This window comes from Lacinutrix undariae, from assembly GCF_052934785.1.
The window spans coordinates 2,515,001-2,572,671 of sequence record NZ_CM128809.1 but is presented as its reverse complement, the minus strand read 5'-3'; the positions used below and the strand labels follow the sequence as shown (position 1 = coordinate 2,572,671).

The 57,671-nt window shown below is 31.6% G+C and carries 52 protein-coding genes and 1 riboswitch (1 of these 53 cut by a window edge); of the genes, 17 read left to right on the top strand and 35 right to left on the bottom strand.

Annotated features, from left to right (window positions below):
• Positions 1 to 202: 202 nt before the first annotated feature.
• Positions 203 to 637, top strand: coding sequence for a hypothetical protein (locus ACU4C5_RS11515; protein WP_446844357.1), 435 nt, complete (start codon positions 203 to 205; stop codon positions 635 to 637).
• A gap of 93 nt (positions 638 to 730) precedes the next feature.
• On the opposite strand, the gene ACU4C5_RS11510 is transcribed toward ACU4C5_RS11515, so the two are convergent.
• The 5 genes from ACU4C5_RS11510 to ACU4C5_RS11490 form a co-directional block, all read right to left on the bottom strand.
• Positions 731 to 2,035 carry an HlyD family secretion protein gene (locus ACU4C5_RS11510; protein WP_446844356.1) on the bottom strand — a complete coding sequence of 435 codons (1,305 nt, stop codon included), beginning with the start codon at positions 2,033 to 2,035 and terminating at the stop codon, positions 731 to 733.
• Between the two features lie 55 nt (positions 2,036 to 2,090).
• Positions 2,091 to 4,277: a peptidase domain-containing ABC transporter gene (locus ACU4C5_RS11505; RefSeq protein WP_446844355.1), complete on the bottom strand. Its 2,187-nt coding sequence runs from the start codon at positions 4,275 to 4,277 to the stop codon at positions 2,091 to 2,093.
• Positions 4,277 to 5,227: a carboxypeptidase-like regulatory domain-containing protein gene (locus ACU4C5_RS11500; protein ID WP_446844354.1), complete on the bottom strand. Its 951-nt coding sequence runs from the start codon at positions 5,225 to 5,227 to the stop codon at positions 4,277 to 4,279. Before ACU4C5_RS11500 ends, ACU4C5_RS11505 begins: the two co-directional genes overlap by 1 nt.
• A 65-nt stretch (positions 5,228 to 5,292) precedes the next feature.
• Complete coding sequence (locus ACU4C5_RS11495; RefSeq protein ID WP_446844353.1) at positions 5,293 to 5,529, bottom strand: hypothetical protein; 237 nt, start codon at positions 5,527 to 5,529, stop codon at positions 5,293 to 5,295.
• Positions 5,530 to 5,578: 49 nt separating this feature from the next.
• A complete protein-coding gene (locus ACU4C5_RS11490) occupies positions 5,579 to 7,168 on the bottom strand; it encodes a vitamin K epoxide reductase family protein (protein WP_446844352.1) in 1,590 nt (529 codons plus the stop codon).
• A gap of 158 nt (positions 7,169 to 7,326) precedes the next feature.
• Between ACU4C5_RS11490 and ACU4C5_RS11485 the strand changes: the two genes are divergently transcribed.
• From ACU4C5_RS11485 to ACU4C5_RS11465, 5 genes are all read left to right on the top strand, one after another.
• Entirely contained in the window at positions 7,327 to 7,635 is a 309-nt protein-coding gene (locus tag ACU4C5_RS11485; protein WP_446844351.1) for a helix-turn-helix domain-containing protein, read from the top strand.
• 424 nt (positions 7,636 to 8,059) lie between these two features.
• Positions 8,060 to 10,450 (top strand): gliding motility-associated ABC transporter substrate-binding protein GldG, encoded by a 2,391-nt coding sequence (gene gldG / locus ACU4C5_RS11480; RefSeq protein WP_446844350.1) that lies wholly within the window; start codon positions 8,060 to 8,062, stop codon positions 10,448 to 10,450.
• Between the two features lie 80 nt (positions 10,451 to 10,530).
• Positions 10,531 to 10,944 carry a hypothetical protein gene (locus ACU4C5_RS11475; protein WP_446844349.1) on the top strand — a complete coding sequence of 138 codons (414 nt, stop codon included), beginning with the start codon at positions 10,531 to 10,533 and terminating at the stop codon, positions 10,942 to 10,944.
• Between the two features lie 30 nt (positions 10,945 to 10,974).
• On the top strand, positions 10,975 to 11,223 hold the full coding sequence (locus ACU4C5_RS11470) for a hypothetical protein (RefSeq protein ID WP_446844348.1): 249 nt from the start codon (positions 10,975 to 10,977) through the stop codon (positions 11,221 to 11,223).
• 26 nt (positions 11,224 to 11,249) lie between these two features.
• Positions 11,250 to 11,780 (top strand): GNAT family N-acetyltransferase, encoded by a 531-nt coding sequence (locus ACU4C5_RS11465; RefSeq protein WP_446844347.1) that lies wholly within the window; start codon positions 11,250 to 11,252, stop codon positions 11,778 to 11,780.
• Between the two features lie 137 nt (positions 11,781 to 11,917).
• Here the strand turns inward: ACU4C5_RS11465 and ACU4C5_RS11460 are convergent, their stop codons facing one another.
• Positions 11,918 to 14,860 carry a S8 family serine peptidase gene (locus tag ACU4C5_RS11460; protein WP_446844346.1) on the bottom strand — a complete coding sequence of 981 codons (2,943 nt, stop codon included), beginning with the start codon at positions 14,858 to 14,860 and terminating at the stop codon, positions 11,918 to 11,920.
• A 170-nt stretch (positions 14,861 to 15,030) separates the two neighbouring features.
• Between ACU4C5_RS11460 and dnaN the strand changes: the two genes are divergently transcribed.
• Positions 15,031 to 16,149 carry a DNA polymerase III subunit beta gene (gene dnaN / locus ACU4C5_RS11455; protein WP_446844345.1) on the top strand — a complete coding sequence of 373 codons (1,119 nt, stop codon included), beginning with the start codon at positions 15,031 to 15,033 and terminating at the stop codon, positions 16,147 to 16,149.
• Between the two features lie 114 nt (positions 16,150 to 16,263).
• On the opposite strand, the gene ACU4C5_RS11450 is transcribed toward dnaN, so the two are convergent.
• Positions 16,264 to 16,602, bottom strand: coding sequence for a DUF4870 domain-containing protein (locus ACU4C5_RS11450; RefSeq protein ID WP_446844344.1), 339 nt, complete (start codon positions 16,600 to 16,602; stop codon positions 16,264 to 16,266).
• 305 nt (positions 16,603 to 16,907) lie between these two features.
• Between ACU4C5_RS11450 and ACU4C5_RS11445 the strand changes: the two genes are divergently transcribed.
• On the top strand, positions 16,908 to 17,099 hold the full coding sequence (locus tag ACU4C5_RS11445; protein ID WP_028282170.1) for a cold-shock protein: 192 nt from the start codon (positions 16,908 to 16,910) through the stop codon (positions 17,097 to 17,099).
• A 55-nt stretch (positions 17,100 to 17,154) separates the two neighbouring features.
• Here ACU4C5_RS11445 and ACU4C5_RS11440 read toward each other — a convergent pair whose 3' ends face one another.
• The 4 genes from ACU4C5_RS11440 to ACU4C5_RS11425 form a co-directional block, all read right to left on the bottom strand.
• Positions 17,155 to 17,340, bottom strand: coding sequence for a YgaP family membrane protein (locus tag ACU4C5_RS11440; RefSeq protein ID WP_446844343.1), 186 nt, complete (start codon positions 17,338 to 17,340; stop codon positions 17,155 to 17,157).
• Between the two features lie 106 nt (positions 17,341 to 17,446).
• Complete coding sequence (locus ACU4C5_RS11435; RefSeq protein ID WP_446844342.1) at positions 17,447 to 20,641, bottom strand: efflux RND transporter permease subunit; 3,195 nt, start codon at positions 20,639 to 20,641, stop codon at positions 17,447 to 17,449.
• 227 nt (positions 20,642 to 20,868) lie between these two features.
• Entirely contained in the window at positions 20,869 to 21,945 is a 1,077-nt protein-coding gene (locus ACU4C5_RS11430; protein ID WP_446846452.1) for an efflux RND transporter periplasmic adaptor subunit, read from the bottom strand.
• Between the two features lie 7 nt (positions 21,946 to 21,952).
• The gene (locus ACU4C5_RS11425; protein ID WP_446844341.1) at positions 21,953 to 23,260 is read right to left on the bottom strand and encodes a TolC family protein; all 1,308 of its coding nucleotides are present in this window, start codon (positions 23,258 to 23,260) and stop codon (positions 21,953 to 21,955) included.
• Positions 23,261 to 23,393: 133 nt separating this feature from the next.
• Between ACU4C5_RS11425 and ACU4C5_RS11420 the strand changes: the two genes are divergently transcribed.
• Genes ACU4C5_RS11420 through pncA form a run of 3 tightly spaced genes read left to right on the top strand, consistent with a single transcriptional unit; the run spans position 23,394 to position 26,498 of the window.
• Complete coding sequence (locus tag ACU4C5_RS11420) at positions 23,394 to 24,392, top strand: metal-dependent hydrolase (protein WP_446844340.1); 999 nt, start codon at positions 23,394 to 23,396, stop codon at positions 24,390 to 24,392.
• A gap of 47 nt (positions 24,393 to 24,439) precedes the next feature.
• Positions 24,440 to 25,840: a nicotinate phosphoribosyltransferase gene (locus tag ACU4C5_RS11415; protein WP_446846450.1), complete on the top strand. Its 1,401-nt coding sequence runs from the start codon at positions 24,440 to 24,442 to the stop codon at positions 25,838 to 25,840.
• A 52-nt stretch (positions 25,841 to 25,892) separates the two neighbouring features.
• The gene (pncA, locus tag ACU4C5_RS11410; protein ID WP_446844339.1) at positions 25,893 to 26,498 is read left to right on the top strand and encodes a bifunctional nicotinamidase/pyrazinamidase; all 606 of its coding nucleotides are present in this window, start codon (positions 25,893 to 25,895) and stop codon (positions 26,496 to 26,498) included.
• A 258-nt stretch (positions 26,499 to 26,756) separates the two neighbouring features.
• Here the strand turns inward: pncA and ACU4C5_RS11405 are convergent, their stop codons facing one another.
• The 21 genes from ACU4C5_RS11405 to ACU4C5_RS11305 form a co-directional block, all read right to left on the bottom strand.
• Positions 26,757 to 28,214, bottom strand: coding sequence for an NAD(P)/FAD-dependent oxidoreductase (locus tag ACU4C5_RS11405; protein WP_446844338.1), 1,458 nt, complete (start codon positions 28,212 to 28,214; stop codon positions 26,757 to 26,759).
• A gap of 153 nt (positions 28,215 to 28,367) precedes the next feature.
• Complete coding sequence (locus ACU4C5_RS11400) at positions 28,368 to 29,489, bottom strand: ABC transporter permease (protein ID WP_446844337.1); 1,122 nt, start codon at positions 29,487 to 29,489, stop codon at positions 28,368 to 28,370.
• Positions 29,489 to 30,595 carry an ABC transporter permease gene (locus ACU4C5_RS11395; RefSeq protein ID WP_446844336.1) on the bottom strand — a complete coding sequence of 369 codons (1,107 nt, stop codon included), beginning with the start codon at positions 30,593 to 30,595 and terminating at the stop codon, positions 29,489 to 29,491. The genes ACU4C5_RS11400 and ACU4C5_RS11395 overlap by 1 nt, the downstream gene beginning before the upstream one ends.
• Before the next feature lie 46 nt (positions 30,596 to 30,641).
• Positions 30,642 to 31,028: a GxxExxY protein gene (locus tag ACU4C5_RS11390; protein ID WP_136584203.1), complete on the bottom strand. Its 387-nt coding sequence runs from the start codon at positions 31,026 to 31,028 to the stop codon at positions 30,642 to 30,644.
• A 119-nt stretch (positions 31,029 to 31,147) separates the two neighbouring features.
• Positions 31,148 to 31,876, bottom strand: a complete 729-nt coding sequence (locus tag ACU4C5_RS11385) for an ABC transporter ATP-binding protein (protein ID WP_446844335.1) — start codon at positions 31,874 to 31,876, stop codon at positions 31,148 to 31,150.
• 34 nt (positions 31,877 to 31,910) lie between these two features.
• Complete coding sequence (locus tag ACU4C5_RS11380) at positions 31,911 to 32,813, bottom strand: ABC transporter ATP-binding protein (protein WP_446844334.1); 903 nt, start codon at positions 32,811 to 32,813, stop codon at positions 31,911 to 31,913.
• Positions 32,810 to 33,706: an HlyD family secretion protein gene (locus ACU4C5_RS11375; RefSeq protein ID WP_446844333.1), complete on the bottom strand. Its 897-nt coding sequence runs from the start codon at positions 33,704 to 33,706 to the stop codon at positions 32,810 to 32,812. Before ACU4C5_RS11375 ends, ACU4C5_RS11380 begins: the two co-directional genes overlap by 4 nt.
• Positions 33,707 to 33,716: 10 nt before the next feature.
• On the bottom strand, positions 33,717 to 34,967 hold the full coding sequence (locus ACU4C5_RS11370) for a TolC family protein (RefSeq protein ID WP_446844332.1): 1,251 nt from the start codon (positions 34,965 to 34,967) through the stop codon (positions 33,717 to 33,719).
• 1 nt (position 34,968) lies between these two features.
• Positions 34,969 to 35,583 carry a TetR/AcrR family transcriptional regulator gene (locus ACU4C5_RS11365; protein ID WP_446844331.1) on the bottom strand — a complete coding sequence of 205 codons (615 nt, stop codon included), beginning with the start codon at positions 35,581 to 35,583 and terminating at the stop codon, positions 34,969 to 34,971.
• Positions 35,584 to 35,674: 91 nt separating this feature from the next.
• Positions 35,675 to 35,971: a hypothetical protein gene (locus ACU4C5_RS11360; RefSeq protein ID WP_446844330.1), complete on the bottom strand. Its 297-nt coding sequence runs from the start codon at positions 35,969 to 35,971 to the stop codon at positions 35,675 to 35,677.
• Between the two features lie 15 nt (positions 35,972 to 35,986).
• Positions 35,987 to 37,060, bottom strand: a complete 1,074-nt coding sequence (gene cydB, locus ACU4C5_RS11355) for a cytochrome d ubiquinol oxidase subunit II (RefSeq protein ID WP_446844329.1) — start codon at positions 37,058 to 37,060, stop codon at positions 35,987 to 35,989.
• 2 nt (positions 37,061 to 37,062) lie between these two features.
• Positions 37,063 to 38,394 (bottom strand): cytochrome ubiquinol oxidase subunit I, encoded by a 1,332-nt coding sequence (locus ACU4C5_RS11350; RefSeq protein WP_446844328.1) that lies wholly within the window; start codon positions 38,392 to 38,394, stop codon positions 37,063 to 37,065.
• A 482-nt stretch (positions 38,395 to 38,876) separates the two neighbouring features.
• The gene (locus tag ACU4C5_RS11345) at positions 38,877 to 39,458 is read right to left on the bottom strand and encodes a methyltransferase domain-containing protein (RefSeq protein WP_446844327.1); all 582 of its coding nucleotides are present in this window, start codon (positions 39,456 to 39,458) and stop codon (positions 38,877 to 38,879) included.
• Positions 39,458 to 39,754, bottom strand: a complete 297-nt coding sequence (gene trxA / locus ACU4C5_RS11340; RefSeq protein WP_446844326.1) for a thioredoxin — start codon at positions 39,752 to 39,754, stop codon at positions 39,458 to 39,460. Before trxA ends, ACU4C5_RS11345 begins: the two co-directional genes overlap by 1 nt.
• The gene (locus ACU4C5_RS11335) at positions 39,747 to 40,745 is read right to left on the bottom strand and encodes a c-type heme family protein (protein WP_446844325.1); all 999 of its coding nucleotides are present in this window, start codon (positions 40,743 to 40,745) and stop codon (positions 39,747 to 39,749) included. The genes trxA and ACU4C5_RS11335 overlap by 8 nt, the downstream gene beginning before the upstream one ends.
• Positions 40,746 to 40,757: 12 nt before the next feature.
• The gene (locus ACU4C5_RS11330; RefSeq protein WP_446844324.1) at positions 40,758 to 41,027 is read right to left on the bottom strand and encodes a heavy-metal-associated domain-containing protein; all 270 of its coding nucleotides are present in this window, start codon (positions 41,025 to 41,027) and stop codon (positions 40,758 to 40,760) included.
• Between the two features lies 1 nt (position 41,028).
• Complete coding sequence (locus tag ACU4C5_RS11325) at positions 41,029 to 41,370, bottom strand: rhodanese-like domain-containing protein (RefSeq protein ID WP_446844323.1); 342 nt, start codon at positions 41,368 to 41,370, stop codon at positions 41,029 to 41,031.
• 151 nt (positions 41,371 to 41,521) lie between these two features.
• On the bottom strand, positions 41,522 to 42,934 hold the full coding sequence (locus tag ACU4C5_RS11320) for an MBL fold metallo-hydrolase (RefSeq protein WP_446844322.1): 1,413 nt from the start codon (positions 42,932 to 42,934) through the stop codon (positions 41,522 to 41,524).
• Positions 42,935 to 42,993: 59 nt separating this feature from the next.
• The gene (locus tag ACU4C5_RS11315; protein ID WP_446844321.1) at positions 42,994 to 43,782 is read right to left on the bottom strand and encodes a sulfite exporter TauE/SafE family protein; all 789 of its coding nucleotides are present in this window, start codon (positions 43,780 to 43,782) and stop codon (positions 42,994 to 42,996) included.
• Between the two features lie 68 nt (positions 43,783 to 43,850).
• Positions 43,851 to 44,483, bottom strand: coding sequence for a Crp/Fnr family transcriptional regulator (locus tag ACU4C5_RS11310; RefSeq protein ID WP_446844320.1), 633 nt, complete (start codon positions 44,481 to 44,483; stop codon positions 43,851 to 43,853).
• Between the two features lie 78 nt (positions 44,484 to 44,561).
• Entirely contained in the window at positions 44,562 to 44,921 is a 360-nt protein-coding gene (locus ACU4C5_RS11305; protein ID WP_446844319.1) for a hypothetical protein, read from the bottom strand.
• A 229-nt stretch (positions 44,922 to 45,150) separates the two neighbouring features.
• Positions 45,151 to 45,269, top strand: a riboswitch (SAM riboswitch).
• Positions 45,270 to 45,399: 130 nt separating this feature from the next.
• Between ACU4C5_RS11305 and ACU4C5_RS11300 the strand changes: the two genes are divergently transcribed.
• The 6 genes from ACU4C5_RS11300 to metF all read left to right on the top strand — a co-directional run bounded on the left by ACU4C5_RS11300 (position 45,400) and on the right by metF (position 56,021).
• Positions 45,400 to 46,686 carry an O-acetylhomoserine aminocarboxypropyltransferase/cysteine synthase family protein gene (locus ACU4C5_RS11300; protein ID WP_446844318.1) on the top strand — a complete coding sequence of 429 codons (1,287 nt, stop codon included), beginning with the start codon at positions 45,400 to 45,402 and terminating at the stop codon, positions 46,684 to 46,686.
• Positions 46,687 to 46,692: 6 nt separating this feature from the next.
• The gene (thrA, locus tag ACU4C5_RS11295; protein WP_446844317.1) at positions 46,693 to 50,091 is read left to right on the top strand and encodes a bifunctional aspartate kinase/homoserine dehydrogenase I; all 3,399 of its coding nucleotides are present in this window, start codon (positions 46,693 to 46,695) and stop codon (positions 50,089 to 50,091) included.
• Positions 50,092 to 50,111: 20 nt separating this feature from the next.
• Positions 50,112 to 51,281 (top strand): trans-sulfuration enzyme family protein, encoded by a 1,170-nt coding sequence (locus tag ACU4C5_RS11290; protein WP_446844316.1) that lies wholly within the window; start codon positions 50,112 to 50,114, stop codon positions 51,279 to 51,281.
• A complete protein-coding gene (locus tag ACU4C5_RS11285) occupies positions 51,274 to 52,287 on the top strand; it encodes a homocysteine S-methyltransferase family protein (RefSeq protein ID WP_446844315.1) in 1,014 nt (337 codons plus the stop codon). Before ACU4C5_RS11290 ends, ACU4C5_RS11285 begins: the two co-directional genes overlap by 8 nt.
• Positions 52,288 to 52,292: 5 nt before the next feature.
• Positions 52,293 to 54,965 (top strand): methionine synthase, encoded by a 2,673-nt coding sequence (metH, locus tag ACU4C5_RS11280; RefSeq protein WP_446844314.1) that lies wholly within the window; start codon positions 52,293 to 52,295, stop codon positions 54,963 to 54,965.
• A gap of 99 nt (positions 54,966 to 55,064) precedes the next feature.
• On the top strand, positions 55,065 to 56,021 hold the full coding sequence (gene metF, locus ACU4C5_RS11275) for a methylenetetrahydrofolate reductase [NAD(P)H] (RefSeq protein WP_446844313.1): 957 nt from the start codon (positions 55,065 to 55,067) through the stop codon (positions 56,019 to 56,021).
• A gap of 16 nt (positions 56,022 to 56,037) precedes the next feature.
• Here metF and ACU4C5_RS11270 read toward each other — a convergent pair whose 3' ends face one another.
• The 3 genes in view from ACU4C5_RS11270 to ACU4C5_RS11260 are tightly spaced (at most 28 nt apart) and all read right to left on the bottom strand, a layout consistent with a single transcriptional unit that may run on beyond the window.
• Entirely contained in the window at positions 56,038 to 56,976 is a 939-nt protein-coding gene (locus ACU4C5_RS11270; RefSeq protein WP_446844312.1) for a hypothetical protein, read from the bottom strand.
• 28 nt (positions 56,977 to 57,004) lie between these two features.
• The gene (locus ACU4C5_RS11265; RefSeq protein WP_446844311.1) at positions 57,005 to 57,508 is read right to left on the bottom strand and encodes an SHOCT domain-containing protein; all 504 of its coding nucleotides are present in this window, start codon (positions 57,506 to 57,508) and stop codon (positions 57,005 to 57,007) included.
• A gap of 21 nt (positions 57,509 to 57,529) precedes the next feature.
• Positions 57,530 to 57,671, bottom strand: the end of a protein-coding gene (locus tag ACU4C5_RS11260; protein ID WP_446844310.1) for a 3'-5' exonuclease. Its footprint extends 359 nt past the window's final position; 142 of the gene's 501 nt are visible here — the last part of the coding sequence; its start codon lies beyond the right edge, outside the window; its stop codon occupies positions 57,530 to 57,532.

Genomic DNA, 57,671 nt, shown 5'->3' with positions numbered 1-57,671 from the left:
TTCATGAATTTCGACTCTTTTTTCATGAATACAGAGTATTAAAATCAACTATTCAACTTTAGTTTAAAACATATAAAAAACTACAAATCAATATATTAAAAAAGAACATTATTTATTATAGTAATAACAAACGAAAAACAACAACAATTAATAGCATTTTATATTTATTCTAAATATTTTAGAACCCAAATAGCAAAACAAAATGCCTAAATTATTTTTAATCACTATAGCAACCTTATTTTTAAGCACTGCTTTACAGGCTCAAAAAACAACAGATACGCTCTCAACACTAAGTTATGAGGAGATAAAAACACAAATTAGAACACATAAAAATGATACGCTAACTAGAGACACCTACTTAAAGGCTTTTGTAGAAAAAGCGAAAAGAGAAAAGGATACGGTACAGCTTTTAGATGGGTATTTGTTTTATCACCTTCTTATAAACAATGAATTAGTACAAATTAAATATAGTGATAGTATTATTGCAATCTCTCAAAATGAAAAATATCATAAAAACAATGTGAAAGCACACTTTTATAAAGCACTGTACTTATCTGATATTATGGAGTATGAAAAGGCTTTCACTGCGTTTTTAACAGCAAAAAAACAAAACTTGAATATTATTCTCAATCATTAGTGGTCTTATGCTATTTCTCTCAATTTTCACTTATCATTATCGATCCTCGAAACAGATGAATATTAACAGAAGACGATAGTAACAAACATCACCCTAGCGTTTCAACACCTCTTTAAACTGATAAAAGAAACGCTCAATAAGTCTTAAATCTTCGGTAATAATTTCGGCAACACCGGTCATTTCTTGTTTAAAGTCTATCTCTTTTTTATAAGACGTTATTAGTTTTTTAGGCAACGCTACATCTATTAAATATAAACCATCTTGGTTTGGTATAAGTGATATCTTTTTAACTGTTCCCCTTAAAACACCAAACTCTGCATCAGGAAAATTCTCTAATTTTATATGCACTTTTTGCCCCTTTTTTATTTTTCCTGAATTTTGTGCTGGGGTTTTTAATTTTGCTATAAAAGAAGAGTTTTCACTAGGAATAATAGTAAATACCAAATCGCCTTGATTTACCGTTTGGTTAGCATTCCAATAACTTAAAAATGATACATTCCCATCTATATTAGACTGTAACACATATTGAAACTCCCAATCCTTAATCGCTTTTTTGAGTTGATTAAAAGACTGAATCACATTTTTAAGTAAAACCATATTTTCTTTTACACGGTTTATTTCTGTACTTTTCGATGTTTTCCTTGCATTACTTATACCTTCACGTATTTGAGAAATTGAAGCTTCAAAGTTTTTATAATTACGTTCCACTTGGGCAAACTCTATTTGTTTATTTTCATAATCTTGAGCCGAAATCACACCTTTTTCATATAAGGTTTTATTACGTTGTAAATCTTTTGCAGTAAAATCTAACTCCTTTTTATTAATTAACTTTTGAGATTGCAAACTCTCTAAACGCCTATATAATTCTGAAAGAGAATAACGGTTAGCCTCTGCTTCATTATTAAAAGGTTTCAACGCCTTATTTAGTTCATATTGTATATAACTATTTTCAAACAAAGCAAATTGCGATTCTATATCACCAAGAAATAAAATAGGCAAACTATCTATTGGAAAATAAAACGATTTACTATTTACAGTAATAGTATCTATAACGCTTTTTAGCTTAAAAACATCTTTATAATTTGCTGTGTTTTCTAGTATTGCCAAAGCTCTACCTCCTGTAACATTCTGGTTATCTTCTACCAAAATATCGGCAATTTTACCTGTTACTTTCGCATACTCCTTTTGTGGTGGTATTTCAGTTGTTATTAAGGCTTCCGAAGTTATAATATCTGGGTATTTTACAAACCAAGACACAAACAACAATAATATAATTAATGCTAAAAACAAGACATTTCCCCAACGTATCATCCAATGTGGAACTTGTGTAAGTATCTCTTGTACATCTTCACTACGAAGTTCAACTTGTTCTATATGTTCGTTTTTTATTTCTGTCATACTATAATACTTAACTACTTACTTCAATGTCACCTTGAGCGCAGTCGAAAGGTCTTTACTTCCCTAACTCCAATTGATTTTTAACTAAATTATAATAATTCCCTTTTTGCTTAACTAATGATGTATGATTTCCTACTTCTACAATCTTCCCTTCATCCAAAACTACTATTTGATGTGCATTTTTTACAGTACTCAATCGGTGTGCTATAACAACAACGGTTTTGTTTTCAAAAAACGTATTAAGCTTTTCCATAATCACTTTTTCATTATTAGCATCTAAAGCACTTGTAGCTTCATCAAAAAATAAAAAATCAGGATTTTTATATACTGCTCTAGCAATCAATAAACGTTGTTTTTGACCTGTACTTATACCAACACCTTCCATACCTATTTTTGTATTATAAGATAATGGCAAAGATTCTATAAAGGAAGTAATATTAGCGACATCTACAGCGTGTGCTAATTTTTGTTTATCAACATAATCTTCACCTACTGCAATATTATTTGCAATAGTGTCATTAAAAATATACCCCTCTTGCATAACTACGCCACATTTATGCCGCCATGCTTTTTGTGATACATTTTGTAAACTATGATGCCCTATTTTTATATGTCCTTTATTAGGGTCATAAAATTTTAAAAGCAACTTCATTAGTGTCGTTTTTCCACTTCCACTTACACCTACAATTGCTGTAATTTTATGGGATGGAATTGTTAAATCTAAATCTTGCAATACCAATTGTTCTGCACCAATATAACGAAACGATACTTTTTCTAATACTATATCTGTTTGTGAGGCAATCTCTGTGATTTTTTCAACTCCATCTGGGTCTTCATCTTCTTTATTATGAATTTCAGATAACCGGTCTAAACTTATTTTAGCATCTTGGACTTCCCTAATAAAATTAATAAGTTGTGCTATTGGTGAGTTTAACTGCCCTACAATATAACTTATGGCAAGCATCATCCCTAAAGTAATCTCGCCATCAATAACTAATTTTGCAGAGAGTACCGTTATTAATATATTCTTTAATTCGTTTATAAATCCCGAACCCACACTTTGGTATTGCTCTAAAGCTAAACCTTCTATCGATATTTTAAATAAACGAGCTTGTAAAAACTCCCAACTCCATCGTTTTTGTTTTTCGGCATTATGTAGCTTTATCTCTTGCATACCGTTAATAAGTTCAATAACCTTACTTTGCTCTTGGCTTACCTGCGAAAAACGTTTATAATCTAAATCTTTTCGTTTTTTGAGGAATATAATAATCCACAGAAAATAAAAGAAACTACCTGCCAAAAATATTAAAAATAGAGTCACATTATAGTAGGCTAAAACACAACTAAACACCAATAAATTTACCATAGAAAACAACACATTTAAAGACGACGTTGTTAGTATCTGCTCCACACGTTTATGGTCGTTAATACGTTGTAAGATATCACCTGTCATTCTAGTATCAAAAAAGGCAATAGGCAAGTTCATGAGTTTAATAAAAAAGTCTGAAACTAATGAGATGTTTATACGTGTACTTAAATGTAATAATATCCAACTGCGTATCACCTCAATAGCTGTTCTACCAATAAACAAAGCTAACTGGGCAAATAAAATAAGGTATATAAAATGTATATCTTGGTTTTTTATACCAACATCTACAACACTTTGCGTTAAAAAAGGAAAGACTAACTGTAGCAAACTGGCTGCTATTAATCCTATTATTAATTGCCAAAGAAACTGTTTGTATTTAAAAATATAGCGTGATAAAAACTTAAAACCAAATTCTGATTTGCCCTCATCAAAATCGGAATCGTAAAATTTCGCAGTAGGTTCTAACAAGAGAGCTATGCCTTCTTCGGTTTGGTCTGTAGCATTATTGCCAATCCAATGTCTTATAAATTCTTGCCTTGTAAATGTAATTAAGCCATGTGCAGGGTCTGAAATGTAAACAGTATCCTTCTTTATTTTGTATAAAACTACATAATGGTTTTTATTCCAATGTAATATACAAGGTAAAGGAGCTTCTAGTAATTTGTTAAAAGCTAGTTTTACTCCTAGCGATTTAAATCCAATAGCTTCTACAGCTTCACTTAACCCTAGTAAACTACTCCCAGAACGTGTAGTTTCACTAACAACACGTAGTTGCTGTATGCTTATACTTTGTTTGTAGTACTTAGCTATTATCTTTAAACAAGTTGGTCCACAGTCTTTACCATCGGCTTGTTTGTAGTGTGGAAAGACCATTAATATTCAACTTTAATTGTTAAATCATATATAAAGTTCTCTTTCATTTTCCAATAATCATTAATATCATCATCATCAAACATTAGTTTTATATTCTTATTTAAAGAAAAAGAGTACACTTTTGTTTTTTTAGGATTAATATCAATAGTTTTAGCTACCGCTCCATATCCTATATAAACTAAATTTCGCTTTTTTAATCTTTTTGGAGTTTTGTAAGATGTATCTATACCTGTGTTATTTGGATAATATTTATCTGGTAATGTTTCAAATGATACAAAGACCCCCTTTTTACTTAATTTAATTTTATCATCTATATTTATTACCACTTTACTTGTTTCTCCTTTTTTACGAGAGGCTATAATTCCCATCATTAAAGAATCTTCAATTTTAGGTGGATGATATGCTTTATTAAAAGCATACAAATTAACTTTAAAAGGATAATATTTTCGTTCTTCGGAAGTATAACCTGTTGTATTAACTATAATTTGCTTTATATAAACATCAGTAGTGTCTGTAATATCAACTGGAAAAGGAATATAAGTCACCCCTAACTCACCTGATGTAAACTCTTCATGGTCCACTTTAATTGGTCCTAAATTAAGGAGTCTCAATGGTTTTTTGTGTTTTAATATCTTTACTTTTTTATTTTGTATTACAACTTCATTTAAGTTAGTAATATCTTGTTCTAATCCTATAACAGAATCATTTAATAGGTCATTATAAGTCATGTACTTTGTTACATAACCTACTGAAGATATTTTAATAGAATCTATTACATCTACAAGAGCAATATTAAACTCTCCTTTTGTATTTGTAAATGTTCCTTTACTATTTAAAAAATCAATATTAGCATAAACTACAGGTTGTTTCGTAACTACATCAATCACTCTAAAGTTTTGACAATAAGCCATCTTACAAATAAACAAACTAACTAAAATTATTTCTTTCATAATATATAAACAAAGCTAACCTAGAATTAGGTTAGCTTTTTTTTATTGTAACAAATCACGTTTTTTTATACCGAAAATGTATGAATAAACTTTTTAGGTTTTCCTAAACCTAAAAAACCTGTATCAACACAGTTTTGTGTATATACGGCTCCACCTTGACCTCCATTAATAGCTCCTTCACCAGGCGCCTCAAAATGGCTAAATACTGGACTTTCACATGTTACTTTACCTCCTACGACTTGATTTTGTTGTTCTTGATCAAGAATAGTAACTCCTTCTAAATTTAAAATTTTTTTTAACATAATACAAATTATTTAAATTATACGTAAATTATTTATAGACACTTACGACTTAAGTCTTTATGACATCCTCATATAAATCATGTATAAAAAAGACTATATCTCCTTTTTTATATTCTTTAGGATATAAAAATCCATTTACTAATAGTGTCGGTGTAAAATTAATTTGATGCTCAATACACCATCTACTCTCTTTTAATAATACATCATAAAACTCTAAATATTTTTCACTATTATCAAATGGTTTAACCTGCCCTTCAATATCATGTTTATTATAAATTTCACGCATAGCCTTTAAACAAGACTCCTCACCTTCTTCATTATATATTTTCAATAATCGCATAGTAACTTTTACAAGTTCACTATCTTTATCTTCTATATTGATATTAAATCTAACAATAATAGAAATTTGTTCTTTATTCTTTTTTAATAAAGCCTCTATTAAATCATGTGTCTCTTTACAAAAATTACAAAAGGGGTTTGTTATAACCACAACTTCTAACAATGCTTTTTTATTTCCAAAAACAATCTCTTTTGCATCAACTATTAAGGTATCTATCATTTCATTTTGAAATAATAAATTTCTAAAAACAGTATAATTACGCTTAAATTTTGTACTCTCAATTTTTAATAGATTATATTCAATTTGTACTTTCAATTTTGAAATCACAAACAACCAAACAACACTTGTAATTAAAAACACTAACAGCAGTATAGATAAGCTTAAATAAATTTTCATAAAATTAACACCTGCACTTATAGAAAATATTGAAAGTATTATTTGTAAAGATAAAATAGCTACGATTCCTAAACATAATAAACACCATTTTCTCTCAATAACATATTGCAAATAAATTGAATAAATAATTGCAGGAAAAGTTAATACACTTATAAAAAAAACAATCAAGTATGTTGAGCTACTCAACATAAGTAATAAACACGTTATACTTATTCCTGTAAAATAAATAATACAAATATTACTAAGTTTTATAACTTTAAAAAGCAAAGAACCTTTAGACTTTAAAATAGCATTACAATTATTTATTTTATTTTCTTGTGAACAAATTTTATCTACTAAGTTTGACGACATCCCTAACTCTTCTTGCACTATGAAATAACTGATAACTGCACCTAAAATAGATAATAAAAAATGTAAACTAACTACTAAGCTTGGAGTTAATGTATAAAAAATAAAAATTAATAAAGCAATACCACTAAGTAACTTAAGGCTATCGATATAATTTGACTTAATTTTAACAGTTCCTTTTTCATTCATTTCAACAGTTACCAACACTCCTGTAAAGTGTTCTAAAAATAATGTTTCAGAAATATATTCATTCCTTTTATTATCATACACCAATTGATAACCATCATTTACTTTATTAACTACAGCAAACTTTTTTATTGTACTCTTTTCAATTTCAGCTAGAAAACAATTAGGTAATTGCTCTAATGTTTCTGTATCTACAGGAACTTTTACCGCTACATTTTCTATATTAAAATGGACTAACACATCAGTAACAGCATGTAAACTAGGGTATGAAGGATGACTATGTATTTGAAAACTTAACTCTTCAAAATCTATTAAAACAGAATGTTCTGTTAAAAGTTGTTTTACTAAATAAGTTAAATTATTTTTCATTTTTTCATAATCAATTCTATAAATAATAACTACCTATTTCTACTTATACTTCATGTGTCAAAAATCACATTTAATAACATTAAACACAATAGCTTTTAAACATATATTATGTGATTTTAACATGAAATTTATATTTTAGCAAAAAAAAACTAATTAACATGGATTTAGCTACTAAAGTAAAATTATTACGTGAAGATAAAAAAATTTCTCAAGAGTTTGTGTCTCATCAACTAGGTTTAAGCCAAAGCCAATACAGTCGTAGAGAAAATGGAGAGGTAAAATTTGTAGCTGAAGAAATTGGTAAACTAGCAAAACTTTTAGAAGTTTCTGTATCACATATTTATGGAGAAGAAACAAACTCATTTACTGTACATACTCAAAATGGCGGTAATTTTGGGCAATATATTCAAGTTTCAGAAAACTTATTGAGCAATATGAGGCTAGACTTAAAGAAAAAGACGAAATAATCTTATTATTAAAAAAGCAATCTTAAAAATTATTTTTAAGATTGCTTTCTCCACACAAAGGTTTCCACAAACCTTATGTCTCCGCTAGTACTCGTTTCCAATGAGTGCTTGTGTGATAAATCAGGCACATAATTTATCTAAACACACCAAATAAACACAGCATGGATATCTCATAGATACTTCATGGATACTTCATGGATACGCCATGGTTATAGCGTGGTTATAGCGTGCTTAAAACATACCTTATTTATAGATAATCCATACACAAAACACGCCACACAAAGTATTTTGTACAAAAAATTAAATTATAAATAGTATTTATTAACTATTCGCGTTATAGCTACTATATTTGTAAAACTGAATACATAGGGGAAATTCAGTTAAAACTGACGGTTTCATAACCCTAATAAAATACAATATTTTAATGCTAGCACTTTTAAAAAAAGAAATAAACTCGTTTTTTGCCTCACCAATTGGCTATTTAGTAATTGCTATGTTTTTATTACTCAACGGCTTGTTTTTATGGGTATTTAAAGGCGATTTTAATATTTTAGATAATGGCTTTGCCGATCTATCAAGCTTCTTTTTATTAGCTCCATGGATATTAATATTCTTGGTTCCAGCAATCACCATGCGAAGTTTTAGTGATGAGAAAAAACAAGGCACATTAGAGCTATTACTTACCAAACCTTTAAGCCATTTACAAATTGTTTTAGGTAAGTATTTAGGGGCTTTATTACTTATTATTATTGCGTTACTTCCAACACTTTTATATGTATACACAGTGTCCGAACTAGGAAATCCTACTGGTAATTTAGACATGGGAAGCGTTATAGGTTCCTACTTTGGCTTACTCTTTTTAGCCGCAGCATATACCGCAATTGGCGTATTTGCATCTATACTCTCAGACAATCAAATTGTAGCGTTTATTATTGCCGTATTTATCTGTTTTTTCTTCTACTTTGGGTTTGAAGGTTTAGCAAATTACAACCTTTTTGGAGATGCCATATATCTCGAAAAACTAGGAATGGACGACCATTTTAAAAGTATGAGTCGTGGCGTTTTAGACACCAGAGATTTACTGTATTTTATAAGTGTAATTGCACTGTTTATTTGGCTTACAACGCTAAAACTTAACACCAAATCAAACACAAAAATAGCCTGGGGAAAACGCGCTATATTTCCTATAGCAATTATTCTTTTTAATGTCTTAACTCAAAATATTTACAAACGTTTTGATGTGACACAAGATCAGCGTTACACCTTATCTCAAGCAGCATTAAACACACTAGAACATGTAGATTCGCCTTTAATTATAGACGTCTTTTTAGAAGGCGAGTTTCCTGCGGAATTTAGACGCTTAAAAACCGAAACCCGCCAGATATTAGAAGAGTTTGCACTATATAATTCCGAAGTAAAATTCAATTTTATAAATCCTATTGCAGACGAGGCAACTCGCGATCGTAACGTACAACAACTCGCACAACGTGGTTTACAACCGTTTCAGCTTACGGTAAAAGACAATGGAAAATCTACACAAGAACTTATTTTCCCTTGGGCTTTGGCGAGTTACAACGACCAAACGGTAACTATTCCACTTATAAAAAATAAAATTGGAGCAACAGACCAAGAGCGTGTAAGTCATTCTGTACAGCATTTAGAGTACGCTTTCGCGGAAGGGTTCAAGAAACTTACTACTGGGAAATCTAAAAAAATAGCCATTTTAAAAGGAAACGGTGAATTGGACGATGTCTATATTGCTGACTTTTTAAAGACTATAAACACGCATTATAGTATTGCACCATTTACATTAGATAGCGTCGCTACACAACCTCAAAAAACCCTAAATCAGCTTAAAACCTTCGATTTAATTATCGCAGCAAAACCTAATGAAGCGTTTACCGAAAACGAAAAACTGGTATTGGATCAATACACCATGAATGGCGGAAAAAGTTTATGGCTTACCGAATCTGTGATTATGGATAAGGATAGTTTATTTAACGACTCAGGACGTGCCGTTGCAATTATGCAAGATCTTAATCTTAATGATTTCTTCTTTAAATATGGGGCGCGTATAAACCCTGTAATGGTTAATGATATGTACTCTGCGCCTATTACTCTAGCTATTGGCGAAGGAAATGACGCACAGTTTCAACCGGTACGTTGGCAATATGCTCCCCTAGCGGAAAGTAATCCTAATCACCCTATTACTAGTAATATTAATATTGTGAAATTCGATTTTGCAAACCAAATTGATACCTTAAGTAACAACATTGAAAAAACCGTATTACTGCGTAGTTCGCAACTTACAAAGTTAGAAGGTGTACCAAAAGAGATTAATCTAAATATTGTAACACAAGAACCTAACCCAGAAAGCTACACGAAAAGCAATCAAACCTTAGCCCTTTTACTGGAAGGTGAATTTACATCGGTATATAAAAATAGAATTAAACCGTTTAAACTTTCCGAAGAAAAAAATGAAAGTACAGCTACAAAAATGATTATTATAGCGGATGGCGATATCATTAAAAATGATGTGGTTAGAAACAAACCACAACAATTAGGGTTTGATAGAATGACAGGACGACAATTTGGTAACAAAGAGTTTTTAGAGAATGCGGTAAATTACCTGCTTGATGATAACGGACTTATTAATATTAGAACAAAAGAGATTGCAATTGCCTTTTTAGACACTCAAAAAGTGACCGCTCAAAAAAGTAAATGGCAACTTATTAATGTCGCATTACCGTTAGTTTTTCTAGCAGTTTTTGGAGTTCTTTTTACTTACTTCCGAAAACGAAAATACACGTCTTAAAGATAATAAACAACTACTTATATTAAAGGTATTCCATAATAAACGCGTTACAATTGATGTTGAAAAAGATAATAGGATGCATGGTTATAATATATCTATCAACTAGCAGTTGCTTTAGTCAAGACAATCCTTTACCTGATTTTATTAGTAGAAATAAAGATAAATCACCAGGACAATTTACAACAGTTACTACAAATCAATTAATCTCTAAACCTGAAGATTATGACGGAAAAGTAGTTCGTGTGGTGGGATATCTCAATTTAGAGTTTGAAGGAACAGCCTTGTACACTTCTAAATCTGATGACGATAAACATTATTATAAGAATTCAATATGGCTATCTATTTCAAAAAAACACAGACGCGAATTAGATATGTATTGTAGCGAAAAACACGCCTCAGTTATTGGTACTTTTAAACAGGGTTGGAATGGTCATTTTGGTATGTTTAGCGGTACTATCACTGAGATAAGAAGAATAGATATTCGCAAAAACTAATCTAAAACGATAAAGTCTCACTACGCCTTTTTGATATTTAAAACAGACACTGCCTTTAAGAAAAACAATAATTTAGATCAAACAAAATTAACCATGAAAAGCAATAAAAAACGTCCTTTTATTATCTTAATCATTTGGATTTTTATAAGCGGGTATACTTTTATAAATAAAGGCATTGAAAAAGGCTACCAAGATTGGAGATTCTACGCTGCACTAGTTGGTGTTTTAATTCCGTTAGTTTTCGGGTTTTTGATATTTAAGTCTTCTAAAAAACAATAAATTCACCCCATCTTATTCCTTCAATAATGAAATTAATAAGACTAACAAATACCACAGATAATTATTTTCAAAAAGCATGGAAACTTTATGAAGAAGCTTTTCCTCTAGAAGAACGCAGAGTTTTAGAGCATCAATCTTATGTTTTAAAAAACAACAATTATCATTTTGATATTATAATTGACAACAACCAATTCATCGGATTTTTATTGTGGTGGGATTTTGGCATTTATAAATATATAGAACATTTTGCAACCGCAGCTGAGCAAAGAAACAAAGGGCTTGGAAAAACAATATTAAATGAGTTTATAGCTCGTAATGATGAACCTATCATACTAGAGGTTGAATTGCCCAAATCCCATATCAATAAACGTAGAATAACATTTTATGAAAGACTTGGCTTTAAACTAAATCTGCAGTATTACGAAATGCCACCTTTAAGAGACGGTCAACCACCATTACATTTATTATTAATGTCGTATCCAAATAAGATGTCTGAAAAAGATGTTGATGTATTTATTGAAAAATTCCACACTATCATTCTTAGAAAAGAATTATAAATCAACTTACAGATCTATTTCCACAACTAATACATTAAACCTTCTAAATAACATCACACCAAACTAAAACAATCTTAAACACAAAAAAGCGACCATTTTCATGGTCGCTTTTTTTAATATATATAAAAGATTAGTACTTATTTAATAATAAGTTTTCTAGTACCTTTTTGATCTCCATTAGTAATCTTCACGAAATACACACCAGTTGATAATGCTTTCACATCAACAAGTTTTCTAGTTTGTAAATCAAATGATTGATTTAATAATAAACGACCGTTAATATCATAAACAGCTAATTTTAAATCATCTTGTTGGTTTAACAATGTAAACTCAAAATAGTCTGCAGCTGGATTAGGGAATACATCAAAGCTTTCAATTTCATTTTCAGAAACTGATAATGATGCGCCTGAAGTACTACAGAATAATAATGAAAAGTTATTTAAAGATCCGCCATCACCATCATAACCATCAACAACTCTAAGTGTCCAATCACCTGCTGAATCTTCACCAATAAATGCGTTTAATAAGTTTTGAGGCTTAACAATACCGTTAATAACTGGGGTTGTTGTTAAACAAGAGAAAGCTGTTCCCGAATCTCTAAATGTTACATCAACATTACTTGTTTCTCCACATACTTCGCTGAATAAGACAACTTCGGTACCTTCTGGACTAATAAGACTTACCACAAGATCACCTACATAAGAATGTGTAATATCTACACCTACTTCAATATTACCTACCATTAAGGCATCTGCTGCTGCAATAGTAATTACAGACTCTATTGTAGAAGTTGCTGAGGTACTAATTGATTTTGGTATATCTGTTGCTGCAATTTCACCGGCATCACATCCTAAAGTTTCGGTTGTAAAAGATGCTGTGGCAAGGTTTCCTGTATAACATATTGTAACCGGTTTTACTCTCCAGTAATAAGTAGTATTATCTGTTAAACCTGCAAGTAATAAACTAGTTTCTGTTGTTGTATAAGTAGTTGTTAAAAAAGAAGGAAATGCTGGAGTTCTAGAAACTTCTACAACATATTCGGCAACATTATCAACAGCTGTCCAACTTAAACTAGGATAAATAAAGACATCGGTAGCACCATCTGCTGGAAACACAATTGCAGTGTCATCTAGAGCAGAACCATCATTAATAGTCATTTCTAATTCAACTTCCTTAACATCAGTAGTTCCTGTTCCTGTACCTACAACTGTAAAGTTATAAGTTCCTTCTGAAAGATTTTCTAACCCTGAAATATCTAAAGTAAAAGTCTCTTCAGTAGTAATTTGAGCTGGTGTAAATGTAGCTACTGCTCCTGCAGGTAATCCTGACACAGATAGCATTGTTGGTCCGTCATAAGAAGTTACAGACGTATAATCAAAGTTATAAGTTCCTGTTTCGTTAGTACAAAATGATTTTGTAAAGCTATCTACTGTAAAAGCAAAATCAGATTCTGAAATTCCGGTTACAATTAAAGAGAAGTTTTGAAGGTCATTTACTAAAGTTCCTTTGTGAGAAACAGTAATAGTATATACTCCTGATGGAACATCAATTTCAACTTTCTCTACATTATCTTTTTCGTTATTTCCTTTTGTAGCTGCTGCGGTATGTGAACTACCCATCTTCCAAGGGTAAAATAAATCACCAGCTGAGTTTGCTAAAACAACATCTAAATCATTTACTAATCTAGAAGTGGTTTCATCTTCAGTGGTATCTTGTACTGATCCTGCTGGATCTGTCCAAGAAATTGTTACCATAACAGGCACTGTACCTAAAGCAGTTCCTGTTTTAACATAAGTTGATCCGTTATTAAGTGTGTTTTCTTCAATAATAGATGTTGCGCCTTCATTAACTAAAGCTAAAGCGGCAGCTTCTACATTAAATAACCCCCAACCAAAAGCAAAATCTGGACCTGGGTTTAAACCTGCTTCTGAAGCAGTATGAATTGCTAAACCTTTTAAAGTTGCAGCAAGCATGTAAGTATCATTTAAGTCGTGATGTAATTGTTGTAATAATGCTAATCCTCCAGAAATACTTGGTGCAGACATTGATGTTCCATTTTTATAACCATAAGAACTATCAAAATCTGAGGTTGAAGAATATGTATTTACTCCTTTTGCAGATAAATCTGGCTTAATACGTCCGTCATCTGTTGGTCCCCAACTACTAAAATCAGACATTACCACATCACTAGGACCTGTGTAATCATTTACCTGATTTACAGCAGCAACTGTAATTGAGTTTTTTGAACAACTCATATCTGTTATTAAATCATAACCACTATCTATTGTGTTTAACCCCGTATTTCTATCATTACCTGCAGATTTTACCATCGTGTAATACGGTGTATTAAACATAATATCATCTAAAGCTGCTGCTTTTGAGTTGTAGTTACCATAAATATAAGTTGGCGTATCTTCATCGACACCTAACCCGTAAGAGTGATTAGATATCAATAAACCATTAGCCGCTTGGGTAGTCATTTCTGATAAATCATTACCAAAATCATTAGCATGTACATTCGCTTTAAATGCCATACCTCTTGTTGCTCCATCATTAGGTTCTGCAGCACCAATAATAGTTCCTGTAACGTGAGTAGCATGATCACTAATTTCTGTAGCGCCATCAACTTGTATAATTCTGTCTACACCTAAAAGCTCGTGAGTAGATCTTACTTTTCCACCATCCCACACACCTATAGTCATCCCCTGTCCTTCAACAGTAAGCCCTAAGCTTCCTCCTGTGTAAAGTTTATCGGCTTTTATAGTTGTTGCAGCACCAGCATTATCGGTAGCGGTATATATTAAAGTACCATCTTGTAATACTTTATGCAAAATAGCAATTCCTCCATTAGGCTTATTAATGACCGTTGGAATATTGTTAGCTTTCGCGTAATCATCTGCATGTTTCTTATCTTTTAAATACGTATCTGATAATTGTGCTGATAATTGCGAAAGGTATTGCTGGTCATAGCCACTAGCAATCGTTTTCTTTTCTTGATCGGTTTGTGCCGAAAGGAAATTAAGCCCTCCTACAATACAAAATGACCATAAAAAGTAGTTTTTAAGGATTCTTCTTTTCATTTTTCTTTTTTTTGTGAGGTAAAAATAGCTAATACATGCAATAAAAAAAAATATCCTATCATAAAGAATTTAACTAAAATTTTAAAACTGTTGATAAAATTGTATAACTAAGATTAAACATTATCATAATAATGAAATATATTTGTTGTACAATTTTTAAAAAAACCTAAATGAAGTTTATTGTATCAAGCACATATTTACTAAAACAATTACAAGTTTTAGGAGGTGTTATTAACAACTCAAATACCTTACCTATTTTAGACAACTTTTTATTTGAACTAAATGATTCGCAACTTACAGTATCAGCTAGTGATCTAGAAACGACAATGTCTTCCGTAATTGATGTAGAAAGCGACAGTAAAGGTAGTATTGCTTTACCTGCTCGTTTGTTATTAGACACTCTAAAAACATTTCCGGAGCAACCTTTAACATTTGTTGTTGAAGATAACAATACGGTTGAAATCAGCTCTAATCATGGTAAATATGCTTTAGCTTATGCAAATGGAAATGAGTTTCCAAAAGCTGTAGCTTTAGAAAACCCTAGTACTACAACTATTACGGGTGATATTTTAGCGACTGCCATTAGTAAAACCATTTTTGCTGCTGGTAATGATGATTTACGTCCGGTAATGAGTGGTGTGTTCTTTCAGTTTTCAACAGAAGGTTTAACCTTTGTAGCAACAGATGCTCACAAATTGGTGAAATATACTCGTGAAGATGTTAAAGCTAGTCAGGTAGCAGAGTTTATTATGCCTAAAAAACCTTTAAATCTTTTAAAAGGAATTTTAGCAACTAGTGGTGATGATGTGACTATTGAATATAATGAATCTAATGCTAGATTTGTTTTTGAAAATTCAGAATTAGTTTGTCGTTTAATAGACGGTAAATATCCTAACTACGAAGCGGTAATTCCTAAGGAAAATCCTAATAAATTATCTATAGATAGAACTCAGTTCTTAAACTCAGTAAAACGTGTAAGTATTTTTTCAAATAAAACAACACACCAAATACGTTTAAAAATTGCTGGTGCCGAATTAAATATTTCTGCTGAAGATATCGATTACTCTAATAAAGCAGAAGAACGCTTAACTTGTGACTATCATGGAGATGATATGCAAATTGGGTTTAACTCTCGTTTTTTAACTGAAATGCTTAACAACCTTAATGCAGATGAAGTTCAACTAGAAATGAGTTTACCTAACAGAGCAGGAATTTTAACACCTATTGATGGCTTGGATGAGGGTGAAAAAGTAACAATGCTTGTGATGCCTGTAATGCTAAATAATTAAAATAAAATACACATAAATAAAAAAGCCGCAATTTTTAATTGCGGCTTTTTCTGAAATTAAAAATGCTCACTTAAAAGTGAGCATTTTTGTTTTATCTCTTTATGTAAAAAATAACTAACTAATAAAACTAAGAGATAATGGGTATGTTGGTGACTCTCCATTACTGGCTTTTACAGCATTCATAATAGGTAGCACTAAAGCTAAAATCCCTAAAATAATTAACAATAAAATACCTAAGCCAAAAACAAAAATTAAGGGAATACACAACAATGAATATACTAATAAACTAATTTGAAAGTTAACAATAGACTTACCTTGAGCATCCATTTTAAAAACGTTGTCTTTTTGTGTTGCCCAAATAATTAAAGGAGCGATTAAACCTCCAAAACCAGTAAAAAAACATAGTAACTGACTCAAATGGGTAAGTACTATTAATTGATTATCTTCTCTCATAATTGATTGTGATTGTTGATTGATACTTATAGGACGCAAACTTTTTAAAAATGTTACAGAAAAAAACAAAAAGCTATTCCATGGTAAAAAATAGCTTCACCATAGCCTATATTTTACCCTGTAAATCGTTACCAAAAACTAGCTGCTTCTAACTTTAAATTGAGGATTTATCCTGCTATATTTCTTCTGAAAAAAGCATTATGAAACAGGGATATAATGAATTAAAAAAAAATAAAACATTAAAAGTACCTTAATCTCGTTTTTTGGCACTACTTTTAACTAAAATTATTAATTACAATATTATTATGAGTAAAGGAACAGTAAAATTTTTCAACGACACAAAAGGATTTGGATTTATCACTGAAGAAGGTGTAGATAAAGATCATTTTGTACACATTTCAGGATTAATCGATGAAATTCGCGAAGGTGATGAAGTTGAATTTGACTTACAAGAAGGAAACAAAGGATTAAATGCGGTAAACGTAAAAGTTATCTAATCATATATTTCAAGTTTTTTAAAAAGCCTATCATTAATGATAGGCTTTTTTATTATTATTTCTTCACACCTAGTTTAACCAATATACTTTCCAACAAACACCATTTTGTAAAAGCAGATTGTATTAAGTTTACACCTATAAATACGGTAAACCACATCCATTTTGGACTAACATAAACTGAAAGCACAACGCTTAGCAATACCATAACACCAACAATTACTCTAAAATATGTATTTAACATTTTTCTTCTTTTTTTAAATTTATATAAATCCTATAACAGCTACCTGTTCTGTATTTTTAGATATTATTTTTTATTCACGTCATTCTGAATGCATTTCAGAATCTCATTATTTATAATTCTTCTTCTCTATCATATAATAAACCAATGGCACAACCAATAAAGTTAGCACGGTCGATACAATTGTCCCTCCCATTAACGAAATTGCTAACCCTTGAAAAATAGGATCAAATAAAATCACAAATGCACCAATAACAACAGTTCCTGCGGTTAATAAAATTGGAGTTGTTCGCACTGCTCCCGCTTCAATACACGCTTGTTTTAGTGGCACACCTTCTGTAATTCGTATATTAATAAAATCGATAAGTAATACCGAGTTCCTAACCATAATTCCGGCTAAAGCAATCATACCAATAAAAGAAGTCGCTGTAAAAAACGCACCCATAATCCAGTGTCCTAAAATAATTCCAATTAACGATAATGGTATCGCAACCATCATTACAATTGGTGCCTTAAAATTTTGAAACCAACCAACAATTAAAATGTATATTAAGATAATGGCGCCTAAAAAGGCAATTCCCAAATCTCTAAACACCTCTAATGTGATTTGCCATTCGCCATCCCATTTTACTGTATAATTATCTTCAAAATCTGGCTGCCCTAAATACATTTCGTTTAACTCGTAGCCTTTTGGTAACGGAATCTCTTTTAACTTTTCTTCCATTCCAAGAATAGCATAAGCAGGACTCTCTAAATCTCCAGCCATATCTGCCATAACATAAACCACACGTTTTTGGTTTTTACGATGTATACTTTTTGCAGCTATCGTTTCGGTAATCGTTACTAAATCTGCAATAGGCACCATATTACCTTGTTTCGATTTTACCTTTAATTGTGAAATATCTGTAATTGTAGATTTCTCTTTTTCATCTAAAGCCAATACCAAACCAACTTGAGTAACCGCATCTTCGTCATACAAACTTGTGATGGATCTATTAGACAATGCCATATTCATAGTGTACGCTATTTGCTGTGGTGCAACACCATACAACATGGCTTTTTCCTTGTTTATATCAAATTGATACTCCGTTTGATCGGCTTCAACCATCCAATCAATATCTACAACATCAGTGGTGTTTTTTAAGATATTTTGAACGCCATTAGCGATTTTAATTTGCTCGTTATAATCAGGTCCGTATACTTCTGCAACAATGGTAGACATTACTGGAGGTCCTGGTGGCACTTCTACCAATTTAATATTGGCATTATATTTAGCTGCTATTTTTTGAATATCTGGACGCATTAATTTAGCTATACCATGACTTTGAATATCACGTTCGTCTTTATCAATTAAATTCACTTGGATGTCAGCCATATTAGATCCACCACGTAAATCGTAATGACGTACCAAACCGTTAAACGTAATTGGCGCAGAGGTACCAACGTAATTTTGATAATTAACCACTTCTGGTCGTGTTGATAAGTACTGTGACACTTCTTGAGCCACAACACCTGTGCGTTCCAATGTTGTGCCTTCAGGCATATCAATAACCACTTGGAATTCATTTTTGTTATCAAATGGCAACATTTTTACTGCAACCGACTTTGTAAAAAACAACACCATTGTCGCCATTAATACCATAAAAGTCAACCCTAAAAACAACCAACGTTTGCCTTTACTTTCTAATAAAGGACGTTCAAACTTGTTGTATACCTTGTAAATAAGCGTGTCTTCAACAGCTTTTTCAGGTGTCTCTTCTGCTCCTTTTTTATCTTTTTCTCTTAAGAAAATATAACCCAAATAAGGAGTTATTGTTAACGCTACAAACAAGGATAATATCATGGCAATAGACGCTCCTATTGGCATTGGCGCCATATATGGTCCCATTAATCCAGACACAAAAGCCATAGGTAAAACAGACGCGATAACCGTAAATGTTGCTAAAATAGTTGGATTACCAACTTCATTAATCGCATACAAAGCAGCCTCTTTAAACGGTAAACGTTTCATTTTAAAATGCCTGTGCATATTTTCGGCAATAATAATGGAGTCGTCGACCACAATTCCCGTTACAAACACTAACGCGAATAAGGTAATTCGGTTTAGCGTGTAATCCATCATATAATAACTCAATAATGTCAAAGCAAACGTAATTGGCACTGATAAAAACACGACCAATCCACCACGCCATCCCATGGCTAACATAACTACAAGTGTTACTGCAAAGATAGACCCAATAAGGTGCCACAATAATTCTGATACTTTATGCGACGCTGTTTCACCGTAATTTCTGGTAACCTCAACATGTACATCATCCGGAATTAACGTGCTACGTAAATGATCGACTTTATCAATAATGACCTCAGCAATTTTCATAGCATCGGCACCTTTGCGTTTTGCTACCGAAATGGTTACCGCAGGATATTCTGACTTATAATCCGCCGATTTCACACTTCCTTTTCCGTAACCTAAACTCACATAATTTTGTGGCACTTCTGGTCCATCAATAATTGTAGCGACTTGTTTTAAATAAATAGGCTGATTTTGTTGCACGCCAACCACCAAATTTTCAACATCAGTAACCGAAGCTAAAAAAGCACCTGTATTTACTAAAAACTCGGTATCATTCTTATCAAAACTCCCAGCACTTAATTGGCTGTTATTTGCTTTAATCATTTCCGAAACTGACAAGAAATCTAAGCCACTTGCAGCTAATTTATCTTTATCTAAAACGACACGTAATTGACGGTCACGACCTCCAATTTTATGCGTAATCGCCACATCGTTTATCTTCTTAATTTCGGCTTCCAACTCTTGAGCCATTTGGTTTAACTGGTAATCGTCATAATTTTCACTCCACAGTGTTAATCCCAACATAGGCACATCGTCAATCGCACGCGTTTTTACTAACGGAAACGTGACACCAGCAGGCATTTGATCCATGTGCTTGTTAATTTCGTTGTATAATTTAACGAAAGAACGCTCTATATCTTCGCCAACATAAAACTGTACGATGACCATCCCTTGCTCTTTCATGGACGTAGAATACACATATTCTACACCTTTAATATTCGAAATTAATTGCTCTAAAGGCTTAATCACACGCGACTCCACTTCCGTAGGACTTGCTCCTGGATACCCCACAAAAATGTCTGCCATAGGCACATCAATTTGCGGTTCTTCTTCACGCGGAATTAAAAACGAACTGTACACGCCAACCACCATAAATACAATCATCAAAAGCACTGTAAGCTTCGATTGCATAAAGACTTTGGCAATTTTACCTGCGATTCCTTCTTTCATAATTATTACTTTTTTTATTCCCATGACAATGGAAATATTTATATTTTGGGCGTTTTAACAGGCTATACACTGTATCTTTTTCACCAGTTATTACTGAGTGTTTTTTTATTTGCTGTGGCAATCTCTTAATCGATTGGGAGATTACCACGTCGTTGCACTCCTCGTAATAACAGCTTATTTATTAAGTAAAAAAGGATGTCGTTTCTATCCTTAACGCAACTTATTAGTTATTGAATTGTAATTTTTACACCATTAAATAGTTTGCCTTCAGCAGAAACAATATATGCTTCGTCTGCATTTAAACCAGATAATACTTCTACTTGATCTCCAAAAGTTCTGCCTAAACGCAACCATCGTAATAATGCGGTATTACTTTGACTTACGGTATAGACACCCGATAATTGACCATTAGTTACAATAGCATCCTTCGGTATTAAAACCATTGATGACGTGGCTTTTCTTTCCACAGGAAATTGAACTGTTGTAAACATCCCTGATAAAATAGTAGCTTCTGTTTTATCTAAATCTATTTTCACTAAATATTGCCCTCCAGTATTTTTAGCTGAAGTGCTGACCTCTTTTACTTTCCCTTGCAACGTTTTATTAATGGATTTGACTAAAACATCCACTGTAGTTCCTGATTTAATCTCTGAAATTTCAGTTTCTGGTACCATTGCCATAACTTCAAAATTCCCTGGTGTTTCTATACTTATCAATGGTACACCAGGATTTGCCATATTACCAGCTTCTATAGTTTTACTAGTTACAGTTCCGTTAAAAGGCGCAGTAATATTACTGTAAGCAAACTGTGCGTTTATTTCGTTTTTCATTTGATTAGCCCCTTCTACTCTAGCTTTTGCCATTTCGTAATTCGCAGTCATATCATCCATCTCTTTTTGAGACGCACTATTGTCTGCAAACAAGTTTTTAAAACGATTATAATCTTTTTGTGCATTATTTAAAGCAGCATTAGCTTCGGTTATTCCTGCATTTATTTGAGCTTTCTTGGCTTGTAAATCGCTATTATTAATAGACACTAATAATTGTCCTTTACGTACTTTATCGCCAACGTTAACATGTACTTTATTAACGTAACCCATCATTCTAGTACTTAAATCTGCACTATTTGTCGCTTGAATTTTTCCGCTTACAGATAAAAAAGGACTGTTACTGTTTGCTGCTACTTGACTAGTTTTAACGCTAATTGCTGGCGAATTATCTACAACAGGTTTTTTGTCTTCGCTTCCACAACCTGCTACTAATAGTGCTACAGAAAGTGTTAAGAGTGTATATATGTTTTTCATCATAAAATTATTCTTTAGTTAAAAATTGTAAGTATGCTTGTGTGTAATTGTATTCAAAAATGGTTTGGTAATATTCCAATTGCTTTTGTGCGTATTGCGTTTCAGCTAGTAATAAATCAGACGTTTTTTCTAAACCTTCTTTAAATCTGTTGGTTCTAATTCTTAAAGATTCTTCAGATTGTTGTAATGCTAAAGTTGTTAATTTCAACTTATTGTCAGCATCTATAAAGGCGCGTTTCGCTTTGTTTAATTCTAAATTACTTTGTGATACATATTGCTTGTATTCTAATTTAGATTTTTCGAATTCTGATTTACTTTTTTGCGCTTTTCCAATACGTTTAGAGCCTTGAAATATATCCCAACTTAATTGTGCTCCAAATAAGTATCCATTAGAACCGCCTTGAAAAATGTTATCGTCATACAACTCATAACTCCCAAACGCATTTAAACGAGGTAAAAACGCCATTTTATCAGCTTTATTCATCGCTTCATAAGCATTTGAGGCCAATTGCATGGCTTTAATATCCGATCTGTTTTCAGACACTGCTTTGTCTTCCATTGTAAATGTGCCAATGGCTAATTCGTCACTAGGCATATACACAACATAAGTTTCATCATTCATTAAAAAAGACAAATAATTAGACGCATTTTGCACATTACTTTTAGCGGTTTGTAATTGGTTTTGAACCTCAGTAACACGGACTTCAACATTCAATACATCTGCACGTTGTAAATACCCTTGTTTAAAGCTATCATCTGCTAATTTCTTATTAGCATTTGCTGCATCCAAAGCTTTTTCTAAAACGTCAACAGCTTTATAGGCTAATTGGAGTTGCATGTAGGCTTTATCTACTTCAAAAACTAAATAATCTTGTGTTCGTTCTGTCTTTAAAGACATCGCTTCCATTTTAGACTTAGCCGCTTTACGTTGGTAAATACCATCTAAATTTATTAATGGTTGCTGAATTTCGAACTTAGTCGCGTAGTTTTCAATCTGAGAAGGATCGTTTAACAACGCGGGACTAAAATCGTTCTGTGTTAAAATCTCTTGATTTAATTTACTCCCAAAAGCCATCAATGGATTAGTCGTTGCCATAGCTGTATGACTTGCTGTAATATTTGGCAAAAACACGGCATTGGTTTGTCTATAATCTGCTCTAGCTTGTTTAAAGTCTTCTTCAGAAATTTTTATGCTAGTATTTTCTGCTGACACCTTAGATAAAACATCAGATTTTGCAATAGGAACTACTTGTTGAGCTTGCACTGTAAGTGTTAATCCTAAAAGCAATAATGGTATATAAATATATTTTTTCATCAACTATTAATTTACAGTACAAATGTACATTACATAAACAGCGTGGTTGGTAACATTAGTTACCAACCAAAAAGGAACTTAAAACAGAAGTCTTGTTATAAATATATTAGTATCACTTATTTTTGCATACTATATGGACTCATTAACACAAATAGTATTAGGAGCAGCTGTAGGAGAAGCTGTTTTAGGTAGAAAAGTTGGAAACAAAGCCATGCTTTACGGAGCTATTGCTGGAACTATTCCTGATTTAGATGTTTTAGCCTCCTTTTTTACAGACAATGTCACGGCACTTTATCTACATCGTGGGTTTACACATTCTATTGTGTTTTCTGTGCTTTTTGCACCTATTTTCGCATGGATTATTACGCGGTACGAAACCTATAAAAACTTTAAAAATTGGACTTGGTTATTCTTTTTAGCATTTGTAACCCATCCTATATTAGATGCTCACACCACTTGGGGAACGCAACTCTTTTGGCCTTTTGATTTACGGTTAGCTTTTAAAAACATATTTGTAGTTGATCCATTATACACCGTTCCTTTTCTGATATTCTTGATTTTGGCAATGCGTCAAAAACGAACCACTACAAAACGACGTTTTTATAACAAAATGGGATTAATAATAAGTACATCGTACTTAGCCATTACGCTACTTTTAAAATGGGCAGCTTACACCAAATTTGAATCTGCTTTGAAAGAACAAAACATAGCTTATTTAGATATTGATACTAGACCGTCGCCTTTAAACACCATACTTTGGAGTGCCAATGTGCAAACTGAAGAGGCTTATTTATTGGGGAATTATTCCTTTTTTGACAGCCAACCCATCACTTTTGAAAGCTATCCTAAAAACCACAACTTACTAGGCAGTCTTGTTGAAGATAAAAGTGTAAAGCAAATGATTGCTATTAGTGAAGGTTGGTACACAATCACAAAAAAAGAAAACACGCTTTATTTTAACGATTTACGTTTTGGTTTATTAAGTTTAAAACCAAAATCAGAAAACTTTGTTTTTAAATACAAATTAGAAGTTGATTCTTCTGGTAAGGTTTCATTTATTGAAGCTCCAAAAGATTCTAATGACGGTAAAAAGCTGCTATCAGAACTTTGGCAACGTGTGAAAGGGAATTAATTTCGACCAAACAAAATTTTAAATATCTTAGTAAACTAAACTTAAAAATCATGGACATTACTGCAGCATATACGGATCTATATCAAATTACAATGGCACAAGTCTATTTTGTGACCAAACCAAATGGTAAAGCGGTCTTTGACTATTATTACCGTCGCAATCCTTTTGATAATGGCTATGCCCTATTTGCAGGATTAGAGGATGTTTTAGACATATTGGAGTCTCTTAAATTTTCAGAATCTGACATTTTATATCTAAAACAAAAAGGATTTGAAAATGAGTTTTTAGAGTATTTAAAAAACTTTAGCTTTAAAGGTAGTATTCGCTCTAGTAAAGAAGGTGATATTGTTTTTCCTAACCGTCCTATTTTACAAGTCGAAGCTAATATTATAGAGGCGCAAATTATTGAAACACTGTTACTAAATATTCTTAATTTTCAAACCTTAATTGCAACCAAAGCGAGTAGAATACGCTATAGCGCTAAAGATGCTATATTGTTAGACATGGGATTACGTCGTGCCCATGCCACAGGTGGTTATTATGCGTCTAGAGCTGCTGCTATTGGTGGATTTGATAGTACTAGTAATGTGAAAGCTGCCGAAGATTATAACATCGCATCTACAGGAACTATGGCACATTCGTTTATACAGAGTTATGATAATGAATTAGATGCATTTCGTGATTTTGCACAAGTACGACCTAAAAATTGTGTGCTTTTAATTGACACGTATAACACCCTAAAATTAGGACTTCCAAATGCGATTATAGTTGCCAAAGAAATGGAAGAAAAAGGTGAAAAACTTTTCGGAATCCGATTAGATAGTGGCGATTTAGCCTATTTATCTAAAAAAGCAAGAGCCGTTTTAGACGCTGCTGATTTAAGTTATGTGAAAATTGTAGTGTCAAATCAGTTAGACGAATTTGTTATCAAAAGTTTAAAAGAACAACAGGCACCAATTGACGTTTTTGGCGTAGGAACTAATTTGGTTACAGGACGACCAGATGCTGCGTTAGATGGTGTTTATAAATTATCTGAATATAATGGTGACCCAAGAATTAAACTCTCTGAAAACATTATAAAAGTATCGCTACCGTTTAAAAAGCAAGTATATCGCATAATTGATGCGGATGGGCTATTTTATGGTGCCGATGCTGTGGCTATGTATGCTGAAGGTGAAATTGATCACATGGAACATCCTTTTGATATTACTAAACAGATAGATATTAGTACTCTAAAAAAAGAACCATTATTAGAGTTAGTCATGGAACACGGAAAACGTATGATTCCTGCAAGAACAGTTACCGAAATTGCAGAATATTCACAATCCCGTTTGGCCCAACTTCCTGATGAATATAAGCGTTTTCAAAACCCGCATACCTATAAAGTTGGATTGAGTAGTCAACTTAAGAAAGAACGAAATGAACTAATTAACAAACATAAAAATTAAATTTAAACCGCGTTTTAAAAGCTCTAGCGTATTATATTAAAATAGTCAAACTATGAAAACACTTTTAGTCATTGATGTGCAAAACGATTTTATGCCTGGAGGATCACTTCCTGTTCCCGATGGTGATACCATTGTACCTATAATAAATAGCATACAAGATAAATTCGACTTGATTGTAGCCACACAAGATTGGCACCCAAAAGCACATTCTAGTTTTGCTGTAAATCAAGAAGGAAAATCTGATTTTGATAGTATTGAGTGGCGTGGACAAATGCAAACCTTATGGCCTGAGCATTGCGTACAAAGCAGTAAAGGTGCCGAATTGCACTCTGAGTTAGACACCACAAAATACGAGGCTATTTTTAGAAAAGGTACAGATATTAATATTGATAGTTATAGCGCCTTTTATGATAATAATCATTTAAAAGCAACGGGATTAACAGGCTATCTAAAAGAAAAAGAGACCACAAAACTCTATTTTTGTGGTCTTGCTTCTGATATTTGTGTTTACTTTTCTATTCGTGATGCTGTTAAAGAAGGTTTTGAATGCTATTTTATTGAAGATGCTGCAAAACCTTTAGATCTAGAAGCTTTTGAAGCTATTAAAACCAAGATGATTGCTATGGGTGTGCATATTATAACTTCAGCATCTTTTTAAAATTATTCAACCCTTCTTTCTGTTTAGCTTCTTGTACCTCCATGTCCCCCTGCGACCACTAACATTATTTTTATACTTAAATAAATGAATTTGAAAAATTGAATAATTGGATTCATCATTTTAAATCTTTGATATTTTGATATTCTTTCTGTCATTTTGATAATTATTAAATTCTTGTAAAATTTTCATGATATCCTAAATTTCACTTTGGTCTTTCAGGATAAGCGATTCATATCAATTAAAAACTAGGCGTTTTGTTTATTCCGGAATCAACCACCAAAATGGTCGCATTTTTGCTTTATAGATAAAGGCATAATGCAATGCTAATTTTAACCAATGACCGGCTAAACCTATTTGTCCGAAGGTTTTTCCTAATTGTCGCCCTTGAGTTTTTGGATATTTCTCATAATCCGGCACAATTGGATACGTTGTAATGCTTACTCCGCTTCCAGATAGCATCCCGTAACCAGCAGAAGCAATACATGCTGCTCCCATATTTCCCATAGAGCCTTTATGATTTAAAGATTCTTTTCCACTTTTTATAGAATCTATAATATTATCAGCAACCAATTTTGCGGTAATACCTGATGGCATTCCTGTACGCGGTGGCGCTGGAGCAATTACCGTCCCGTTTTTACTCGTTCTTGGCTTAGAAATGGCATGTGGTGGTGCAAAGGCTATTCCTGGAGCAAAAATATTTTTATAACTTGGATTTTGATACGTTTCTGGCCAATCTTTTACGGACCATTGTTCATATGGTTTTGGCGTGTAATCGGCGTCTACAATCATAAAACCTTTGAAGAGTTTTTCTGTGATATCGTTTTCATTTTTATCATAGGCTTTAAATCCATGACCAGAAAACGAAGGAATTAACATTGCAAAATCATAAGTTTCTACTTTATATTCGCCTTCTAAATTTTCGTAATGAGCTATACCGTCTTCAATTTTGTTTACGCCAGCTCCAAGGATCCATTTGATGTCTCTGTCTTCAAAAACCATTTCGACCATTTCATGAGATTTCATGGTCATACTACCATAACTTAATAACATACCATCCATCCCAAAATCTCCTAGTTGGTATTCGTTAGAAATCCAAGTGACTTCTGCCATGTCACGCACATTATGCTTGCGTAATTCTTGCTCAACATTTAAAATATATTCAAAAGCAGCACCTTGACAAGTCGATTTTGCATGACCTGTACCGATTAGAATTTTAGCTTTTTTACCCGCTTTCATTTCTTGGATTAATGCCTTCAAACCTAACCAAGCATGATCTGCATGAGAGAATGTACACACTGAATACGCTTTGTTTTTACCTGGTAATAAACCCTCTGTAGCTTCAAAGTTTAATTTTGGACCTGTAGCATTAATTAAATAATCGTAGGTTATCTTTTCTTGCGTTCCTTTATTATCTCCGTGCACATATTCTGATAAAACATAAGGTTTTTCTTCTGTTTTATCTCCTTCAGGGAAAAAAGAAATCGCTTTGGCTTGTTTATATCCAATACCTTTCTTTTTATACAAAGGTGCTAATGGAAAGTATATTTTTTCTGATTTCATTTTACCAATTCCAACCCAAATATTTGAAGGGACCCATTGGTAATTACTGTTAGGAGATACTACAATTACTTCATGATTTTTTGGCAGTTTTCGGCGTAAATGAGTTGCTGCAACATGACCAGAAATACCTGCTCCTAAAATGACAATTTTAGACATTTTATATGGTTTTAGAATGTGAGTTTAGTTTAAAATTAAAGCTATGAAGTAGAATCTATCAGATTGAATATCTGATAAATAGAACACCTTAATAATAGTACAAAGATTGAGTAATTATAGGTACTACACAGTAACTTTTGTTACACAAGTCTGTTAATTTGTCTTCTTATAACTCCAAACCGCTAAAGCATTCATTACAAAAGCATAAATCGCTGTTTTTAATAACTGAGGAAGAATATCTTTAAAACCAGAGCCCTTCAACATAACCATACGCATCACCTCTACAAAATAGCGTATTGGATTAAATTCGGTAAGGGTTTGCGCCCATTTTGGCATACTCTCTATTGGTGTGAATAAGCCACTCATTAAAATAAAAATAACGGTAAAAAACCAGGCAATAAACATCGCTTGTTGCTGTGTATCCGTAAAATTGGAAATAAATAAACCGATTCCTAAAATGACTAAAATATAAATAGAGGTATATAAATATAGTAATGCTAAACTACCAATCATCGGAATATTAAAAATGACTTTAGCCAAAATTAACCCGACCGTTAATAATCCCATGCCTATCACCCAAAATGGAAAAAGCTTCCCTATAATAAACTGGCTTTTTTTAATTGGAGTCACATTAATTTGTTCTAGCGTACCAATTTCTTTTTCGCGGACAATATTCATTCCCGAAAGGAAGAGCGTAATCATGGTTACTAATAAAACTAGAATACCAGGAACCATAAAGGTTTTGTAATTTAAGGTCTTATTATACCAAAATAATGGAATAGTCTCTATCGCTATTGGTTGTATTTGTTTATCTGAAACTTGTAATAAATCTACTTTTATACTCTGATTAAAGCCTTGTACAATTTGTGTGACATACACATTTTCTACACCTGCTGCTGCGCCATCAATAGCGTTTATAGTTACGCCTAAGCTATTCTGTTTTTCTTTTTGTAAATCACGTTCAAAATAGTGTGGGATTTCTAAAAGCACATCTACTTCTCCTTTTAACATCGCAGCACTGGCTAATGCTTCCGAAGGAAAATCTGTTAATACATTAAAATAAGTGGATGCATTAAATTTTTCAATTAACGCTCTAGATGTTGCTGTATGATCGTTATCAATATAACCGAATTTGATGTTTTTGACTTCAAAAGTTGCTGCATTAGATAATATCACAAGTTGAAATAATGGCAAAACAAAGATGATAGGAAGCATACCTTTATTTCTAAAAATTTGCTTAAACTCCTTTTGTATGATGTATAGGATTGTTTTCATTATTCCAATCTGATTTTATATTTCTTCACACTTAATCCTATAAAAAACACTGTCATTCCTATTAAAATTAAGGTTTCTTTCCATAAATATTGTAATCCTACACCTTTTAGCATAATGCCTTTTATGATGATAATAAACCACTTTGCAGGAATGATATTACTAATAATTTGCAATGGTAAGGGCATGCTTGAAATTGGAAAAATAAAGCCGGACAATAAAATTACTGGAAGCATAAGACCCATTAAAGAAATCATCATTGCTGTTTGTTGTGTAGCAGAAATTGTTGATATTAAAATACCTAAAGCTAATGCTGTAATTATAAATAAAACACTTTCAAATCCTAATAAAAAGAGACTTCCTTGAACTGGCATTTTAAAGATAAAAATACTTAGTAAAACAATAACTGTAGCATTTATAATAGATAGAAAAATATAAGGAAATACTTTGCCAACAATAACTTGAATTGGTTTTATGGGTGACACCAAAAGGATTTCCATAGTCCCTAATTCTTTTTCTCTAGTAATAGAAATCGAAGTCATCATAGCAGAAACTAACATTAAAATAATGGTCATTACACCGGGAACAAACATGTACACACTTTTTAATTCTGGGTTGTAAACCATTCTGGTTTGTGGTACAATTTGATAAGTGATGGCGATGTCTTTATTAAGTTCATTTTGATATTGTTGAAGAATAGCGTTGACATAGTTACTTACTGTATTTGCAGTATTAGGATCTGTAGCATCTGTAATAATCTGGATAGTTGCTTTGTGATCTTTAATTAAATTTTTGCTAAATCCTTTTTCGAAATTTAAAACCGCTTTTACTTTTCCTTTTTTGAAAATAGTTTCAATATCTGATTCTTTATTAATAAATTGACTGATACTAAAGTATTTTGAAGCTGAAATTTTATTAATAATTTCTGTTGTTGTTGCATCTTTAGAATGGTCTAAAACTGCAATCTCTACATTATTAATCTCATTAGTAATCGCAAAACCAAATAACATGATTTGTGCTATTGGCATTCCGAAGAGAATAAACAATGAACGTTTATCCCTAAAAATATGGTAGAATTCTTTTTTTATGAAGCCTATAAATCTTTTCATTATTTATCTTCCGCAGATCTAAAAGATTACCGCAGATTTTTTATTGTTATAATCCATTTACTTTTCTGAATATTCCTTTTGTGATGTCATCCACATTAAAATTTACTAAAATACCTAGCTTTAATTCCGAAATTTTTAAATAAGTTAAAACTTGCTTATGATGTACTTTTGCTAAATTTTCAATCGATTTTATTTCTATTATTACTTTATTATTGACTAACAAATCTAACCTGAAGCCAATTTCTAATTCTATACCATCATAAAATACTGGTAATGGGACTTGTTTTTTAACTGATAATCCTTGTTTCTTTAATTCATACATTAAAATGGTTTCATATACAGATTCTAATAAACCTGGTCCCAATTCATTATAGACTTTAAAAATAGCTCCTCTAATTAGGTATGAAATGTCATTTTCTGTTTTTTGCTCCATAATATTTTTTTTATAATTTTTTATTATTACTCCCGCAAATTTCGCAGATAACCGCAGATTTCCCTCAAGGTGTACTTATACTTTTTTATGCGATAATCTGTGACATCTGTGGGAAATATCTATCCTCTAGCAAGTTTTAAAAACACATCGTTCATATTATCTACTTGAAATTGTGCTTTTAATTTTTTAGGTGTATCTAAAGCTTCAATTTTTCCGTTTACCATAATGGAAACTCTGTCGCAATACTCAGCTTCATCCATATAATGCGTAGTTACAAAAACGGTAGTACCTTGATGGGCTGCTTTGTAAATCATTTCCCAAAATTGTCGTCTAGTAATAGGATCTACTCCTCCTGTTGGCTCATCTAAAAACACGATTTTTGGATCATGAATTAAGGACACAGAAAAAGATAATTTTTGTTTCCAACCTAAAGGTAAAGCACCAACTAATTGATCTGATACGTCTTCCAATCCTAATTCTTCAATCAAGATTGCTGTTTTTTCTTTTATTAGTTTTCTAGATAGGCCATAAATTCCGCCAAAAAACGTGATATTTTCTTTAACTGTTAAATCGTCATACAAAGCAAATTTCTGACTCATATAACCTATATTTTTCTTGATGTTTTCGGCTTGTTTATAAACATCAAATCCTGCAACCTGAGCTTTACCTGCAGTTGGTTTAGAAATACCTATCAACATTTTCATCGCTGTAGTTTTTCCTGCTCCATTTGCTCCTAAAAACCCGAATATCTCACCTTTTTTAACATCAAAAGTAATAGCATCTACAGCTGCAAAATCTCCGTACATTTTGGTTAACCCTTCTACTTGTATGACTGTATTGTTGTCCATTCGTTTTTTTTTAAACCTGACAGGTTTTAGTAATTTATTTAGCTAATTCCATGAAGGTATCTTCAATAGTTGCCACTGTTTTTTCTATTTCCACATTAGAAAGATTATTAGATTCTAAAAACTGTATCAAATCTTTAGGATTAAAATCTGCTCTACGATCTGTATAATGCACAAACTCACCAAAAGGATAGACACTATGGTTATATTCGTAAGTCTTTAAACTCTTAATAAGTTGATACGTATTATCTGCTCTAACGTTATAAATCTGTTTCGGATAGTGCTTAACAATGGCTTGAGGTGTATCAATCTGTAAAATTTTACCGTCTTGAATTAAAGCAATTCTGTCACATAAAGCGGCTTCATCCATATATGGTGTAGACACTAAAATGGTGATTCCTTTTTGTTGCAAACGTTTTAGCATGTCCCAAAATTCTTTTCTAGAAACTGGATCAACACCTGTTGTGGGCTCGTCTAAAAACAACACTTTTGGTTTATGAATTAAAGCGCAACATAAAGCGAGTTTTTGCTTCATTCCTCCAGATAATTTTCCCGCACGACGGTCTTTAAAAGGTTCAATTTGAACATAAATTTCTTTTATTAGGTCGTAATTTTCTTCAATGGTTGTTCCAAAAATAGTTGCGAAGAAATTTAAATTTTCTTCAACGGTTAAATCTTGATAGAGAGAAAATTTACCTGGCATATAACCCACATTATTCCGAATCTTTTTATAGTCTAAAACCACATCAAAATCAGCAACCGTTGCAGTACCTTCATTAGCAATTAACAGCGTGGTTAAAATTCTAAACAACGTTGTTTTACCTGCGCCATCAGGACCTATCAATCCAAAAAGCTCACCTTCTTTCACATTAAAAGAAATGTTCTCTAAAGCTTTTACACTTTTGTAAGATTTTGATATGTTAGAAACTGTGATGCTCATTCTGCAGTATTTATCCATAGTTCTGCGGGCATTCCAATTTTTAGGCTGCCCTCATTTTTAACGTCTACTTTTAAAGCATAAACTAATGCCACACGTTCTTCTTTTGTTTGAATTATTTTTGGGGTAAATTCTGCTTCTGAAGCTATCCAGCTAATCGTTCCTTTATACGCTTTCATAGCATCTGCGTTGTCAATTTTAATAGTTACTTCTTGTCCTATTTTGATATTAGCTAATTGTGTTTCACTTATATAAACACGCAATTGCATAGTACTTAAATCTGCAATTTTATACAACGGTTTTCCAAAAACAGTAATTTCATTTGGTTCTGCATATTTTGTCAAAACGGTTCCGTTTACAGGATTTGTGATTTTGCTTTTCTGGATTTGGTCGTCAATTTGCTTTAACTGTACATCAATAGATTTAAGCTCATTCACGACAGGTGCATTCTGTATTTCGACACTTCTAATTTGGCTTTTTATTACATCCATTTCGCCTAAAACATCATCCAATTGTTTTTGTGTTCCCGCATTGTCCTTTATAAGATTTTGAGCTCGTGTTTTATTTGTATTTGCAGTTTTTAGTTTTGCATTTAATACATTAATTTGTGATAAAACACCTTTAGATTTTGAAGCAATGACAGCTTTAGAAATTACAAGCTGTTCTCGTTTTAATGCTAAAGGGATTGTATCGATATAGCCAATAAATTGTTCTTTTTGAAGCACATCTCCTTCATCAAGATTAAACTGCATTAATTTTCCATTATTTTCTGCAGAAATTGTTATTTCTGTGGCTTCAAAATTTCCGTACCCATCTGCTTTTCCATTATCGTTTCCGCAAGAAAACAAAGTAAGTAGCATGATGCCTATGCTTAAAATATATGTGTGTGTGTTCATGTGCTTCGTATTATTGTCCTTTAATGACATTATAATTGGCTTTTGCTAGTTGTAACTGAATATTATGCTTTACCATGGTGTTTTCGTCTTCGTATAAATTAGTAAGTTCTGTGATGTATGCCGAAGAGGTTATTACGCCATTTTTAAGTTGCGAGTCCGCCGATTTGAGCACGTCTTTTCTAAGGTTAATTATTTCTAAATCTGAAGTAATAAACGTTTCAATTTTATCGATTTCCTTTTGTTGTTGATTTAGCACAATGTTAGTATTGAGTTTGAAAATTTCAGTTTCATTCTCTATAAAATCTTTGTTGATAGCTAAAGATTGTCTTTGCTTTTTGTTAGCCTTCCAATCAAAAACAGTCCAATTCACTTTAACACCAACGGTATAAAATGTTTGAAACGAATTATCCAACATATTTAATCCCGGATTACCATAACCTCCTGTTGCAAAACCTAGTAATTTAGGTGCGTTTTTTTTAGACAATAGGGTTTCATGATTTTCAATTTCTTCTTTTTTAAGTTGAAATAATTCTAATTCTGGTCGTGTTAGTTCTGTTTGTAACGGTGTGTCTAAAAGTGGCTTTTGAAATATTGTTGAAGCATTTAATGGCTGACTTATTAAACTTGATAATGTTTGAACAAGTGATGTTTTGTTACTTTCTAATGCGTTGAATTGCTGGCTTATTTTTAATAATTCGGCTTGTAAAACTTTATCTGAACTTGGTAAAATAACACCATACTTTATTCCTGATTGTACCTCCTTAAGCTTAGCTTCTAATTGCGCTTGTTTTGCGTTTAATAATAACTGAGATTCTTGCGCTAATAAAACAGAAAAATAAAGTTGATTAATTTGCTGTTTTAATTGATACAAACTGACTTCTACTTGCTTTTGTTTCGTTTTTAATTGAGCCGTTTTTAATTGTAAAGACGCATCTGTTGCACCTCCATTATAAATAAGTTGATTTAGAGAAACGGTTGCGCGGTATTGGTCTTTGTTTAAGGGTTCTATTCCTGACATTGCTAAAGGAAACTGAATAACATCAGATTGATAAGTGGCTTGCGCATCCAAACTTAACTGTGGCAATTTTGAAGTAGAAATAACGTCTAAATCCAATTTGTTTTGCGCATCTAAGAGTTTTTCCTGTTTTGCTAACGGATAGTTTTTTGTCACTAAATCATAGCATTCTTCTAACGTAATACTTTGCTGTGCTCTACTTGACAAGGACATTAATAGAATTAAAATGAGTGTTATGTGTTTCATTTTAGTTGTTCTTTATAGAATTAATAATAAAATCAGCAACTTCCGTTTTACGGGAATCCATTATTTTTTTATAGGCCATAGCATCCGTATTTGTAAAAGCCATGATTAAAGGTTTAGCTACAAAAGGAAAAATATTTAGAGCCAAAATATTAATAAATAACTGCTCTGCTGTGATAGGTTTAATTAGTCCATTTTCAATTTCAATAGCGACTTGTTTTTTAAATTTTTCGATATTTGGAAACCCATTTGTGTCTTTCAGTTTTAGAATAAACTCTGGATTTCTATTGAGTTCTTGAATGATGAAATTTGGCAAATAAGGATGTTTACTAATAAATGTGATGTAGTTTGAAGTGAAGTTTCTCACCTTTTCTTCAATAGAAGAATTATCATTTAAAATGGCATTTAATTGAGGTGCTAATAAGGAAAATGCATTCTTAAAAACCGCTTCAAATAACAACTGCTTGCTTCTATAATAATAATGAAGCATCGCTTTATTAATACCAGCTTTATCCGCAATTTCTTGCATGCGCGCACCGTCCATTCCTTTAGATTGGAATATACTTTTAGCTGCATTTAAAATCTGCTCTTCTGTATTTTTATCCTTTGCTTTTTTCATTATAACTACATAGTTTAACCAAGTGGTTAACAAATATATAATGAACTGGCATTAAATAAGATGACTTTTATCATATAAGCTGAATAAACAGTTACTTATTCAGCTTTTTATATATCCCTTTAGCAACTACAAGCCCTAAAACACCTCCTAAAGCTGAGACCATACAATTAGTAGAAAATAACATTATATTAATATCTTGGTTTTGCATTATTGACCATGGATCAAAACCTAATCTACCAAAAGACTTGATAAAAAAAATGCTTCCAAAAACACCAACTAACGTATTACCTATAAACCCGAAAGTGTACTTTTTATAAAAAAAACCAAATGTATTTGCGGCAATAATACCGATAAGAATACTAATTAATGAAATTAAAGTCCCTGTCATAATCGTTAATTTACACTAGTGTCCGTAATCCATTTTATCGACCTTACCAGCCATTAGTCTTTTTTGAATAATGAAGTAAATTACTATAAGAATAAAACCAATAATTGCCCAATTTACGGCTACAGACAAACCATAATTTTCTGCTGCGGTATTGTAAATAGTTAAATGCTCATGAGTACTATTAATAGAGGGTAATATAATTGGAAATAAAGACGCTAAAGATGATGTTATTCCTCCTAAAATCAATAAGGTAGAAAACATAAAACCGTGACTTTCTTTTTTTAGTTTTTTAATAAAAAATAAGCCAATTAATCCTGTAAGATAAATAATAGGAAAGACTATTAAATATGGTCTATCCATAAAGTTATCTAACGACTTTGGATTAACCACCTGCCATACAACTAATGAAAATGCTGTTAATATTGCTAGTGCGATATTCAACTTAAAAATAATACCTTTAAGTTTAGTATTAATTGACGAATTGGTTTTTAAAATTACCCAATTAGCACCATGAATAGCCAAGGTTACCACAGAAATTAATCCTATAATAATTGTAAACCAATCTATAATACCTGGCGTATCACTTAACGGACTAAAACTACTATCCCATAAGGGTAAGAAAAAATAGTGTCCTTCGTAAGCTGAAACTCCATTTTCTACACCTCCTAAATTCACACCTCTAACAATATTACCTAATGCAATACCAAAAAATAAGGCTAATAGTAAACTAGAAACACCAAATGACGTGTCCCAAATATCTTTCCACATTTGAAATTTAAATTGCCCTCTAAACTCTAAACCAATTGCTCTAAAAATAATTAACCACAACACGATTATTAATGGCAAATAAAAGCCACTAAAAACGGAAGCGTAAAATGTTGGAAATGCCATAAAAAGCATCCCTCCTGCTGCAACTAACCAAACCTCGTTAGAGTCCCAAAATAATCCTGCCGATTTTGCGATAACTTCTTTATCTTCTTCTTTTTTAGCAAAGAATAAATGAATGATTCCTGTACCAAAGTCGTAACCATCTAAAACAAAAAATACTGCTAAAACAATAGCGATTGCTATATACCAAAATACTTCCATAATTAATGTGTTTGAGGTTTTGGACCTTGATTAATAGTTTTACCAACTAAGACCAGAAATAACAAGCCTAAAAGCATATATAAAGCAACAAAACCAAGTAATGTAAATAATGTGTTTCCTGAAGATACTGTTGGCGAAATACCATCGCTAGTTTTTAATAATCCATACACTAAATACGGTTGTCGTCCTAACTCTGCAGTGTACCAACCTGTAAGATTTGCGATGTAAGGAAATGGCACTAAAAACATAATGGTCCATAATAACGGTTTTAATGTATATAACTTTTTTCGCCATAAAAAGAAAAGCGCTAACGCCATAACACCAATAAAAATGGTACCTAAACCAACCATTATATGGTAAGAATAATAAAGCGCAGGAATATTGCTTGGCAATTCTTCTTCTTTAAATTGATCCATTCCTGGGATTTGTTTATCCCAATCTTGATGCGTTAAAAAGCTTAATATATTAGGGACTGCTATTTTATTATCTAACTTTTTTTCAACCATATTAGGTTGTCCAACTAAAACAATTTCGGCTCCAGCCTCTTCTGTTTCAAAAATTCCTTCCATAGCTGCAAATGCTGCTGGTTGATATTCTGCAACGTTCTTAGCATTCCAATCACCTGTTGGAAAAGCAACCAATACACTAGATATTAATCCAAAAATAACACCTGTTTTTAAAAATAGTTTCCCGTATTCTACTTGTCTATTTCTTAATACATAAAAGGCTCCAATACTTGCCACAACAAAAGAAGACGTAACTACAGAAGCTATTTGATTATGCAAAAAGGCTGGTAATAACCAAGGATTAGTAAATAACGCTGAAAAGTTTTCTAAAACAAATTTACCGTTTTCTAAAATCTCATATCCTACAGGATGCTGCATCCAAGCATTAGTAGCTAAAATAAACCATCCACTTGCCCAAGAGCCTAAAAAGACTAAAAACCCAGTTAAAAAGTGTAGTTTTTGTCCCATTAGCTTTTCACCAAAAATAAAGAGCGCTAAAAAAGAGGATTCTAAAAAGAATGAGAACATCCCTTCCATTGCCAACGTCTGACCAATTATACCTCCTGTAAGTTCTGAAAACTTAGCCCAATTGGTACCAAATTGAAATTCCATTGGAATACCAGTAACCACTCCCATGGTGAAATTAATAGCAAAAATTTTCATTAAAAATTTTGCTGCATTGTTATATTTTTCGATGTTATTTCTTAAATATTTCCATTTAAAAAAGACGATCAATAATGATAATCCCATGGTTAATTGCGGAAATATATAATGAAATGTGATAGTAAATGCAAACTGCAATCTATCGTAAAAGAGCATGTCTTCCATAGCCTAGTTTTTAGACTATAAAAATACGACACAATGCTTAAATACTGTGTAACTTTTATTACAAAAAAACTCTTTTTTAAGTTTACATTTAATGTGAGATTTTCAGTATAAATAAAAACAATATTTACTATTAAAATATTCTGTATTTACACCTATAAACAGTCATAAAGCATATTGAATAGTTATTTATAAAATTAATACTAAAAATTATATTAATCTCATTTTTTATAAAAGTACACTACTCTTCTGTGCTATCCTTTTTTTTATCACTATTCATCATGAAATTAATAATAACTCCTATTAGAGTTAGACAAACAAGTCCAAAAACTGCAATCATTATTACACCATTATTCCAATTAGATAAAATTATATTTTGAGAGATCATACTATTAAGTTTTATGATTATTAATTGTTTAAAAATAACATACTATTTCAGTAAAAAACATGATATTTATCACATAAAAAGCACCCTTTCTGATGTTTTATTCTTTTTTTATGATAAAAAACAATTCTTTTCCTTTACGAGAAGAATAAGAATTATATGCCTCTTCCATGAATAGAATATTAAAATAAGGATCAAAATAATTTAAATATTCTCTTTTATTACCTCCAAAAGGAGGATGTGTATGATTTAAAGGTGCATTAAAAAGTAAACCAACAATTTTTCCATTTGGTTTTAAAAGCTGATTTGTTTTTTCAACATATTTAGGCCTTAAATCAGGATGAATAGCACAGAAAAATGTTTGTTCAATAATTAAATCACATGATAAATTAGTGTTAAAAAAATCATCATGTATAAGATGTGATGACGGAAATAAAGGGACTCTTGTTTTTAAAGACTGTAATGCTGTTAAAGATAAATCTACAACATAGACGTTTTTAAACCCTTTATAATGAAGATATTCTGCTTCATAACTATTACCTCCTCCTGGAATTAAAATTTTTAAATCTGTATTAGTCAATTGATCAAAATAAGCTTTTAATGGAGGAGAAACTTCACCTAAATCCCAACCAATATCTGAGACTTTATACCTATTATCCCAAAAAATTTCAGTTAAATCCATTAATAAGGTGCTGTTATGATGTTAATCAATTCATCTTTTTGAAGTACTCCAGATTGCCTCCAAACTTGCTTTCCATTTTTAAATAATAACATAGTTGGTACACCTCTAACTTGATATTTGGCTGCAATTCCTTGATTTTTGTCAACATCTATTTTAATAATAGAGACTCTATCTTTTAAATTAGTTTTAACATCTTTTAAAATAGGACTCATCATTTTACATGGGCCACACCATTCTGCATAAAAATCTACAAGGACAGGAATCTCTTGATTTATTAATTCTGAAAATTTACTCATAACTACCTTCTTTTTTACTAAAAATAACACTCCACATACCTCTAACCTGATTTATATTATAACCGATAGCTTTATCATTAGGATACAAAACAGCTAGTTTACTAAACGTTGGCTTGGCTATATCTGTTTCAGGATTACCATGACATTGTAAACACATGGAATTTGTTGTTATTGGATAATACACGTGTACTTTTCCGTTTAATTGATCTACAATTGGTTTTGGCTCGATATTATTTTTTATATCATTTTTAAAAGAGTTAATATACATTAATTCTTTGTTATTTGCTTTATTATTTAGGTTTCTAGGTTTATCTGAAACACGTTTTATTGCTGCATTATATAATACAGACATACTATCTGTTAAAGGATATGCCTGTTCATTACAAAAAACTAAAGCGCCTAAGGTTCCTTTTTTTTGAATGGTTCCCATTAAATTTTTCCCTAGAATTGCTTTTGTTGCTAAAGCATATTTTAAACCTCGTTTTGCATAAGACAAAGTATCATCATTAGCTTTAAGGTCTTCTTTCTGTGCATCATTTTTAAGATTTCTCCCTTTTTCTTCATTAAAATGATTTTCAAACCATTCTGGCTGTTCTATTTCAAAATCATATATATAATCGGCTATTTCAGCAATGGTTTCTTCTGGAAAAGATTGTTTTGGCATAACACCAAATTCTTTAACAGCTCCAACCATTTTAGCTTTATCTGCATTTGGATTTTTAACCCAAGTTTTGATTTCTTCTATAAATTGTGCTTTGGTTGTTGCTTCATTTATATAATGTTTCTTTATAGCAATCATAGGCGGACCTATCCTATCTGATTGATTATCTGTAGAATTATGACACGTATAACAATTAGTTTCCATTAATTTTTTACCAGGATGCTTATTTGCCTCCATTTGCTTTTCAAAAGCTGTATATTCTTTCTTTTTAGAATTATTACAGTTAAAAAAAAACAAGGAAATGCAGACTAATAGTATTAAATTTTTCATTTTAAATATTATTTATTTTAACATTTTCCCTGTTGCACAGCTTACAAAAGACTTTGCTTTAGACACCAAATTATTATCATCACCTGCAGAAGGATAGCCTAAAGTTTTAAGCTTATCTTTTACAGCAAAAGCATCTGCTTCATTTATGTATTTGAAAGCAACTTTACGTTCTTCAATATCAATATTTATATCTGAAATATTTTTAATCTCTAAAAGTTTTGTGATAATGGTATGTGCACAACCACCACATTTTAAATTTTGTACTATTATTGATGTTTTCATTTTATTTATAGTTTAAAAGTCCTCCTTGTAAATCATATATTTCAAGAAAACCTAATGTTGCCAATTTATTTGAAGCTTTTCTACTTCTACCTCCACTTCTACAGTATATGTAAACAGCCTGATCTTTATTTAATTTGTTAAATTTTTCTTGAAAATTATTTGAAAAAAAATCAATATTAATTGCTTTATTAATATGTTGCGTATTAAATTCATTAAGCGTTCTTACATCAACTAACTGTACGTTATTATTAGTGATTTTTGTTTTAAAATGTAATGGAGACAATACTTTTATTGCTTTACTTTGTGGTGTTTTTTCACCAAATAATCTTGAAAATATAGACATAATAACGATGTGTTTTCTTTTATTACTAAAACATATTATGTCATAAAATTAATTGATTTGAAACAACTTATTAGTAACCTTTGTTACATATCAAAAAAAAAGCGTAAACTACAACTGATGTAATTTACGCTCTTTAAAGATGTGTTTGTTTTTATTTTAATGTTGAAGGACAAACAAAATCTGTTACAGGAATGCCTGCTTTTTTAATAGCTCCAAAACCTCCAGCAACATCTACTAGATTATGAATACCTCTACTCTTTAATATGGATGCTGCAATCACCGAACGATATCCTCCAGCACAGTGTACATAAAATGTTTTATCGGTAGGAAATTCTGAAATATAATCGTTTAAGAAATCTAAAGGAGTAAAATGTGCATCTGCAATATGAGCAGCAGTAAATTCGCCTTCTTTTCTAACATCAAATACAGGAATCTCTGAAGTTTCTAAACGTGTTTTAAATTCTTCGGCAGAGATAGAGATTAAATCATCTGTTGCTTTACCTGCTGCTTTCCAAGCATTAAATCCTCCGTCTAAAAACCCAATAGTATTATCAAATCCAACACGAGATAAACGTGTAATTGTTTCTTCTTCTCTACCGGCATCAACAACTAATAAAATAGGTTGTTTGACATCTCTAATTAATGCGCCAACCCATGGTGCAAAACCGCCATCAATTCCTATAAAAATTGAGCGAGGAATAAATCCTTTTACAAATTCGGTTTGGTGACGCACATCCAAAATGATTGCTTCGGTATCATTTGCAATCGCTTCAAATTCTGCCGGAGATAATGCTTTTGTACCGCGTTTAATTACGGTATCAATATCATCATATCCTTCTTTATTCATCTTTACATTTAAAGGAAAATAATGTGGTGGTGGTAATAACCCATCGGTTACTTCTTCAATAAATTCAGCTTTAGTCATATCGGCACGTAAAGCGTAATTCATCTGTTTTTGATTCCCTAAAGTATCAACCGTTTCTTTCATCATGTTTTTTCCACAAGCTGAACCAGCACCATGCGCAGGATATACAATCACATCATCTGCTAAAGGCATAATTTGTGTGCGTAAACTATCGTATAAATAACCTGCTAAATCTTCTAGTGTTAAATCGGCACCTTTTTGAGCTAAATCTGGTCGCCCAACATCTCCTAAAAATAAGGTGTCACCACTAAAAATCGCATAATCTTTTCCGTTAGCATCTTTTAATAAATACGTGGTACTCTCCATAGTATGACCTGGAGTATGTAAAGTTGTAATTGTAATATTTCCTAATTTGAAGACTTGTTTATCTGTTGCTACAATAGCCTTAAAACTAGGTGCTGCATTTGGTCCAAATACAATTGGTGCGCCAGTTTGTTTTGATAATGTAACATGTCCGCTAACAAAATCGGCATGAAAATGAGTTTCAAAAATATAAGTAATCTTGGCATTATCCTTCTTTGCACGCTCTATATATGGCGATACTTCACGTAGAGGGTCAATAATTGCAACTTCACCTTCACTTTCAATATAGTAAGCACCTTGTGCTAGACATCCTGTATATATTTGTTCTATTTTCATAATTAATTCTTTAATGCTCTATCTGTAATCTTCAATTTACAAAGATAAAATTTGTGATGTTATTTTGTAAATTCTTTTATTATAATATAAACGGCCATGACTAATATGAAGTAGCCAAAGCTCTTTTTTAATTTTTTATTCGAAATATATTTTGAAAGAAATCCTCCTACTAAAATTCCGAGAACGGTAAGTGCTGAAAAAATAAGTAGAAAATTCCAATCGGGATCTAAATTTTGCAAATCGCCATAAAAACCTACGAGGGAGTTTAATGCGACGATTATTAATGAAGTTCCTACAGCTTTTTTCATAGGTAACCCAGACCATAATACTAATGCTGGTACATACAAAAAACCACCTCCTGCACCTATTAATCCAGTAATTAATCCTATAATTGAACCTTGAATAAACACCTTATAATAAGGTTGTTGTTGTTTTTCTTGCTGTGTTTCCTTTTTTGTTTTAATCATTAAGCTGGCTGCCATAATCATCACTAAAGCAAAAAACACCATAATTGCCATACCTTTAGTTAAATGAAAGTTATCAATCTTAAAAATAACATCAGGTATATTTGGTACCACATAACGTCTAGTTATATAAACAGCTACAAATGATGGAAAACAAAATAACAATCCAGTTTTAAAATCGACTAATTTTTTTTGATGCTTCTGAATAACACCAACAATAGATGATGAGCCAACTACAAATAACGAATATGCTGTGGCCACTACAGGATTAAAGCCTAATAAATACACTAATAATGGTACCGTTAAAATGGAACCACCTCCACCTAAAAGTCCAAGGACTCCTCCAATTAAAAACGCCCCTATATATCCTAAAATATCAACCACTATAATCTATTTTTTAACAAAGGTAAGTTACTCTTTTTAATTTGAAAGTAATAAAAGTTACACATCAATTAAAGTTCTAAAATAGTTATTGCATTTCTATGAAGTTGAATCTTTTTTTCGTTTTCTAGAGCTTTTAACAACCTTGAAATAACAACACGAGAAGTATGCATATCGTTAGCAATTTGTTGATGTGTCACTTGTACGATATGGTTATGATTTATCATTGCTTTATCTTTTAGATATTTAAATACTCTTTCGTCCATTTTTAAAAAAGCAATCGTATCAATCGCTTCAAGAAGTTCAGTCATGCGTTCATAATAACTTTGTAAAATAAAGTTTTGCCAACTTTTATACGTACTCATCCAAAGTCCCATTTTTTCAACAGGAATCATCAATAATTCTGTATCTGTTTCAGCAATAGCTCTAATTTTACTTTTTTTCTGTCCCATACAACACGATAGTGTCATTGCACAAGTATCTCCTTTTTCAATAAAATACAACACCAATTCATAACCATCTTTATCTTCTCTTATAATTTTTACGGCACCGCTTAATAGTAATGGCATTGCTGTAATATAGTTGTCAATTTCAATAAGTTTATCTCCCTCTTTAACTTGTTTAACAACAGCTACACGATGAATTTCTTCTAATAACTCATCTTCAAAAATATAGCCGTAATGTTGTTTTAAATGATCTATCATAAACCTTTTATTAGGAAAATTAAATATACTATTATTGTTGAAATTAAGTGGACTTGTTTTATTATTTATATAAAAAACTTAATTTAAAAGTGTGCTATTTTTTAAAATACGAAAGCATTTTTCTTCTCCCAAATACATGGAATCTCCAAAATCTTCAGACCAAAAACCTTCAAAAAAATCTTTAGTTAAACATTTATAAACTACAACACCTTTATAAATTTGATCATCTTCTCCCTTATATTTAAAATTAATTACTAAAATATTGTTCTTAAAAAAACCTATTCCTACCTGTGTTTGGGTTTCACCAATATACCATTCGGCAAGTACTTGATTTTTATTATTTACTTGTAAAGAAAGTGTGCCTTTATATGTGTGCTTTTCAGCATCTTGATTCTGTCCTACAATGTTGTAATCACCTCCTATATCGCTAATTGTCATTCTATTTTTATTTGAATACAAAGTAACAATTCTTTATTGTTTTTTAATCAAAATAATGTGATTAATCATTGTGAATTTTTCAATATTAAAATGGTTTCAAACTTTTAAAAATGTCATCAAATTATAAGTATCTATCTTCTTAATTAAATTATAATTCTGAAAAAAAATTTGGAAAATCCATTTTAATTAAACAATCTTTGTGTTCATAAAGTTCAATATCTTATTGATTATGTTATCAAGAAAGGTGGAGGGATTAGACCCTTTGAAGCCTTAGCAACCCTTTATATTTTATAAAGAAGGTGCTAAATTCTACCAAAACTTATTTTAGGTTTTATGGATAGATAACGCGTGTAAATTTTAAAAATATCTTTTAAAATTTTCAGCAACTTCTTTTTAACATTTTTCTCATAGAGCTATCATTTTACAGATAGCATTGACTTTTTGTTTTAATTTTTTATTAACTCAAAAAAAAAGAAAAATGAGTACACAAAAATTCGCAACAAACGCGTTGCATGCAGGTCACGATGTTACTACAAATGGAGGAACTAGAGCGGTTCCTATTTATCAATCTTCAGCTTATGTTTTTAACGATTCAGATCATGCTGCAAATTTATTCAGTTTATCGCAACCTGGTAATATTTACACCCGAATAAACAATCCTACAAATTCTATTTTAGAAGAACGTCTAGCCGTTTTAGAAGGCGGAATTGCAGCAGTTTCAACAGCTTCTGGTACTGCAGCTATTGCAACTACACTACTAACATTATTAAAAACAGGAGATCATATTGTGGCTTCAAGTAGTTTGTATGGTGGAACTTACAATTTATTAAATGTCACTTTACCAAGACACGGGATTACTACAACTTTTGTTGATCCTTCGGATATTGAAGCCTTTAAAAATGCTGTAACCCCAAACACAAGAGCTTTCTTTATTGAATCTTTAGGAAATCCGAAGTTAGATGTTTTAGATATTGAAGCCATAGCAAACGAAGCTAAAATAGCTCAAGTGCCGCTAATTGTAGATAATACGGTAGCAACTCCTTCCCTACTCAACCCAATTAAATACGGTGCAAATATTGTTATTCACTCGCTAACAAAATATATTAATGGAAACGGAACCTCGCTAGGTGGTGTTATTATTGATGCCGGAACTTTTAATTGGGCAAACGGAAAATTTCCCGAATTTACTGAACCTTCAGCAGGATATCATGGTTTAGTTTACACCGATGTTTTAAAAGAAGCGGCATTTATTGCAAAAGTTCGTATTGAAGGATTACGCGATTACGGAGCTGCTTTAAGTCCGTTTAACGCTTTTCAAATTATTCAAGGTTTAGAAACTTTAGAAATCAGAATCAAAAGACATAGCGAAAGTGCTTTAGAAATTGCAAAATGGTTAGAGCAACAAGATCAAGTGCTTTGGGTAAACTATCCTGGATTAGAAAGTAGTAAATACAAAAAATTAGCTGAAAAATATTTACCAAAAGGACAAAGCGGACTCGTTACTTTTGGTATAAAAGGCGGTTTTGAATCAGCAAAAACAATTGCAGACACCACTAAGTTATTTTCACTGTTAGCAAATATTGGAGATACCAAATCGCTAATTATTCACCCAGCAAGTACCACGCACCAACAATTAAATGATGAGCAACAAGAAGCAACAGGTGTTACTAAAGATTTAATTAGATTATCTATAGGATTGGAAGATGTAGAAGATTTAAAAACCGATTTATTGAATGCTTTTAAAGTTATAAACTCAAAAATCTAATTTAAAATGCAACAGCTTCATACTATTAAAATATCAGATTTTAAAACCGAAAGCGGTAAGACAATAACCATTCCGTTGTCTTACCAAATTTTCGGTAAATCATTACATAGCGCACCTATAATTTTGGTAAATCACGCCCTTACCGGAAATAGTAATGTAGCTGGTACTGAAGGTTGGTGGAAAGATTTGATAGGTCAAAATAAAACCATAGATACTAATAAATATACCATTATAACATTTAATATTCCTGGTAATGGTTATGATGAATTTATAATTGAAGACTATAAAAATTTTATAGCTAGAGATATTGCTAATCTATTTTTATTAGGTTTAAAAGCGTTAAAAATCAATAAATTATTTGCGCTAATTGGAGGTTCTCTTGGCGGAGGAATTGCTTGGGAAATGGTTATTTTAAACACCAAAATCACACAGCATTTTATTCCGGTGGCAACCGATTGGAAATCTACAGATTGGTTAATAGCAAACTGTCAAATACAAGAACAATTTTTAGTCAACTCTAGCCAACCTGTTCATGATGCGCGTATGCATGCAATGTTATGTTACCGAACGCCTGAGTCTTTTAAATCCCGTTTTAAACGTTCTAAAAACGAAGAATTAAAGATTTTTAATATTGAAAGTTGGCTGTTACATCATGGCGAAAAACTGCAAGAACGTTATCAATTGGCGTCTTATAAATTAATGAATCAGCTATTAAAAACTATTGATGTTACCAAAGATGGTACATTACCAATAGATATTTTAGATAGTATTGATGCTAACATTCATATTATTGGCGTTAACTCAGATTTATTTTTTTCTGCGGAAGAAAACAAGCAAACGTTTAAAACCATTGCGCAAACTAAAGAAAACGTCACCTATAAGGAAATAAACTCCGTACATGGTCATGATGCTTTTCTTATTGAATACAAACAGCTACAAGATATTATAGCACCTATATTTTGTGAAAAATCTAAAGCTAAAAAATTAAAAATCTTAAAATTTGGAGGAAGATCTTTAGCTAATGGAGAAGGAATTCAAAATGTATTAAAAATTACAACTTCAAAAGTAAAAGAAGATCAAAACATTGCTATTGTAGTTTCTGCAAGAGGAAATACGACTAATGAGTTAGAAGCTATTTTAGAAAAAGCAGCACAAAAACAAGATTACAAAAATGATTTTGAAACATTAAAAGCCTATCAATTAGCGCCAAACCAAACGGTTGATTTATCTCATGAATTTTCAGTTTTAGAAAACCTACTTGAAGGCGTAAATCTTTTAGGTGATTATAGCGAAAAAACTAAAGATTTAATTTTAGCTCAAGGCGAATTACTAGCTATTAAAGTTGTTGAAAGCTTATTAATTAAAAATAATATTAACGCCATAAGTGTTGATACAAGACCATTAATTATTACAGATAATAATTTTGGGAATGCGTTACCAATTGAAACTATTTCTAAAAAAAATGTAGTGGAATTCTTTAAAAAAATTCCTGTAAAAACCATCTCTATTTTTAGTGGATTTATTGCTTCAAATCAAAAAAATGAAACCACAACATTAGGCAGAAACGGTAGTAATTATACCGCTTCTCTATTGGCAAATTATTTGGATGCCGAAGAATTACAAAGCTACACACATGTAAACGGAATTTTTACAGCCGATCCAAACTTAGTGCCTTCAGCTAAAAAAATTGAAGAATTATCTTTTGCAGAAGCTAATGAACTTGCAAATTTTGGCGCTACAATTTTACATGCCAAAACAATTGTGCCTCTAATTGAAAAAAATATAAATCTTAGAATTTTAAATACGTTCAATTTAGAAGATAAAGGCACATTAATTACTTCAAAATCGACTTTAAAAGGTATAAAATCAATTTCGTCAATAAATAATGTCGCTCTAATTAATTTTGAAGGAAGAGGTCTTTTAGGAAAAGTTGGTGTTGATGCACGAATTTTTAAAGTGCTACAAGCACATAATATTAGTATCAGTATCATTTCTCAAGGCTCATCAGAAAGAGGTATTGGTTTAATTATTGACGCTCATAAAGCACAAATTGCTGTAAATGCTCTTAATAAAGAATTTGAAAATGATTTTCAAGTTCAAGATGTACATCAAATTTCTATTGATAAAAATGTGGCGATTATTTCAATAATTGGACAAGATTTAAGTCAGTTTCACCAACCATACAATGCGCTTATAAAAAATCAAATTACGCCACTACTCTTCAATAATACAATTACAGGGAAAAACGTAAGTTTAGTAGTGAAAAAAGAAGATTTAAACAAGGCATTAAATGTTGTACACGGACAAGTTTTTGGAGTTTCAAAAAAAATAAATCTTGCCATCTTTGGGAAAGGTCTTGTTGGAAAAACGCTTATTAATCAAGTCTTAGAAAACGTGACTTCTATATTACAAAAACGCCACATTCAACTCAATATTTTTGCGGTATCTAATTCTAAAAAAATACTACTTAACAGTAACGGAGTTGATCATAACTGGGAAGAAAATTTAAACCAGAGTTCTACTAAAAACACTTCAATACATACCGTTATAGATTACGCAAAAACACATCATCTAGAAAATTTAATAGCGGTTGATAATACCGCAAATTCAGATTTTGTTCAAAATTATATACCACTCATAAAAGCAGGATTTGATTTAGTTTCAGCTAATAAAATAGCCAATACGTTGTCTTATACTTTCTATAAAGAATTACGAAACGAATTAGAATTTTATAAAAAATCATACTTATACGAAACCAATGTTGGTGCAGGATTACCAATTATTGACACCATAAAACTACTACATGAATCTGGAGAAAACATCACGAGGATTAGAGGTGTGTTTTCAGGATCATTAAGTTATTTATTTAATACATTTTCTTCGGAAAATCAATCATTTTCAAGTCTACTGCAAAAAGCTATAGATAACGGATTTACAGAACCAGATCCTAGAGAAGATTTATGCGGAAATGACGTGGCAAGAAAACTGCTCATTTTAGCTCGTGAGTTGGATTTAGAAAATGAATTTGAAGATATAAACATCGAAAATCTAATTCCTACCGACTTAAGAACAATTTCAAAGACAGATTTCTTAGGAAACTTAAAAGATTTAGATACAGATTTCAAAACCATAAAAGAAGCTCAAAAAGATAAACATGTCTTGCGTTATATTGGTGATTTATGGGGTGATTTATCAAAAGAAAAAGGGAATTTAGATGTAAAATTAGTTTCTGTTTTAGCCGATTCACCTTTAGGAGCTTTAAAAGGTTCCGATGCTATTTTTGAAATTTATACTGAATCGTACGGAGATCAACCCATCGTCATTCAAGGAGCTGGAGCTGGTGCTAAAGTTACTGCTCGTGGGGTTTTTGGAGATATTCTTCGATTAGCAAAACGTAATAATTAATACTATTTCAATCTCTATAAATGGAAAGACATTTCGAAACAAAAGCTATTAGAAATCAAACTGAAAGAAGCCAGTTTCAAGAACATTCTACACCTTTATATCTAACCTCTAGTTTTGTGTTTGATGACGCCGAAGATATGCGCGCCTCTTTTGCAGAAGAAAAAAAACGTAATTTATACAGCCGTTTTACAAACCCAAACACTACTGAGTTTATAGACAAAATTGTGGATATGGAAGGTGCGGAAGCTGGTTACGCATTTGCTACCGGAATGTCTGCTATATTTTCAACATTTGCAGCGTTATTAAATGCCGGAGATCACGTAGTTTCTTGCCGTTCAGTATTTGGATCAACACATAGTATCTTTACCAAATTTCTACCTAAATGGTATATAGAAACCTCGTATTTTAAGGTTAATGAAGTCCATTTAGTAGAAAGTTTAATTAAAGAAAACACAAAAATTCTATACATAGAAACGCCTACAAATCCATCGGTAGATATTTTAGATTTATCAGTTTTAGGAAAACTCGCCAAAAAGCATCATCTAATTTTTATTGTAGATAATTGCTTTGCGACACCTTATATACAACAACCCATAAAATTTGGTGCAGATTTAGTAATACATTCTGCTACAAAATTAATTGACGGACAAGGACGAGTTTTAGGAGGTGTTACCGTTGGAAATAAAGAATTAATGCGAGAAATTCATTTATTTGCAAGAAATACAGGTCCTGCAATGTCACCATTTAATGCTTGGATATTATCAAAAAGTATAGAAACCTTAGCGCTTAGAGTTGAAAAGCATGCTGAAAATGCTCTAAAAATCGCACAGTTTCTAGAAGATAATAAACAAGTAGAATTTGTAAAATATCCATTTTTAAAATCACATCCACAATACGAAATCGCTAAAAAACAAATGAAACTTGGAGGTAACGTTGTTGCCTTTGAAATTAAAGGAGGTATTCAAGCCGGTAGAAATTTATTAAACCATATTAAACTCTGTTCTTTATCTGCAAATCTTGGTGATACACGCTCAATAGTAACACATCCTGCAAGTACAACTCATGGAAGTTTATCTGAAGCAGAGAGATTGGAAGTTGGAATTTCGGACGGATTAGTTAGAGTTTCAGTAGGATTAGAACATTCCGAAGATATTATAAATGATTTAAAACAAGCCTTAAAAAATGCCTAATATATATCACGAATTACAACAAAAAATCTTAGTCCTAGACGGTGCGATGGGAACGATGTTACAAGCCTATAAATTTACCGAAGCTGATTTTAGAGGCGAACGTTTTAAAACACACCCTACTCCACTTCAAGGTAACAACGATTTGTTGTCAATAACACAACCACAAGCCATAAAAGATATACATAAACTTTATTTTGAAGCTGGTGCAGATATTATTGAAACCAATACATTTTCTGGAACAACCATTGCAATGGCCGATTATCAACTAGAAGATTTAGTGTACGAATTAAACTATGAATCTGCTAAAATAGCTAAAGAAGTTGCTCATGAATTTACAGCTAAAAACCCGAAAAAACCTCGTTTTGTAGCAGGTTCAATAGGACCAACAAACCGAACAGCAAGTATGTCACCAGATGTAAATGACCCAGGTTTTAGAGCGGTTACATTTGATGAATTACGTGTGGCGTATAAATTACAAGTGGAAGGTTTATTAGATGGCGGCGCAGATATTTTATTAGTAGAAACTGTTTTTGATACCCTAAATGCAAAAGCTGCTTTATTTGCTATTGAAGAAGTAAAAGAAGTACGTAATATTGAGGTTCCCATCATGTTAAGCGGAACAATTACCGATGCTTCAGGAAGAACATTATCGGGTCAAACTGCAGAAGCTTTTTTAATTTCAGTATCTCACATTCCGTTATTATCTGTGGGTTTTAATTGTGCTTTAGGTGCTAATTTATTACAACCTCATTTAGAAACTATTGCAAGTAAAACAAATTTTGCAATTTCGGCACATCCAAATGCTGGATTACCAAATGCATTTGGAAAATATGATGAATCTCCTGAAGAAATGGGACAACAGATTGAAGAATATCTAAAGAAAGATTTAATAAATATTATTGGTGGTTGTTGCGGAACTTCGCCTGAGCATATTAAAGTCATCGCACATATTGCTTCAAAATATAAACCTAGAAAAAGTAATACTTATCATACTTTTAAAAACTAATAGTCATGAAAGTAAAACAAACAAAATATCTCAAATTATCTGGTTTAGAGCCTTTAGTTTTAAACGAAAATAGCAATTTTATAAATGTTGGAGAACGTACAAATGTTGCCGGATCTCGTAAATTTTTACGTTTAATTAAAGAAGAGAAATTTGATGAAGCTTTAAATATTGCACGTCATCAAGTAGATGGTGGTGCACAAATTATTGATGTTAATTTTGATGATGGTTTAATTGATGGTAAGCAAGCCATGGTTAAGTTTTTAAATCTCATTGCTGCTGAACCCGATATTTGTAGAGTTCCAATTATGATTGACAGTTCAAAATGGGAAATTATTGAAGCTGGTTTACAAGTTGTACAAGGAAAATGTGTGGTTAACTCTATTTCTTTAAAAGAAGGTGAACAAAAATTTATAGCTGAAGCAAAACAAATAAAACGTTACGGAGCAGCAGTTGTAATAATGGCTTTTGATGAAAAAGGACAAGCCGATAATTATAAACGTCGAATAGAAATAGCCCAACGATCGTATGATATTTTAGTGAATACGGTTGGCTTTGCTAGTGAAGATATTATTTTCGATTTAAATATTTTCCCTGTGGCAACAGGAATGGATGAACACCGTAAAAACGCTATAGATTTTATTGAAGCCACACGTTGGGTACGTCAAAACTTACCAAATGTTTCGGTAAGTGGTGGTGTTAGTAATGTGTCGTTTTCATTCCGCGGAAATGATGGTGTACGTGAAGCGATGCACTCGGTGTTTTTATATCACGCTATTCAAGCAGGTATGAATATGGGAATTGTAAATCCTGCATTATTGGAGGTTTATGATGATATTCCGAAGGATTTATTAGAACATGTTGAAGATGTTCTTTTAGACCGAAGAGATGATGCAACCGAACGTTTATTAGATTTCGCCGATACCGTAAAAGGGTCAAAAATTGAAAAAGGTCTCGACTTATCTTGGAGAGAAACCCCATTACAAGACAGAATTACGCACGCTTTAGTAAAAGGAATTGATGTTTTTATTATTGAAGATATAGAAACTGCAAGACTACAAGCTGAAAAACCTATTGAAGTTATTGAAGGTAATTTAATGATTGGTATGAACGTAGTGGGCGATTTATTTGGAGCTGGAAAAATGTTTTTACCACAAGTGGTAAAATCTGCTCGTGTAATGAAAAAAGCTGTGTCCTATTTAAATCCATTTATTGAAGCCGAAAAAGGCGAAAAACAACAAGCTTTAGGACGCGTTTTAATGGCAACAGTAAAAGGTGATGTTCATGATATAGGGAAGAATATTGTAAGTGTAGTTTTGGGTTGCAACAATTACGAAATTATTGATTTAGGAGTTATGGTTCCTCCAGAAAAAATTATTGAAACGGCTAAAAAAGAAAAAGTAGATGTGATTGGTTTAAGCGGATTAATTACACCATCGTTAGATGAAATGGTGTATTTAGCTAAGGAAATGGAACGTCAGAATTTTGTGGTGCCGTTATTAATTGGTGGAGCCACAACCTCAAAAGCACATACGGCTGTAAAAATTGATACAGAATATAAAAATGCAGTTGTTCATGTAAATGATGCCTCGAGAGCAGTAACAATAGTTGGTGATTTATTAAACCCTAAAACAAATCATTTATATACTGCGAAATTAAAACAGGATTATAATGAGTTTAGAACGAAATTCTTAAAACGAGGAAAAGGAAAATCTTATATATCTATTGAAGAAGCGCGTAAACGAAAGTTGAAAATTGATTGGAATACTTCGCCAATTGTAAAGCCTAAAGAATTAGGTGTTCAAATTCTAAAAATGTTAAGTTTAAAAGAACTAGAACCCTTTATAGATTGGAGTCCGTTTTTTAGAAGTTGGGATTTACATGGGAAATTTCCAGATATTTTAACCGATGAAGTTGTTGGTGAACAAGCATCAATTATGTATAAAGAAGCGCAAACAATGGTTCAAGAAATTATTGCTAAGCAACTTTTAAAACCGAAAGCAGTTTTTGGGTTATTTGAAGCCAATACTATTAATGATGATGATATTTCTATTCAAAAAAGCGGAAAAGAAATTGCTATTTTTAGAACCTTACGTCAGCAATTAAAGAAGCGTGAAGGGATTCCAAATCATGCATTATCAGATTTTATTGCTCCAAAAGAAATGGGTAAAACAGATTATATGGGTGCTTTTTGTGTGGGAATTTTTGGTGCACAAGAACTCGCAGATAGTTACAGAGCTAAAGGTGATGATTATAACGGAATTATGGTACAAGCAATTGCAGATCGTTTTGCTGAGGCTTTCGCCGAATATTTACACAAGCAAATTAGAACAAAACATTGGGGATATTCTTATGATGAAACCTTATCTAAGGAAGATTTAATTAAAGAAAACTACAAAGGTATTCGTCCGGCACCAGGTTATCCTGCGTGTCCAGATCATTTAGAGAAAGAAACCATTTGGGAATTATTACAGGTTGAAAAACTAATTGGTGTAACGCTTACCGAAAGTTTAGCCATGTGGCCAGCCGCAACGGTTTCGGGATATTATTTTGCTAATGAAAATGCTAAATATTTTGGATTAGGTAAAATTACAGATGATCAGGTATCAGATTATGCGAAGCGAAAAGACATCACAACAGAAAAAGCCAAAAAATGGCTACATCCTAACATCGCAGATTAGTTGGCGTTAGCGATTGCAACGGCATCCTTTTTTGAGGTACGAAAAAAAGATATAGTGTAAAGCGCGACTCTTGTGGTAACGCCCAAAAAATATATAATAATGAAAGTAACAGAGCATTTAGAGAAAAGTAAGGGTAAAACATTGTTTTCTTTTGAAATATTACCGCCTTTAAAAGGAAAAAATATACAATCTATTTTTGATAATATTGATCCGCTAATGGAGTTTAATCCATCATTTATAGATGTCACTTACCACCGTGAAGAATATATTTATAAGCCACAAGGAAATAATTTATTGAAACGCCAAGTGGTAAAAAAACGTCCTGGAACTGTTGGTATTTGTGCGGCAATACAGAATAAATATCATGTAGATGCGATTCCGCATATTTTATGTGGTGGTTTTGATAAAGAGGATACCGAGAATTTTTTAATTGATTTAGATTTTTTAGGTATAGATAATGTTGTGGCATTGCGCGGTGATGCAGTAAAAAGTGAGACGTATTTTAAACCTGAAATTGATGGTCATACTTATGCTAGTGATTTAGTGAAACAGATTTCGGAACTTAATAAAGGTGAGTATTTGGATGATGAGTTATTAAATTGTTGCAAAACTGATTTTTGTATTGGTGTGGCAGGTTATCCCGAAAAACACATGGAAGCACCAAGTTTGGATAGTGATATTCATTTTTTAAAACAGAAAATAAAACATGGTGCCGATTATGTGGTAACTCAAATGTTTTTTGATAACGAAAAGTATTTTGAATTTGTTAAAAAATGTAGAGAAGAAGGTATTACTGTTCCAATTATTCCGGGGTTGAAGCCTTTATCTACTAGAAAACAGTTGAATTTAATTCCGCATCGTTTTAAGGTTGATTTACCTAACGATTTAATAAATGAAGTTATAAAATGTAATGATAATAATGCGGTAAGACAGCTAGGAATTGAATGGTGTATTCAACAAAGTTTAGAACTTATTGAGCAAGGTGTTCCGTTATTACACTACTACTCGATGGGAAAATCTGATAATATTGAACAAATTATGGAGTGTATTAGTTAACACCAAAACAATAATTTTAATCATCAAAATCAATACTTTCTCCGGTAGGCAATGTATCTATAAAATCATCAATATCGGAGATTTCAATAAAATCGAGTGATGGGAAATTAAATTCTGTACTTAAAATTTTACGTGGTTTTAATTCATCAATTTCAGAAGTGATATGAATATTTAAATCAACACTTTTTTTAAGGATATTAAGTCCGATTTTCACCCATTTGTTGCTCGCTATTTTTTGTAAATCGGTTTTTTCATCATTCTTATTAAATATATCACGTAAAAAACCATTTACAGCTTTACTTTGTTCTCCATTTACAATAGAATCATTTTTTATATCGGTAATCGTAGTTCGTAAATTTGATTGTAAAACAAAATTTATATTGTCTGGGATATCAGTAATAACCATTTCTAATAATTCGCGTTTAATTTTCACATCCTTAGTATCAAAAACCTCTTGCTTTAAAATTTTAGAAGTATCATTATAAAGCGTGTAATCGGTATTATATTTTTTAATTAAAGTAGAATCATTTACACGATTAATCTCCTCATAACTTGGTAATAATTTAAATGTATGATCTACAGGTGAAGGAAAAGTAGTTGGGAAATTTTGATATTTAGGATTAGTTTTAAAGTCATGAATACTTACAGTATGCTTATTTTTCTTAGACGAACTTTTATCTACATGATACAAAACAATGCTATCTTTTTCTAAATCAATGATAATTCCCGAATACACATTAAAAACACTGTTAACACCGCCTAAACTTTGTTCTCTTTTTAAATAATTTTCAGATAACGTATATGTAGTATGTATTTTAAACAAACTACCATACAATCCTCTAGATTCAGATAACGAAATATCACCTTCAAAATAAGGAATTTCTTTTTTAGCATCGTTTTTACAAGCTACAAAAAGAGCTATTAAAACAATAAACGTGATATAATTTTTAATCATAATCTAAGACTTGAATATAATAATAATTTTAAATACGTTTGAGAAGCTCATACTTTTTATTCTCAAATTCTAAACGAGTAATTCCTCCAGAATTAAACAATGTTTTTAATTGTTCAATTTTTTCAATCTCAGGTAAAACTCCAACACTACCAATATCTTTAGTGTTAGGATTTGAAATACCAATCAAATAATAAAACATCCAAAAAAATGAAAACCCCACCAAACCAAAAATATTATATTTTAAATCTTGTGGGTCAAATCTACCGTGAATACGTTTATTAAAAAAAATATTAGAGTACTGCTGAACAAACTCAATTAGCACGCTAAAGAACAATAACATTCCAAAAATAGCCAAATGAGTTACCAACTTTTTATCACCAAAAAAAACATTAATAAAAGCAGCTGCAAAAAAATAAAAAAGAGCATGTAACTCCTGATCCATTTTTCTAAAAGGAACAGGTAATTTCACCATAAATCCAATCATGCAAAACAAAATACCAACAACTAATAACAGCCATTTAATTTTATACAAAAATGCTTTCAAATAAATCAATTATTTCAACTCTTGAGCAATTAAAAATAATTTAGCACAAGCACGAGCATCAGACAAAGCCTCATGATGTATCAATTCAATATTATGAACCTCACAACAGGCATTAAGTTTAGCCGGCTTATATCCTTTTGCCTTATAAATC

Excerpts from the sequence above, each read along its gene's own strand:
- ACU4C5_RS11515 (WP_446844357.1), top strand. The coding sequence starts at position 203 with ATGCCTAAATTATTTTTAATCACTATAGCAACCTTATTTTTAAGCACT.
- ACU4C5_RS11510 (WP_446844356.1), bottom strand. The coding sequence starts at position 2,035 with ATGACAGAAATAAAAAACGAACATATAGAACAAGTTGAACTTCGTAGT.
- ACU4C5_RS11505 (WP_446844355.1), bottom strand. The coding sequence starts at position 4,277 with ATGGTCTTTCCACACTACAAACAAGCCGATGGTAAAGACTGTGGACCA.
- ACU4C5_RS11500 (WP_446844354.1), bottom strand. The coding sequence starts at position 5,227 with ATGAAAGAAATAATTTTAGTTAGTTTGTTTATTTGTAAGATGGCTTAT.
- ACU4C5_RS11495 (WP_446844353.1), bottom strand. The coding sequence starts at position 5,529 with ATGTTAAAAAAAATTTTAAATTTAGAAGGAGTTACTATTCTTGATCAA.
- ACU4C5_RS11490 (WP_446844352.1), bottom strand. The coding sequence starts at position 7,168 with ATGAAAAATAATTTAACTTATTTAGTAAAACAACTTTTAACAGAACAT.
- ACU4C5_RS11485 (WP_446844351.1), top strand. The coding sequence starts at position 7,327 with ATGGATTTAGCTACTAAAGTAAAATTATTACGTGAAGATAAAAAAATT.
- gldG (WP_446844350.1), top strand. The coding sequence starts at position 8,060 with ATGCTAGCACTTTTAAAAAAAGAAATAAACTCGTTTTTTGCCTCACCA.
- ACU4C5_RS11475 (WP_446844349.1), top strand. The coding sequence starts at position 10,531 with ATGGTTATAATATATCTATCAACTAGCAGTTGCTTTAGTCAAGACAAT.
- ACU4C5_RS11465 (WP_446844347.1), top strand. The coding sequence starts at position 11,250 with ATGAAATTAATAAGACTAACAAATACCACAGATAATTATTTTCAAAAA.
- ACU4C5_RS11460 (WP_446844346.1), bottom strand. The coding sequence starts at position 14,860 with ATGAAAAGAAGAATCCTTAAAAACTACTTTTTATGGTCATTTTGTATT.
- dnaN (WP_446844345.1), top strand. The coding sequence starts at position 15,031 with ATGAAGTTTATTGTATCAAGCACATATTTACTAAAACAATTACAAGTT.
- ACU4C5_RS11450 (WP_446844344.1), bottom strand. The coding sequence starts at position 16,602 with ATGAGAGAAGATAATCAATTAATAGTACTTACCCATTTGAGTCAGTTA.
- ACU4C5_RS11445 (WP_028282170.1), top strand. The coding sequence starts at position 16,908 with ATGAGTAAAGGAACAGTAAAATTTTTCAACGACACAAAAGGATTTGGA.
- ACU4C5_RS11440 (WP_446844343.1), bottom strand. The coding sequence starts at position 17,340 with ATGTTAAATACATATTTTAGAGTAATTGTTGGTGTTATGGTATTGCTA.
- ACU4C5_RS11435 (WP_446844342.1), bottom strand. The coding sequence starts at position 20,641 with ATGAAAGAAGGAATCGCAGGTAAAATTGCCAAAGTCTTTATGCAATCG.
- ACU4C5_RS11430 (WP_446846452.1), bottom strand. The coding sequence starts at position 21,945 with ATGAAAAACATATATACACTCTTAACACTTTCTGTAGCACTATTAGTA.
- ACU4C5_RS11425 (WP_446844341.1), bottom strand. The coding sequence starts at position 23,260 with ATGAAAAAATATATTTATATACCATTATTGCTTTTAGGATTAACACTT.
- ACU4C5_RS11420 (WP_446844340.1), top strand. The coding sequence starts at position 23,394 with ATGGACTCATTAACACAAATAGTATTAGGAGCAGCTGTAGGAGAAGCT.
- pncA (WP_446844339.1), top strand. The coding sequence starts at position 25,893 with ATGAAAACACTTTTAGTCATTGATGTGCAAAACGATTTTATGCCTGGA.
- ACU4C5_RS11405 (WP_446844338.1), bottom strand. The coding sequence starts at position 28,214 with ATGTCTAAAATTGTCATTTTAGGAGCAGGTATTTCTGGTCATGTTGCA.
- ACU4C5_RS11400 (WP_446844337.1), bottom strand. The coding sequence starts at position 29,489 with ATGAAAACAATCCTATACATCATACAAAAGGAGTTTAAGCAAATTTTT.
- ACU4C5_RS11395 (WP_446844336.1), bottom strand. The coding sequence starts at position 30,595 with ATGAAAAGATTTATAGGCTTCATAAAAAAAGAATTCTACCATATTTTT.
- ACU4C5_RS11390 (WP_136584203.1), bottom strand. The coding sequence starts at position 31,028 with ATGGAGCAAAAAACAGAAAATGACATTTCATACCTAATTAGAGGAGCT.
- ACU4C5_RS11385 (WP_446844335.1), bottom strand. The coding sequence starts at position 31,876 with ATGGACAACAATACAGTCATACAAGTAGAAGGGTTAACCAAAATGTAC.
- ACU4C5_RS11380 (WP_446844334.1), bottom strand. The coding sequence starts at position 32,813 with ATGAGCATCACAGTTTCTAACATATCAAAATCTTACAAAAGTGTAAAA.
- ACU4C5_RS11375 (WP_446844333.1), bottom strand. The coding sequence starts at position 33,706 with ATGAACACACACACATATATTTTAAGCATAGGCATCATGCTACTTACT.
- ACU4C5_RS11370 (WP_446844332.1), bottom strand. The coding sequence starts at position 34,967 with ATGAAACACATAACACTCATTTTAATTCTATTAATGTCCTTGTCAAGT.
- ACU4C5_RS11365 (WP_446844331.1), bottom strand. The coding sequence starts at position 35,583 with ATGAAAAAAGCAAAGGATAAAAATACAGAAGAGCAGATTTTAAATGCA.
- ACU4C5_RS11360 (WP_446844330.1), bottom strand. The coding sequence starts at position 35,971 with ATGACAGGGACTTTAATTTCATTAATTAGTATTCTTATCGGTATTATT.
- cydB (WP_446844329.1), bottom strand. The coding sequence starts at position 37,060 with ATGGAAGTATTTTGGTATATAGCAATCGCTATTGTTTTAGCAGTATTT.
- ACU4C5_RS11350 (WP_446844328.1), bottom strand. The coding sequence starts at position 38,394 with ATGGAAGACATGCTCTTTTACGATAGATTGCAGTTTGCATTTACTATC.
- ACU4C5_RS11345 (WP_446844327.1), bottom strand. The coding sequence starts at position 39,458 with ATGGATTTAACTGAAATTTTTTGGGATAATAGGTATAAAGTCTCAGAT.
- trxA (WP_446844326.1), bottom strand. The coding sequence starts at position 39,754 with ATGAGTAAATTTTCAGAATTAATAAATCAAGAGATTCCTGTCCTTGTA.
- ACU4C5_RS11335 (WP_446844325.1), bottom strand. The coding sequence starts at position 40,745 with ATGAAAAATTTAATACTATTAGTCTGCATTTCCTTGTTTTTTTTTAAC.
- ACU4C5_RS11330 (WP_446844324.1), bottom strand. The coding sequence starts at position 41,027 with ATGAAAACATCAATAATAGTACAAAATTTAAAATGTGGTGGTTGTGCA.
- ACU4C5_RS11325 (WP_446844323.1), bottom strand. The coding sequence starts at position 41,370 with ATGTCTATATTTTCAAGATTATTTGGTGAAAAAACACCACAAAGTAAA.
- ACU4C5_RS11320 (WP_446844322.1), bottom strand. The coding sequence starts at position 42,934 with ATGAAAATAGAACAAATATATACAGGATGTCTAGCACAAGGTGCTTAC.
- ACU4C5_RS11310 (WP_446844320.1), bottom strand. The coding sequence starts at position 44,483 with ATGATAGATCATTTAAAACAACATTACGGCTATATTTTTGAAGATGAG.
- ACU4C5_RS11305 (WP_446844319.1), bottom strand. The coding sequence starts at position 44,921 with ATGACAATTAGCGATATAGGAGGTGATTACAACATTGTAGGACAGAAT.
- ACU4C5_RS11300 (WP_446844318.1), top strand. The coding sequence starts at position 45,400 with ATGAGTACACAAAAATTCGCAACAAACGCGTTGCATGCAGGTCACGAT.
- thrA (WP_446844317.1), top strand. The coding sequence starts at position 46,693 with ATGCAACAGCTTCATACTATTAAAATATCAGATTTTAAAACCGAAAGC.
- ACU4C5_RS11290 (WP_446844316.1), top strand. The coding sequence starts at position 50,112 with ATGGAAAGACATTTCGAAACAAAAGCTATTAGAAATCAAACTGAAAGA.
- ACU4C5_RS11285 (WP_446844315.1), top strand. The coding sequence starts at position 51,274 with ATGCCTAATATATATCACGAATTACAACAAAAAATCTTAGTCCTAGAC.
- metH (WP_446844314.1), top strand. The coding sequence starts at position 52,293 with ATGAAAGTAAAACAAACAAAATATCTCAAATTATCTGGTTTAGAGCCT.
- metF (WP_446844313.1), top strand. The coding sequence starts at position 55,065 with ATGAAAGTAACAGAGCATTTAGAGAAAAGTAAGGGTAAAACATTGTTT.
- ACU4C5_RS11270 (WP_446844312.1), bottom strand. The coding sequence starts at position 56,976 with ATGATTAAAAATTATATCACGTTTATTGTTTTAATAGCTCTTTTTGTA.